Origin of the sequence: Tistlia sp. (genome assembly GCF_040905785.1) — a bacterium.
In the GTDB taxonomy this organism is placed as follows: Bacteria; Pseudomonadota; Alphaproteobacteria; order Kiloniellales; family DSM-21159; genus Tistlia.
Genome location: NZ_JBBDQW010000065.1, coordinates 50,713 through 95,098, shown reverse-complemented (window position 1 = coordinate 95,098; position 44,386 = coordinate 50,713). Strand labels below are relative to the sequence as shown.

Here is a 44,386-nt window from a genome sequence, read left to right as displayed (position 1 = left end):
CTGTCCGCCGATAACCCACGTGACGACCCCTTCCAGTATGAGAAATCCAGGCTAAGGCAGCCGCACGAGGAAGATCTCCTCGAACAGGTAGGTAACGGCGAGCGCGGTCAGAGCCGCCAGGACCGCGGCGACGGCCAGGCCGCGCAGGCGCTGCGCGCGGCCGCTCCCGGCCCGCCACTCGAATGCCAGGATGAAGAGGAAGACAAAGAGGGCCGTCGCCAGCCAGAAGGGCAGGCGCCCGACCAGCCCGCCGGCGTAGCCGACGGTCAGCAGCAGCGCCAGGCCGACCCGGCGGACCGACGAGCCGCGCTCGCCCGGCTCGGCCGGCGCGGCGGCGTCCTTGCCGGCCGAGAGCCGCCAGCCGCCGGCGGCGAGCGAGCGGGCCAGCAGCACGGCCGCAAGCAGCACGATGACCGCGCCGAGCAGGCCCGGCGTCAGGCCGGGGGCGGTCATGGGGTGGACGCCGAGGTGCCCGAACCGCGGCATGCGCCAGGACTCGACGACGGTCGCGAGGCCGAGGGCGAGCAGCAGCAGCGAGAAGAGGAAGTCGGCGCGCGGCATCAAGGCGATCCGGAACGGCTCCCCATGAAAGTGTCTCGGACGGCGGGGGAGCGGGCGGCCGATGCCCTCCGCTCTCCCGCCGGACTCGAGCCCGAGGCGTCCCGAAGCGGCTAGGGCTTCGGGATGTTCATTTCGTCGGGCGACATCGTCGCCCGGCCGGCCTCGTGGAAGCTCCAGGCGTCGGCCTGAATCTCCGGCCAGACCTGCGCGTCGGCGGCTTCGCCGTAGGCCGGCGTGAAGAGCGCGCCGCGGTTCAGCGCGTAGGACTTCAGCTCCGGGGAGTTCGGGATCACCGTCTCCCAGATCTCGTTCATGGTCTCGATGACCTCGGGCGGCGTGCCCTCCTTGGGGATGAAGATGCCGAAGGAGGTCGCGAGCTGCGGCAGCTTCTCCGACAGGAAGTCGGTGATCGGCGGCACCGTGCCGTAGCCCTCGATCTCGAGTGGCGTGTCGGCGAGCACGGCGAGCGGCCGCAGGCGCTTGCCGCGCACCATCTCCGACTGCTCCGAGGCGAGCTGCGTGGTGACCTCGGCCTCGCCCGACACGGTGGCGATGATCGCCGGGTTGCCGCCGTCGTAGCTGACGTGGCGGTAGTTGAGGCCGGTCGCCGCCTTCAGCGCCTCGATCGCGGCGTGGCCGGAGGAGCCGGCGCCGGCCGTCGCGACCGGCACTTCCTTGTCCTTCATGGCCGCCAGCAGGTCGTCCATGGTCTCGTAGGGCGTGTCGGGATTGACGCTGACCATCGGCACGTTGGTGACCGTGGTGTAGAGATGCCAGTCCTCGACCCAGGTGTCCCACATGCCGAGCAGCTTGTAGGTGCCGAGCTGCTTGGGCGCGCCGGCCGCCCAGGTGTAGCCGTCGCGCTCGGCCTCCCAGACGTTCTTCTTGCCGATCGAGCCTGACGCGCCGGGCGTGTTGACGACCACGACCTTCTGGCCGAGCGCCTCCTCCAGCACCCCGGCGGTAACCCGGCTGACCTGGTCGGTGGCGCCGCCCGCGCCCCAGGGCACGACGATGGTGATCGGGCGGTCGGGCTTCCAGGCGTAGTCCTGGGCCGCCGCGGTGCCGGCCAGCGCCACCAGGGTGCCGGAGACGGCGAGCGTAGCGAGAGTCCGCAACATGCTTTCTGTCCTCCCTCCTGTCGGCCGCGGCATTCGGGTCCGCGGCGCTTTGTCCCGGCCGCGCGAGGCTCGCGCCGCCGGATCTCCCGACGGCGGCTCAGGCGAGGCCCTGGACCGCCATGACCTCGCGCATCCGCCGGGCGGCCAGCTCGGGGTCGCGCAGCACGCGCGCCTTGTCGGCAAGGCGCAGCAGCTCGGCGAGATGCAGCAGCGAGCGGGCGCTCTGCTGGCCGCCGACCATGACGAAGTGATCCTGGAAGCCGTTGAGGTAGGCCAGGAAGACGACGCCGGTCTTGTAGAAGCGGGTCGGCGCCCGGAAGACGTGGCGGCTGAGCGCCACCGTCGGCTCCAGGATCTCGAAGAAGGCCTTGTCCTCGCCGCGCGCGAGCGCGCCGAGCGCGGCCGAGGCGGCCGGCGCGATCGGGTCGAAGATGCCGAGCAGGGCGTCCGAATGGCCCTGCTCGTCGCCGTGGATCAGCTCGGCGTAGTTGAAGTCGTCGCCGGTGTACATGCGCACGCCCGCCGGCAGGCGGCGGCGCATGGCGATCTCCTTGTCCTTGGACAGCAGCGAGATCTTCACGCCGTCGATCTTGTCGGCGTTGTCCTGCAGCACCGACAGGCAGGTGTCCATCGCGGCCAGGTGGTCGCCCGAGCCCCAGTAGCCCTCCAGCGCCGGGTCGAACATCTCGCCGAGCCAGTGGATGATCACCGGCCGGCTGACCTGCGACAGGATGTGGCCGTAGACCTTCTGGTAGTCCTCCGGCCCCCGGGCTGCTTTGGCGAGCGCGCGGCTGGCCATCAGGATGACGCGACCGCCGAGTCCCTCGACCGTCGAGACCTGCTCCTCGTAGGCGGCGACGACCTGGTCCAGGGTGACCCCGGGGCCGGCCTCGAGGTGGTCGGTGCCGGCGCCGCTGGCGATCACCGGGTCGTCGCCGCGCGCCCTGGCCCGCTCGAGCGCGCGGGCGATCAGCTCCTTGGCCTGGGGCCAGCCCAGGCCCATGCCGCGCTGCGCCGTGTCCATCGCCTCGGCGACGCCCAGGCCGAGGTCCCAGAGCGCCTCGCGGTAGGCCAGGGTGCGGTCCCAGTCGATCGCCGGCTCGACCCAGGGGTCCTGCTCGGCGAGCGGGTCGGCGACGACGTGGGCGGCAGCGATGGCGACCCGGTTGAAGGGGCCGCGGGCCTCGCCCCCGGCCGTCCAGTAGGGCGAGGGCTCGCCGAGCCGGTAGCGCTCGAGGCGGCGGTCGGCGGTCGGCAGCGCGATCTCGACCAAGAGCTCAGACCTCCAGGTCGGGCACGTCGAGCCAGCGCCGCTCGGCCCAGCTCTTCAGGCCCAGCTCGGCGAGCTGCACGCCGCGCGCGCCGGCGGTCAGGTCGAACTTCCAGGGTGCGTCCTCGGCGAGGTGGCGGATGAAGTCCTCCCACTGCAGCTTGAAGCCGTTCTCGTAGAGCTGGTTGTCGGGCACGTCCTCCCAGGCGTCGTAGAGGTCGATGGTCTGGGGCACGTCCGGGTTCCACACCGGCTTGGGCGTGTTGACCCGGTGCTGGGTGACGCAGGAGGTCAGGCCGGCGACGGCCGAGCCGTGGGTGCCGTCGACCTGGAAGGTCACCAGGTCGTCGCGCCGCGGCCGCACGCACCAGGAGGAGTTGATGTGGGCGACGATGCCGCCCTCGATCTCGAAGGTCGCGTAGGCGGCGTCGTCGGCGTCGGCCCGGTAGGGCTCGCCCTGCTCGTCGACCCGCTCCGGGATGTGGACGGCGCCCAGGCAGGTCAGCGCGCGCACCGGCCCGAACAGGTTGTCGAGCACGTAGCGCCAGTGGCAGAGCATGTCGAGGATGATGCCGCCGCCGTCGGCCTTGCGGTAGTTCCAGCTCGGCCGCTGCGCCGGCATGCCCCAGTCGCCCTCGAACACCCAGTAGCCGAACTCGCCGCGCACCGACAGGATCCGGCCGAAGTAGCCGGAATCGATCAGGAGCTTCAGCTTGCGCAGGCCCGGCAGGTAGAGCTTGTCCTGGACGACGCCGTGCTTGAGGCCCGAGGCCTTGGCCTTGCGCGCGAGCTCGAGCGCGACCTCCAGGGTGTCGGCGACCGGCTTCTCGCAGTAGACGTGCTTGCCGGCGTCGAGCGCGCGGCCGACCAGCTCGGCGCGCAGCTGCGTCGTCGCGGCGTCGAAGAAGAGCTCGTCCTCGGGGTCGGCCAGGGCGGCGTCGAGGTCGCTCGTCCAGCGCTCGATGCCGTGCCGCTTGGCCAGGGCCTCGACCTTGGCGGCATTGCGGCCGACCAGGATCGGGTCGGGCAGGACCCGGTCGCCGTTGGCCAGCAGGACGCCGCCGGCTTCGCGGATCGCGACGATCGAGCGGACCAGGTGCTGGTTGTAGCCCATGCGTCCGGTGATGCCGTTCATGATGAGGCCGAGGCGGCGGGTTGCCATAGACGCTGTCACTCCATGCCGAGACGCTGGTAGAGGCGGCGCGCGTAGACGCCGAAGGCCTCCGTGGACTTGACGTCGAGCTTGCGCGGGTAGGGCAGCTCGACCTCGAAGTAGTCGGCCATGCGGGCCGGGCCGGCGGTCAGCACGGCGCAGTGGGTCGACAGGAAGATCGCTTCCTGGATCGAGTGGGTGACGAAGACGATGGTCTTGCCGCTCTGCGACCAGATGCGCAGCAGCTCCAGGTTCATCTTCTCCCGGGTCAGCGCGTCGAGCGCGCCGAAGGGCTCGTCCATCAGCACCAGCTTGGGGTCGTGGACCAGGGCGCGGGCGATCGCCGCGCGCTGCTGCATGCCGCCGGACAGCTCGTAGGGATACTTGTCGGCGGCATCGGTCAGGCCGACCATTTCCAGCAGGTCGCGGGCCCGCTCGCGCGCCGCCTTCATCGGCAGGCCGAGGATTTCGGCCGGCAGCAGCACGTTCTCCAGGATCCGGCGCCACTTCAGCAACAGCGCCTGCTGGAACACCATGCCGATGTCGCGGCCCGGCACCAGGCGGTCCTCGGCGCCGATCCGCACCTCGCCGCCGTCGTGCTCGTGCAGGCCGGCCAGGATCTTCAGGACGGTCGTCTTGCCGCAGCCCGACGGCCCGACCAGCGAGACCAGCTCGCCCTCCGAGACCGTCATGGTGACGTCGGAGACGGCGAGGAACTCCTCGCTGCCGCTGCGATAGACCTTGCGGACGTTGTCGAGCTGGATGAAGGGCGCACCGGAGGCCGGCGCGCCGCCGCGCGGCTTCCCCGCTCCCTCTGTCGCTAGCGAGCCGATGGTCGTCCTCCCTGGTTGCGAACGGCGTCTTGCTGCGCCCTGCGGCCGCGGCGCCGGCTTAGTAACCGACTGGTTACAAGTCGATCACAAGGCGCCGGGGGCGTCAAGCCGGCTCGGGCCGCGCCGCTCATGCCAGCCAGCGCTCGAGGTTGGCGGCGACGAAGGCGTCGTCGGCGAGGTCGCCGTGGCGGGCGTAGATGTCGTCGATGCGCTCGGCCTGTCCCGGCCCGAGCGCCTCGTCGGGGTCGAGGCACCAGGTGCCCGCCAGCAGGCCCTGGCGGCGCAGGATCTCGTGGACGCCGCAGATCACCCCGGCGAAGTCGTTGGCGACGTCGAAGACCGCCGCGTTGCACTCCGTGACCCGCGCGTCGAGCGCCAGCAGCTCCGGCTCGATCGAGCCGGCGGCGACCGCCGCGCGGCAGCGGCGGTGGATCTCCACCGCCGAGGAAGTCCAGACGCACCAGTGGCCGAGCAGGCCGCCGACGATGCGCAGCTCGCTCTCGCCGCCGCGGTTGTCGCGCACCGGGAAGGGCGTCAGCAGGTCGGCGACGATGTGGTCGTCGTTGCCGGTGTAGAGCGCGACGCGCCCGGCGGCCCCGGCCTCGGCGACGCCGCGGATCACGTCGAGGGTCTGGTAGCGGTTGAAGGGCGCCATCTTGATGCCGACGACGTTGTCGATGGCGGCGAAGCCGCGCCAGAACTCGACCGGCAGGCGCACGCCCCCGACCGCGGTCTGCAGGTAGAAGCCGAACAGCGGGATGCGCTCGGCGACGGCCTGGCAGTGCGCCAGCATCTCGGCCGTGCTCGCGCCCTCGAAGGCGGCCAGCGACAGCAGGCCGGCGTGGTAGCCCAGGCCGGCGGCGATCTCGGCCTCGCGACAGGCCTGCTCGGTGCGGCCGGCGAGGCCGGCGACCATTGCCACCGGGCGGTCGGTCCAGGCGGCGGCGGTCTCGGCGGCGAGCGCGAGCACCGGCTCGTAGAGGCCGACCTCGCGGATCGCGAACTGCGTCGTGTGGACGCCGACCGCCAGGCCGCCGGCGCCGGCGTCGAGGTAGTAGCGGGTCAGCGCGCGCTGCCGCCGCTCGTCGAGGCGCCGCTCGGCGTCGAGCGCGAGCGGATGAGCCGGTATCACCGTGCCCGCGGCGATCAGCCGGGCCACCTCCTCGGGAATCTCGTCGCGGCGGCGCGCCATGGTCAGGCCTCCTTGCGGTCGGTGTCGGGGCGCAGGGTGTCGGGGCGCAGGTAGCCCAGGATCACCTCGACGATGTGCTCGCCGCGCTCCTCGAGCGCCGCGGCGGCGCGCAGGTCGCGGCCGAAGATCGTCGAGAGCGTGTGGGCGTTCGAGAGATAGAAGAACCCGAGGCTGGCGATCGAGATGTAGAGGTGCACGGGATCGACACCGGCGCGGAACACGCCCGCCGCCACGCCGCGGCGCAGCAGCGCGTCCAGCGTGTCGACCAGCGGCGAGTGCAGCGCGCGGATGTTCTCGGAGCGGCGCAGGTGCTGCGCCTCGTAGAGGTTCTCGGTGTTGAGCAGGCTGATGAAGGCGGGGTTGTCGAGGTAGTAGCGCCAGGTGAAGAGCACCAGGCGGCGCATCGCCTCCAGCGGCTCCAGGTCGGTCAGGCTGAGGCGCCGCTCGGAGCTGCGGATGTCGGCGTAGGCCTCCTCCAGCACGACCAGGAACAGGTCCTGCTTGTTGCCGTAGTAGTGGTAGAGCATGCGCTTGTTGATGCCGGCGCGCTCGGCGACGGCGTTGACGCTGGCGCCGCCGTAGCCGTGGGCGGCGAACTCGGCGGTCGCGGCGGCCAGGATCGCCCGGCGTGTCCGCTCGGGATCGCGGGTCACGACGTTGCGCTCCGGCTCGCCCTTGGCGGCCCGCGCTTCGCGGCTGATGATGCCGGCCATCGCGGCTTCCGTCGCTCCCTCGTTGACAAGGCCGTGCCGAGGCACTGACAATCAAATAACCAGCTGGTTACTTCCGCGTCCAGCCTGTTTCGCCGGCAAGTTTCGCGCCTGTCGACAACGAAAACCCGGGATCCATCCGGCGGCGTGGCCCGCACCGGCTCGGACCCCGCCGAACTGGGAGGATGCCAATGAGAATCGAACGCTCTCTCGCGGTCGCGCTGCTCGGCGCCGCCGGCCTTCTGCTCGCCGCGCCCGCGCCGGCCAGGGCCGCCGACACGGTCGAGGCCTCGCTGATCCTGAACTGGATCGCCGGCGGCGACCACGCGCCCTACTACTACGCCAAGCAGGAGGGGTGGTACGAGGCCGCCGGCCTCGACCTCGACATCGAGCAGGGCAAGGGCTCGCAGCTCGCCGCCCAGCGCGTCGGCATCGGCTCCAACGAGCTCGGCCTCGCCGACATGGGCGTGGTGCTGATCGCCAAGGGCGAGGGCGCCGAGGTCGTCGCCATCATGAACGTCTACGCCAACACGCCGCAGGGCTTCTACTGGCTGAAGTCGTCGGGCATCGAGGGGCCGAAGGACTTCCCCGGCAAGAAGATCGGCAACCCGCCGGGCGACGCCGCCCGCGCGATGTTCCCGGCCTTCGCCCAAGCCGTCGGCATCGAGGCGGACTCGGTCCAGTGGATCAACGTCCAGGCCAACGCCAAGCTTTCGGCGCTCAAGGCGGGCTCGATCGACGTCACCACCTCCTTCTACAACATCCACCACATCTTCCAGGCCCAGCTCGGCGACGACATGGGCTTCGTCTCCTGGGCCGAGGTCGGCGTGAACCCCTACGGCAACTCGCTGATCGCCAACGCCGAGTTCCTGGAGGAGAACCCCGAGGCGGTGCGCGCCTTCGTCGAGGTCACCCAGAAGGCCTTCGCGCACTGCGTCGAGGAGCCGGAGGCCTGCGTCGCGGCCCTGGTCGCGGCCAACACCGGCCTGAAGCAGGACAACGAGCTGCAGAACTGGGAGCTGGTCACCGAGCTGATGAGCAACGAGCACTCCCGGACCGTCGGCCTCGGGCATTTCGAGGAGGCGCGCATGACCGACGACTACGCGCTGGTCGACCAGTACTTCGAGATCAAGAACCCCTTCGAGGTCGAGAGCGCCTACACCAACGAGTTCATCGACACCTCGATCAAGATGCCCGACTGACGGCTCGCGTCGGCGCAACGAGCCTTGCGGCGTCCGGCCCCGGCCGGGCGCCGCTTCGCGTTCCGGCTCACCCGAACTCCGGGCCGGCGGTCAGCCACAGCAGCGCCGGCTCGCCGGCCGGCGGCCTGCCCAGGTGCATGCGCAGGAAGGGCCGCTGCGGCGTGAAGCCCGCGGCCTGCAGGACGGCTTCGAGACCGGCGCCGTCGCGGGCGTCGAGGAAGGCGGCACCGCCGCCGAGCGCGGCCAGGCCCTCGGCCAGGAGGCCCTCCGCCGTCGCCCGATCCTCGGCGATCAGTGGCCCGACCTGCCCGGCGAGGCGCCCGGGCCGCAGCAGCAGGCTGCCGCCGGAGCGCAGGATCCGTCGCCCGTCGCCGGCGAGCGCCTCCAGCAGGGCGCCGCGCGGTGCGCCCATGGCCCGGGCGTCGCGCGCGCAGGCCGCCGCCCAGGCGTCGCGCCCGACGTCCTCCGCCCGGGCCGGCGGGGCCTCCGCGCCCGCCGCGGCGGGCCGGTGCCAGCGCGTGATCGCCTGGCCCTCCAGGAAGCCGAGGGCGCGGTAGACGGCGACGCCGTCGGGCGTCGCGTCGAGGAAAAGCGCGCGCGCCAGCGCCTGCCCCTCGGCGACCGCCCGGCCCATCAGCAGCGAGGCCAGGCCGCGCCGCCGCCAGCGCGCGGTGACCAGCACCATGGAGATCCAGGCGATGTCCCGGTCGTAGGGCAGCAGCACGGCGCTGGCGACCAGGGGGCCGCCGCGCTCGGCGAGGCCGAAGCCGAGGCCGAGCCCCAGGAGGCGGTGCCAGTCGGCCGGCGTCTGGTTCCAGCCGGCCTCGCACGAGAGCGCCAGGCGTTCGGCCTCGGGCGCAGCCGCCAGCGCGACCGCCTCGAGGCCCTCGGGCAGGCCCGGCACCGCCCGCTCGCACGCCATCGCCTCAGTACTTGCCGTCGCGGGTCTCGAAATGGGTCGGCTTGCCCAGGCTGCGGCCGCCCCCGGAGATCCAGTCGGCCTGCCAGTCGATCATCGTCGCCAGCGGCACGCGCGGGTAGCCGAACAGCGCCTGCGCCTGGGCCGCGTTGTTCAGCCAGGCCTGCGGCGCCTCCTGCCCGACGATCCGCACCGGCTTGCCGAAGCGCTCGGCGAAGCGCTCGGCGAGCCAGCGCACCGACAGGACCTCCGGCCCGGTGACGTTGAGCGGGCTGGTCGGGGTCGTCGCGTGGCGCAGGCTGCGCAGCACCTGGGCGTTGGCGTCGCCCTGCCAGATCACGTTGACATGGCCCATGGCGACGTCGACCGGCTCGCCGGCCCAGACCTTGCTGGCGACGTCGTGCAGGACGCCGTAGCGCAGGTCGATGGCGTAGTTCAGGCGGATGATCCGCCCCGGCGTGCCGTGGGCGTGGGAGTGGTACTCGAAGACCCGCTCGCGCCCCAGGCAGGAGTTGGCGTACTCGCCCGGCGGCGGGTTCGGCGCCACCGACTCGTCCGGGCCCTGGCGCGTGACGTCGGTGAAGGGATAGACGCAGCCGGTCGAGAAGGCGGCGATGCGGCTGTCGCGGTAGCGCTCGGCGACGTAGCCGGGGACCAGGGCGTTCATGGCCCAGGTCAGGTGCTCGGCGCCATGGGAGCCGAACTTGCGGCCGGCCATGAAGACCACGTTGGCCGCGTCCGGCAGCCTGGCCACGGCCGAGCGGTCGAGCAGGTCGGCGGCGACCGGCTCGACGCCGCCGCGCTCCAGCGCTTCGGCGAGGCCGGGCTCGCTGAAGCGGGCGACGCCGACGACGCGCTTGTCGGGTGCCGCCCGCTTGGCCAGGCGCGCCAGCGTCGGGCCCATCTTGCCGCCGACGCCGAGCACGACCAGGTCGCCTTCGAGGGCGGCCAGGTCTGCGACCAGCGCCGGGTCGGGCCGGGTCATGAACTCCTCGAGCGCGGCCTCGTCGGCGAAGCCCGCCGGCAGGCGGTCGGGCGCGGTCTGCGTCATCGACATTTCCCTCGTTGTTAACCGTCCGGTTCATACCAGCATGCGCACCCGGCGTGGAGCCGGCAACCCGCATCTGGAGGCAAGTGCCGCCCGGGTGCATCCCCGCTGTTTCGAAGCAGCGGGCCCTTGCTCTAGGATCGCGCGCCGCGGCGCCGCCGCGATCTTCCGCGCGCCGCCAGGGCCCGCGCGCCTCGAGGAGACAGGGAGCAGCATGAAGCCGGTCGTCTGGATGTTTTCGGGCCAGGGCTCGCAGTACTTCGGCATGGCCAGGGACCTCTACGAGAGCGAGCCGGTCTTCCGCCGCACCCTGGAAACCTGCGGCGAGATCCTGGCCCCGCGGCTCGGCCTGCGGCTCGACGAAGAGATCTACCGCCAGCGGCCCGACCGCTTCGCGCCCTTCGAGCGGACCCGCCACTCCAGCCCAGCGATCCTCGCCGTGCAACTCGGCGTGGCGCGCCTCCTGCAGGCGCGCGGCCAGCGGCCGGACCTGCTGCTCGGCTACAGCCTCGGCGAGCTCACCGCCGGCGTCGTCGCCGGCACCCTGGGCCTGGAGGACGTCCTGGACCTGACGGTGCGCATGGCCGAGGCGCTGGAGGAGCGCGCGCCGCCCGGCGCCATGCTGGCGGTGCTGGCGGAAGCCGCGCTGGTCGAGCGCCGGCCCGATTGGTTCGCCGGCACCTGGATCGCGGCGCGCAACTTCCCGGGCCACTTCGTCGTCAGCGGCGGGGTGCCCGAGATCGAGCGGCTGCAGGCCCGGCTGTCCGAAGCCCAGGTCACTTTCCAGCAGCTGCCCGTGGAGTTCGCCTACCACTCGCCGCTGATCGAGCCGGCCGGCGAAGCGACGCGCGCCGCCCTGGCCGCCATGGCAACCGTTCCGGGCGGCATCGAGGTCGTCTCCGCGTCCGACGGCAGGACCACGGGAGCGCCCAGCGCCGAGGTCCTGTGGCGGACCTTCAGCGGCCCGGTGGGCTTCGACCTGGCGCTGCCGGTGCTCGAGGCGCGCGGTCCCTTCCGCTACCTAGACCTGGGGCCGTCCGGCACCCTCGGCACCTTCGTCAAGTACGCCCTGGCGCCCGGCTCGCAGTCCGAGGTCGCCATGACCGTGACCCCCTTCGGCACCTCCCGCCAGAACCTGGAGCGGCTGCTCGGCGCGCGCTGAATTCCGGACGACGCCGGGGCCCGCCTTCCGAGCCTTGCGATTCTTGCACCCCTGGACAGGCAGAAGTGACGCTTGAGACATCATCCTAGATGATCTGTACTTGTGCGATGAGACATCGCACGAGGCATCCCCGATGATGACGGCTGCCCAGCTGCGCGCCGCCCGGGCGTTGCTAGGCCTCGACCAGAAGACGCTGGCGGCGCTCGCCGGCGTCTCGCTGCCGACGATCCAGCGCATGGAGGCCAGCCAGGGCAACGTGCGCGGCGTCGTCGAGTCGCTGACCCGGGTCGTCGAGGCGCTCGAGCGGTCTGGCGTCGAACTGATCGGCGAGGACGCCCCGAGCCTCGGCGGCGGGCGCGGCGTGCGCCTCAAGGCCCGCGAGCGCAGGCCGTGAGCGAGAGCGGCCCGGCGCAGCCGCGGCGAGCGACGCCCAGCTTCCGCGAACTGTTCACGCCCAAGCTGGTCACCATCCTGCGCGAGGGCTACGGCCCGGCCCAGTTCCGCGCCGACGCCGTCGCCGGGCTCACCGTCGCCATCGTCGCCCTGCCGCTGTCGATGGCGATCGCCATCGCCTCCGGGGCTTCGCCCGCCCAGGGGCTCTACACGGCGATCGTCGGCGGCTTCCTGGTCTCGGCGCTCGGCGGCAGCCGCTTCCAGATCGGCGGGCCGGCCGGCGCCTTCATCGTGCTGGTCGCCGCCACGGTCCAGGCCCACGGCATCGACGGCCTGATCCTGGCGACCGCCCTGTCGGGCCTGATCCTGGCAGCGCTCGGCCTGCTGCGGCTCGGCACCTACATCAAGTTCATCCCCTATCCGGTCACCGTCGGCTTCACCGCCGGTATCGCCGTCATCATCTTCGCCAGCCAGCTCCGCGAGCTGCTCGGCCTGACCTTGCCGGGGCCGGAGCCGGGGCCGCTGCTCGAGAAGCTGCCGGCGCTCTGGCAGGGCCTGCCGAGCCTCGATGCCGCGACCGTCGTGCTGTCGCTGGCGACCATCGCCACAATCCTCGGCCTGAAGCGGCTCTGGCCCCAGGTGCCGGGCATGCTGGTCGCCGTCGCCGGCACCGCGGCCGCCAGCGCCCTGCTCGGCCTGCCGGTCGAGACGATCGGCACGCGCTTCGGCGGCATCCCCGGCAGCCTGCCGCTGCCGGCCCTGCCCGAGCTCAGCGTCGCCAAGGCGGTCGCCGTCCTGCCGAGCGCGCTCGCCTTCGCGCTGCTCGGCTCGATCGAATCGCTGCTGTCGGCCGTGGTCGCCGACGGCATGACCGGGCGCCGCCACCGCTCGAACTGCGAGCTGCTGGCCCAGGGCGTCGCCAATGTCGGCTCGGCCCTGTTCGGCGGGATCTGCGTCACCGGCACGATCGCCCGCACCGCGACCAACGTGCGCGCCGGCGCGCACGGACCGGTCGCCGGCATCCTGCACGCTGCCTTCCTGCTGCTCTTCGTGCTGGTCGCGGCGCCGCTCGCCAGCTTCATCCCGCTGGCCAGCTTGGCCGGCGTGCTCGCCGTGGTCGCCTGGAACATGGTCGAGAAGCAGGCCTTCGCTACCCTGCTGCGGGCCTCGCGCGGCGACGCCGCGGTGCTGCTGACGACCTTCGGCCTGACCGTCTTCCGCGACCTCACCGAGGCCATCGTCGTCGGCTTCGCCCTCGGCTCGGTACTGTTCATCCACCGCATGTCCAAGACCACGGCGATCGAGAGCCACACGCCCTTCGTGCCGGAGGACCGGGCCGACAGCGCCAACGGCGGCCGGCGGCCCTACGACGAGGCGACGGCGACCGATCCCGACATCGTCGTCTACCGGATCTCCGGCGCCTTCTTCTTCGGCGCGGCCGCCTCCATCGGCAGCGTGCTCGACCGCATCGCCGACAGCCACAGGGTGCTGGTCGTCGACTTCGCCGCCGTGCCCTTCCTCGACTCGACCGCTGCCAACACCCTGGAGGGGCTGGCGCGCAAGGCGAGCCAGCGCGGCGTCCGGGTGCTGCTCGCCGGCACCTCCGCCGAGGTCCGCCGCGAGCTGGTCGCGCACGGCATCGAGCCGCCCCGGGTCACCTTCGCCCGCTCGATCGAGGAGGCCGTCGCCGAGGGCCGCCGCAGCCTGGCTGCGCCGGCGGGGGCCTGAGCGCGGCGCTCAGTCGCGCTCGGAGCCGGGGCCGCGGGTCGACCAGATCAGGCTCAGGAACAGCCCGCGGGCGCGCGGCAGGATAACCAGGGCGAGGGCCAGCGCGAGCAGCGGCCAGAGCGTCTTCGAGATCCAGTCCGGCCAGGTCCGCTCGGCTTCGACGAGCAGCGCCAGCGGGACGAGAATGTGGCCGACCATTAGGATGGTCAGCCAGGGCGCGGCGTCGTCGGGGCGCAGGTGACCGTAGGTCTCGCCGCAGGCCGAGCAGGCCTCGACCTGCTTCAGGTAGCCGGCGAGCAGGCGCGTGCGGCCGCAGTTCGGGCAGCGGCCGAGCAGGCCGCGGCGCATCGCCAGGCCGAGGCTCGGCCGAGGGGAGCCGCTGCCGGCGGCTGCCTTGGCGATCGTCATGGCTCGGAACCTCCAGGCTGCCGGCTCCCGTGGCGCGGCGAGGGGGCGGCCGGGGAGGGTGCCGGAACCTTAGCCGGCATTGCCATGGTTGGACAGCACGGCGCCCGGAGCGGCCGGGGCTGCTTCCATTGGACGCGGCGAGAGCGCTCGGCGGCACCGGGCGGGTGCGGCACCGCGGCACCGCAATCGAGGCTTGAAAGTCTTGCCGGCACCGACACCCACGGCCTAAATGGCGCTTATGGAACATCACCACGACACGCTCGCCGCCACGTCCGGTTTCGGCCGGCACCCTCGCCCGTTCGGTCAGGCCGGGAGCCGGGCGCAGCCGTGAGCAAGGCCGTGTTCTCCGGGGAGCCTTCCGAGGAGTCCGCCAAGCCACGCCCCGGGCGTGCCAAGCCGGCCGGCGGCGCCAGGCCGCGCGAGCGCAACTGCTCGGTCGGGCGCACCGTCGGCATTCTCTCGGACGCCTGGACCTTCCTGGTGATCCGCGAGGCCTTCTTCGGTGCGCGCCGCTTCGAGACCTTCCGTGCGCGCCTCGGCCTGCCGCGCGGCACCCTGACCGAGCGCCTGAAGAAGCTGACCCGCCAGGGCATCCTGCGCCAGGTCCGCTATTCCGAAACCTCGAGCCGCCACGAATACCGCCTGACGCGGATCGGGCTCGACCTCTATGCCAGCTTCATCGCCCTGCTCGGCTTCGGCGACCGCTGGCTGGCCGACGCCGGGGGGGCGCCGCTGACGCTGGTCCACAAGGACTGCGGCTGCGACTGCCACCCCCAGGTCGCCTGTTCGGCCTGCGGCGGCGCGGTCAGCGCGACCCGCGTCACCTACCGCGACGGTCCCGGCGCCGGCAGCCTGCCGCTGGAGCCGGGCAGGCGCTCGCGGCGCTCCTCGGATCCCTCGCAGTTCGAGCGCGGCCGGCCCTGCTCGGTCGCCCGCACCCTGCAGATCATCGGCGACCGCTGGAGCTTCATGGTGATCCGCCAATGCTTCTTCGGCGCGCAGCGCTTCGACGAGCTCCAGGCCAACCTCAACATCGCCTCCAACATCCTGGCCGACCGCCTGGCGCGGCTGGCCGCCGACGGCATCCTGGAGCGGCGCAAGTACCAGGACCTGCCCGAGCGCTTCGACTACCGGCTCAGCGCCCAGGGCCGCGACCTCTACGGCTCGATGATCATGATGATGGCCTGGGGCGATCGCTGGCTGTCGGGCGGCGAGCCGCCGCTGGTGCTGACCCATCGCGACTGCGGCCAGGACTTCACCCCGGTCATGCTCTGCGACCGCTGCGGCAAGCCGATCGAGCCCCGCGCCATGGGCTACCGGATGAACTATCCCGACGAGGCCGCCCTGGCGGTGAAGTGACGGCGCCCGCGCCGGTGACGGCCCGGCTGCGGACGGGGCGCGCCTTGACAGCTCCTTGGACGAATAGTCTATTAATGAAAGTCATGTTTGCCGAAGGGGAGCCGCGTGCGGTGCAGAGCCTGAGTTGCCAGTCGATCGGGACCTGCCTGCGCGGCGCCGGGGCCGCGGCTCCGTCATGAGCGGGGCGGTCTCGCAGCTCGCGGGCGGCGCGGCGCCCGCCGTTGCCCTGTTGGTCGCGGGGCGGATCGCGACCGTGACCCTGAACCGCCCGGACCGCCGCAACGCCGTGAGCCTGGAGATGTGGCGCGAGCTCGCCCGTCTGTTCGAGGCGCTCGGCCGCGACGAGGCGTTGCGCGGCATCCTGTTGACCGGCGCCGGCGGCAACTTCAGCGTCGGCGCCGACATCGCGGAGTTCGCCAGCGTCCGCGCGACGGCCGAGCAGAGCCTCGAGTACGAGGTCGCGGTCGACGCCGCCTCGACGGCGATCGCCGCCACGCCCAAGCCGGTCGTCGCCGCCATCGAGGGCTACTGCCTGGGCGGCGGTTGCCACCTTGCCCTGGCCTGCGACTTTCGCTTCGTCGCGCCCGACGCGGCGCTCGGCATCCCGGCGGCGCGCCTGTCGATCGTCTACGGCGTCGCCAGCACGCGCCGGCTGCTCGCCCTGGTCGGGCTGAGCGCCGCCAAGCGCATCCTCTTCTCCGCCGAGCGCTTCGGCGCCGAGGCGGCCGTGGCCATGGGCCTCGCCGAGCGCCGCGCGCGCGCGCCGGCGGCGGCGGCGCAGGATTTCCTGGAGGGGCTCGCCGAGAACGCGCCGCTCTCGATCGCCGGGGCCAAGTTCATCCTGAACGGCCTCGCGGTCGGGGAGGAGCCGCTCGACCCGGCCGCCGCCCAGGCGGTCATCGACCGCGCCTCGCGGAGCGACGACTACCGCGAGGGGCGCGAGGCCTTCGCCGGCAAGCGCCCTCCCGCCTTCACCGGCCGCTGAGCGCCGATGAAGCCCGCAGCCTTCGAGTATCTGGCGGTCGAGAGTGTCGAGCAGGCGCTGGAGGCGCTCGGCGCGGCCGGCGGCGAGGCCAAGATCGTCGCCGGCGGCCAGAGCCTGGTGCCGATGCTGAACTTCCGCCTGCTGCAGCCGTCGCTGCTGGTCGACGTCAACCGCATCCCCGGGCTCGACTTCATCGAGGTCGAGGCGGAGCGCGTGCGCGTCGGTGCCTTGACGCGCCACTGGCGGCAGGAGGCCTCGCCGGAGCTGCGCCGGCACCTGCCGGTGCTGAGCGCCGCCATGGCCGAGGTCGCGCATCTCGCGATCCGCAACCGCGGCACGCTGGGCGGCAGCCTGAGCCACGCGGACCCGGCCGCCGAGCTGCCCATGATCGCGCTGCTGCTCGAGGCCGAGATCGTCACCGCCGCACCGGCGGGCGGGCGCCGCGTCGCGGCGCGCGACTTCTTCCTGGGCGCGCTCACCACCGACCTGGCCGAGGACGAGCTGGTCGTCGAGGTCGCCTTCCGACGCCCGGCCGCGGGCAGCGGCTGGGCCTTCGAGGAGCTGGCACGGCGCTCGGGCGACTTCGCCCTGGCGGCGGTCGCCGTCACCCTGCGCCTCGAGGGCGGGCGCATCGCCGAGCCGCGCATCGCGCTGATGGGCGTCGACGAGACGGCGCTGCGCGCCGAGGCGGCCGAGGCCCTGCTCGAGGGCGAGGCGCCCGGCGAGGCGCTGCTCGCCGCGGCCGCCGAGGCGGTGCGTGCCCGGGTGCAGCCGAACACCGACCTGCACGCCTCCGCCGACTATCGCCGCCACCTCGCCGGCGTGCTGACGCGGCGAACCCTGCAGACCGCGCTGGCCCGCGCGGCGGGAGAGGCGGCGTGACCGGCAAGCGCCTGGTCCGGATGACGGTCAATGGCAGCCCGGTCGAGGAGGCGGTCGAGCCGCGCCTGCTGCTCAGCGACTTCCTGCGCCAGATGCTCGGCTTGACCGGTACCCACGTCGGCTGCGAGCAGGGCGTCTGCGGCGCCTGCACGGTCCGCCTCGACGGCCGCACGGCGCGCGCCTGCCTGACCTTCGCGGTCCAGGCCGAGGGCAGCGAGATCGTCACGGTCGAGGGCCTGGGCACGGCCGAGGCCCTGTCGCCGCTGCAGGAGGCCTTCCGCGAGCACCACGCCCTGCAGTGCGGCTTCTGCACGCCGGGCATGCTGATGACCGCCCTGGATCTGCTGGAGACCCGGCCCGGCGCCACCGACGCCGAGCTGCGCGAGGGGCTGTCGGGCAACCTCTGCCGCTGCACCGGCTACGAGCACATCGTCGCGGCGGTACGCGCCGCCGCCGAGCGCCTGGCGCGCGAAGGCAAGAGGGAGGGACCGCCATGAAGATGCACATCCTGTCCGGCGGCCGGCTGCGCATGAAGAAGTCGATCTACTTTCCCGAGGCCGACCGCGCCGAGACGGTCGAGCTGCCGGTGTCCTGCGTGCTGCTGCGCCATGCCCAGGGCAACGTGCTGTTCGACACCGGCTGCCATCCCTCGGTGTGCAGCGACGCCGAGGCGCGCTGGGGCAACCTAGCGCGGGCCATGGTGCCGCTGATGGGGCCCGAGGGCACGTTGCCCGCGGGCCTGGAGTCGCTCGGCTTGGCGCCCGACGACATCGACGTCGTCATCAACTCGCACTTCCATCCGGACCACTGCGGCTGCAACGGCTACTTCCGCAAGGCGACCTTCCTGGTCCACGAGAAGGAGCTGGCGCTGGCGCGCTCGCCCGAGGCGGCGGCCTCGGGCTATCTGCCCGCCGACTGGGACCACCCCATGCCGATGGACACGGTCACCGGCCAGCGCGACCTGTTCGGCGACGGTCGGATCGTGCTGCTGCCGCTGCCCGGGCACACGGTCGGGCTGATCGGCGTGCTGGCGGCGCTGGAGCGCAGCGGCAGCTTCCTGCTCGCCTCCGACGCCGTGCCCTTCCGCGAGAACCTCGACCGCGAGGTGATCCCGCGGAACACCTGGGACGCCGACGTGCTGACCGGCACCCTGGCCGAGATCCGGCGCCTCGAGGCCGGCGGCGCCACGGTCCTCTGCGGCCATGACGACGCGCAGTGGCAGGGCCTGCGCAAGGGGCCGGAGGCCTATGACTGAGGCGGGCCCGGTGAGCGATGCGGGCCCGGACAACCTGGCGGCCCGCCCCAAGAGCATCGGCGCCCGGATCCGGCGCACCGAGGATCCGCGCCTGCTGGCTGGCCAGGGCCGCTACGTCGACGACCTGCAGCCGCCGCGCACGCTCCACGTCGCCTTCCGGCGCAGCGACGTCTCCCATGCCCGGATCCGTGGCGTCGAGCTGGCGGCGGCGCGTGCCGCGCCGGGCGTCGTCGCGGTGGTCACGGCGGCCGACCTGGAGGGCCTGGCCCGGCCGCTGGTCGCCGCCTCGCGCATGGCCAGCTACCACGGCACGCCGATCCGGCCGCTGGCCGAGGGCAAGGTCCGCTTCGTCGGCGAGGCCGTGGTCGCCGTGCTCGCGGAGAGCCGCTACCTCGCCGAGGATGCGCTGGAGCTGATCGACATCGACTTCGAGCCGCTCGGCACGGTGATCGATCCCGAGGCCGCCGCCGCCGAGGGCGCGCCGCTGCTGCACGAGGAGATTGGCAGCAACGTTCTGGTCGAGCGGAGCTTCGCGCGGGGCGACGCCGACTCCGCCTTCGCCGCGGCGGCGCATCGCGTCGGCGGCCGCTTCCGCTTCCGGCGCAAGAGCCCCGGCGCGATCGAGAACCGGGTCTGCCTGGCCGAGTGGGACGCCGGCCGCGGCTCGCTGGCTTTGCACAGCGCGACCGGCATTCCCGGGATTCTGCGCGACGCGCTCTGCGAGGCGCTCGACTTGCCCGGCCACCGCCTGCGGGTGGTCGCGCCCGACGTCGGCGGCAGCTTCGGCGGCAAGGGCTCGCTCTATCCCGAAGAGATCCTGGTCTCGGTGCTGGCGCGCAAGCTCGGCCGGCCGGTCAAGTGGACCAGCGACCGGCTGGAGGACCTGACCAGCACCAGCCAGGGCTTCGACGAGATCATCGAGGCGGAGCTGGCGCTCGATGCCGACGGCCGCGTGCTGGCGCTGCGCGCCGAGGTGCTGGGCGATGTCGGCGCCTACTCGATCTACCCCTGGACCGCCGGGCTGGAGCCGGTCCAGGTCGTCGGCTTCCTGCCCGGGCCCTACCGGATCGAGCACTATCAGGCCCACGTCCGTGCCGTCGCGACCTCGAAGGCGCCGACCGGGCCCTACCGCGGCGTCGGCCGACCGGCCGCGGTCTTCGCCACCGAGCGGCTGATGGACAAGGCGGCCCGTCGCCTGGGCCTCGACCCCAAGGAGATCCGCCTGCGCAACTTCGTGCGGCCCGAGGATTTCCCCTACAAGATCGGCTCGGGCATCGTCTGGGACCGCTCCGGCTTCACCGAGTGCCTGGAGGCGGCCTGCGCCGGGCTCGACTACCCGGCGTTGCGCGAGCGGCAGCGGGCGGCGCGCGCCGAGGGCCGCTGGTTCGGCATCGGCATCGCCTCCTACGCCGAGCTGACCGGCATCGGCTCCAAGATCTCGGTGGCGCCTGGCATGCCGATCAACACCGGCACCGAGACCGCCTCGATCCGCATGGACTCGACCGGCGGAATCACCGCGGCGGTCGGCATCGCTTCCCACGGCCAGGGCCTGGAGACGACGCTGGCGCAGGTCGTGGCCGATACCCTCGGCGCGCGCCTGGAGGACATCCGCATCGTCCAGGGCGACAGCGACGCCGTCGCCAACGCCACCGGCACCTACGCCAGCCGCGGCGCGGTCCTGGCCGGCGGCGCCGCGATCCTCGCCTCGCGCGCGGTCAAGGAGAAGCTGCTGCGCGCCGCCGGCCACCTGCTGGAGGCGGCGGAGGGCGACCTGGAGGCCCGCGACGGCCGGGTCGCCGTCGTCGGCACCGACCGCTCGCTGAGCTTCCGCGAGATCGCGCGGGCGGTCTATTCGGAGATCGGCCGGATCCCGCACGAGGCGCGCGAGGAGCTCGAGGCGACCCGGCTCTACGACCCCTACTACGGCACCACGACCTCCGCGACCCATGTCGCGACCCTGGAGATCGATCCCGAGACCTACCGCGTCCGGCTTGGCCGCTTCCTGGTCGCCGAGGACTGCGGGCGGCTGATCAACCCCATGATCGTCGACGGCCAGGTCCACGGCGGCGTCGCCCAGGGCATCGGAGCCGCGCTCTACGAGGAGGTCGTCTACGACGCCGACGGCCAGAACCTGACCGCCAGCCTGGTCGACTACCTGATCCCGGCGGCGCCCGAGGTGCCGCCGATGACGGTGGTCCACCTGGAGAGCGAGTCGCCGACCACGCTCGGTGGCTTCCGGGGCATGGGCGAGGGCGGCACGATCGGCGCGCCGGCGGCGATCGCCAACGCCCTCTCCGATGCGCTGCTGCCGCTCAACATCGAGATCGACGAGCTGCCGGCGACGCCGGAGCGCCTGTTCCGCCTGATCCGGCGGGCCCAGGGCGAAACGCCAGGAAATAGCTGAGGAAAGAGGTCATGGAACTGGGACTCGAGGGCAGGGTCGCGCTGGTCACCGGCGGCGCGCGCGACGTCGGGCGCGAGATCGCGCTGACGCTGGCCGCGGAGGGTGCGGCGGTCGCGGTCAACTACCGCGGATCGGCCGACGAGGCCGCCGCGGTCGTCGCCGAGATCGAGGGCGCCGGCGGCCGCGCCCGGGCCTACCAGGCCGACGTCGCCGACCATGCCGCCGTGATCGCCCTCGTCGAGGCGGTGGTCGCCGATTTCGGGGGGCTCGACATCCTGGTCAACAACGCCGGCCTGGCGCTGCGCAAGCGCTTCCTGGAGACCACCCCGGAGGAGTGGCGCCGCCAGATCGACACCTGCCTCTACGGCGCGCTCCACTGCTGCCACGCCGCGGCGCCGCACCTGGAGGCCGGCGGCCACGGCCGGATCGTCAGCGTGATCGGCGATTCCTCGCGGGTCGGCGAGTCGGGGCTCGCGGTGGTCGCGGCGGCGCGCGCCGGGGTGGTCGCGCTGATGAAGTCGCTGGCGCGCGAGCTCGGCCGCTCCGGCGTGACCGCCAACACCGTGTCGCTGGGGCTGGTCGAGACCGCCCACGCCCGCGACTGGGTCGATGCCAACCGCGAGAAGCTGACCCGCCTCTACCCGCTGCGCCGCCTCGGCCAGCCGGAGGACGTGGCGCCCATGGTGGCGCTGCTCGCCTCGCCGCACGGCGGCTGGATCAGCGGTCAGACGATCTCGATCAGCGGCGGCTTTTCGATGGTCTGATTCGGCTAGGGGGTGGGCGCGCCGTAGCTGGTCAGGTAGCGCATCTCGCGGGCGCGAAGCGGCCCGTCCCAGCCGGGCACCAGGACCACGGCCCGGGTGACCGTGCCGCCGGCCCGGGCGACGAAGCGGGCCGTGATCTCCCCCTCGCCGCGGCACCAGCGGTCGCCCCAGCTCTTCATCAGGATCATCGGCCCGTAGATGTCGAGGCCCTTGCCGGTCAGGGCGTAGCCGCCGCCCTCGGGTGCGCGCTCGATCAGGCCGCCGGCGACCAGGTTGTTCAGCCGGTCCGCCAGGATGTTCGAGGCGATCCCGAGGTTCCGGGTGAAGTCCTCGAAGCGCTTGTTGCCGTGGAAGAACTCCTGGAGAATCAGGAAGGTCCATCGGTCGCCGACGATCGAGAGCGTGCGCTCGACGGAGCAGGGCCGGCGGCCGCGTGGCTCGGCGGAGCGGGACAGGCGCCGGCTGCGCGCGCCGGGCGGCTGGCGCGGCCGCCAGTAGCCCTCGCGGATTCGGAACAGGACGCTGCGCGGGTCGACCGGGCTGCGGTTGTGCCGCCAGGCGATGCGCGGCGAGAACCAGCTGCGCGAGGGCAGGTGGAACAGCGCGACCGGCGGCAGGCCGTCGCACAGCCACTTGTCGCCGTACCACATCAGGCCGAGGAAGATCTCGTAGAGGTCGAGGCCACGCTCCGACAGGACGTAGCGCTTCCAGGAGCTGCCGGGGGCCAGCGCCCGCTCCTCGAAGATTCCGCTATCGACCAGGCGAGCCAGGTTCTTGGCCAGGGTCGCGCGCGGGATGCCGAGCTGTGCGGCGAACTCACCGAACCGCCGGGCGCCGAAGAAGGCTTCGCGGATCACGAGGAAGCGCCAGGGGTCGGCCAGGATCTGCAGGGTGTCGGAGATCGTCGAGTCGCGCTCGCAGCCCGCCGGGGCCGTCCTGTCGGGGCGCGGCGCACCGGCGTCGCACGGCACCGCCATCGCGGCGGCCTCGGTCGCGGTCCAGTCGAGCGGCATCGCGCGGGGGCTCCCTGGTCTCGTCGCGGCGGTCTCCTGGCGCTCAGGTGTCGGCCGACTCGGACTCGTGCAGCGCCAGCTCCTGCTCACGCATCCGGTACTTCTGTACCTTGCCGCTGGCGGTCGCCGGGAACTCGGCGACGAAGCGGAAGGTGCGGGGAATCTTGAAGCTCGCGATCCGCCCGTGGCATAGCGCGCGCAGGGCCTCGCCGTCGACGGCGGCGTCCGGCTTGAGGCGCACCCAGGCGCAGACCTCCTCGCCGTAGCGCTCGTCCGGCAGGCCGAAGACGTAGGCCTCCGCGACCGGCGGCAGGGTCAGCAGGAACTCCTCGATCTCGCGCGGATAGATGTTCTCGCCGCCGCGGATGATCGTGTCCTTGAGCCGCCCGACGATCTGCAGGTAGCCGCTGTCCTTCATCACCGCCAGGTCGCCCGAGTGCATCCAGCCGCCGGCGTCGATCGCCTCGGCCGTCGCCTCGGGGCGTTGCCAGTAGCCGCGCATCACCGAGTAGCCGCGCACGCAGAGCTCGCCGCGCTCGCCGCGCGCGACGATGCGCCCGCTCACCGGGTCTACGACCTTGGCCTCGAGGTGCGGCTGGATCGCGCCGACGGTCGAGATCCGCGTCTCCAGGTCGTCGTCCGCCAGCGACTGGAAGGAGATCGGCGAGGTCTCGGTCATGCCGTAGACGACGGTGATCTGGCGCATGTTCATGCGCTCGACCGCGTCGCGCATGGTCTTGAGCGGGCAGGGCGCGGCGCCCATGCAGCCGGTGCGCAGCGACGAGAGGTCGTAGCGGCCGAACTCCGGATGACCCTGCATCGCGATGAACATCATCGGCACGCCGTAGAGCGAGGTGCAGCGCTCGGCGGCGATGGTGCGCAGGGTCTCGACGGGGTCGAAGCTCTCGCCCGGCAGCACCAGGGCGCTGCCGTGGGCGAGCGCCGCCATGCCGCCCAGGACGACGCCGAAGCAGTGGAAGAAGGGCACCGGCAGGCAGATCCGGTCGCTCGGCCCCAGGTGCTGGCGCAGGCCGACGAAGTAGCCGTTGTTCAGGATGTTGTGGTGGGTCAGCAGGGCGCCCTTGGGGCGGCCCGTGGTGCCGGAGGTGTACTGCAGGCTGCAGGGGTCGTCGAAGGCGACGCCGCTCTCGGCCGCGCGCACCGCATCGCGGTCGCCGCCGGCGGCGAGGAAGTCGGTCCAGCGCTCGTCGATGCCGCTCCGCTCCTCGTCGTCGCCCCCAGGCCTCTCGAAGACCACGACGTGCCGCAGCGCCGGCAGGCGCGGCCGGACCTCGGCGATGGCGCGGGTGAAGGAGTAGCTGCGGAAGCCGGGCGCGGCGATCAGCAGGGAGGTGCCCGAGTCTTCCAGGATGTAGGCCAGCTCCTCGCCGCGGAAGGCCGGGTTGACCGTGACCACGACGGCGCCGACGCGGACCGCGCCGTGGTGGGCGAGCAGCCACTCCAGGCGGTTGGCGCTCCAGATCGCGACGCGGTCGCCGGCCGTCACGCCGCGGGCCAGCAGCGCCGCCGCGACCTGGTCGGCGGCGGCGTCGAGACCGGTGTAGCTGAGCGCGCGGCCCTGGAAGGCGCTGACGATCGCCTGCCCGGTGGGGTGCCGCTCCGCGGCTCGGTGCAGCGCAGCGCCGATGGTCATGCCGAGCAACGGCCTGTCGGCGACGCCCGAGACGTAGGCGGGCAAGGGGGCGGCGACCGAGCGGGCGCGGGTGCCGCCTGAGCTGTCGGGAGTCATCGGCTGCGGTTCCCTCATCCGGCGGCCAGCACCGGCGCGCCGCGAGCGGGCTCGGCCGGCGCCGGCTCCGCGAGGCAGCGGCCGAGCGCCTCGCCCTCGGGGTCGGCCAGGGCGGCCTCGCGTGCCCGTCGCAGGGCCTGGGTGCGGGGCCGGCCGACGGCGAGCGCCGGCTCGACCAGCTCCGCCAGCAGCCGGCCGAAGTTCTCCTGTCCGCGCCGGTAGGTATCGCTGTAGCCCTTGAGCAGGTCGGCCGAGAGGGCGGTCTCGACGCCGAAGCCGTAGTCCAGGCGCGCCGCCGCCTCGACGGCGGCGAGCCAGCGCGCGGTCAGCGCGGTCTCCTGGCTCCAGCGCCAGGAGCCACGGCGCAGGAGTCGCAGGCGCGCCATGGTGCGCAGCAGCAGGAAACCGGCGACCGTGTCGCTGCGCAGATGCAGCCCGGCATGGAAGCGGCGCTCCAGCCCGCGCCGCCGCAGCGCCGCCAGGAAGCCTTCTCCGAGACGCCTCGGCAGCAGCGCGCAGATCTCCTCGGGGCCGGGCTTGAAGAAGTCGGTGATGCGCAGCGGCTGCCCCTCGGCACGGCTGTCGCGGCGCAGTCTCGCGTAGCGCTGCGGGCGCGACTTCAGGTCGGCGACGCGGATCACGTCCTCGTAGGTCATGCGCAGCGCCAGGAACCGGCAGGCCTCCTTGGTCAGGAGCCAGCCGCGGTCCGCGCCGCCGAGCGCGCGGTCGAGCGCGACGATCTCGCGGCAGCGCGCCAGGTAGTCCTCGGCGTGGCGCCGGTCCTGGTAGTCGCGGGCCCGGTCGCGGCCGCTGCCGACGACGAAGCGCGTCTCGACCGGGAAGTCCTCGAGATCCTTGCCCGCCGGCTCGCCCGGCGCCGCGGCGGCCGGCGCCGCGGTCGGCCCGCCCTGTGCCGCCTCGAAGCCGAGCCGGAAGCCCTCGAGGCTGGCCTCGAGGCCGCGGCCGCCGGCGCGGATCGCCGCCTCGAAGGCCTCGCGCCCGGCCGGCAGCACGCGCGAGCCGGCGAGCGCGCCGAACAGCACCGCGCTGACCACCGTGCCGGCCTGCTCGGTCGCCTGCTCCATGTCGAAGACGATGGCGCGGCGCGCCAGCTCGTGGATCGCCTTGAGGGCGCGCGCGGAGTCGAAGCGGCCGTCGCCGAGCGCGATCTTCTCGGAGGTCGCGTAGGTCCGGTGGCTCGAGGCGATCAGCGTGGTCCGGTCGGCGGTGACGTAGCCGTTCTGCACGGCGCGCGCCGCCTCGATCAGCTCGGAGGCCAGCATCACCTCGACCTCGCCTGGGACCGGGGTCAGCGCGAAGACCGGCCGGCGCCGCCCGAGCTCGGCGAGCGGCACCGAGCAGTACTCGATGTAGTAGGTCGTGGCCCCGGTGCGCTGGGCGACGCCGGGGATCGAGGTGGTCTGGCAGGGATAGCCGGCCTGGCGCAGCACCGCCGCGACCCAGTCGGCCAGCACGCCGCCGCCCTCGCCGCCGAGCGCGGCGATCAGGATCGAGACGGTGCGCGGCGCGTCCCCGATGATCCCGCCACCCTGGTCATCCCGTCCGGTCATGCCGCCGCCCGGCCGCGGGCGTCGCGGCCCTGCAGCAGCGCGATCGTGCGCCGCCGCAGGCCGGCGAGCAGCCGCTCCAGGCGCCCGGCGTTCTGTACGACCTCGAGCCTGTGGAAGGAGGGGCAAAGGACCGCCGCCTCGGCGACCTCGCCGCAATTGCCGCAGCCGACGCAGCCCTCGGTGACGTGGGCGACGGGCGCGCGGCGCAGCGGGTCCGCGGTCGACTTCACGGTCAGCGTCGGGCAGCCCGACAGCCGGATGCAGGAATGGTCGCCCGTGCAGGTCTCGGCGTCGACGCCGAAGCGGGTGCGCAGGACGCGACCCCCGGCCTTCAGCCGGCGCGCGACCGCCGGCTTCTCGCGGCGCTGGCGCGCCAGCATGCACTCGCCGTCGGCGATGATTACGCGCAGGCCCTTGCCGCGCGCCAGGATCGCCTCCTTCAGGGTCCCGACGAGGCGGCCGACGCGGTAGCTGTCGACGGTGCGGATCCAGCGCACGCCGACGCCCTTCAGAGCCGACTCGATGTCCATGCCGCTGGCCTGGTCGCGCGAGTTGCTGCCGGTCGAGGGGATGTGCTGGTGGCCGGTCGCCGAAGAATAGCCGTTCTTGAGGATGACCAGCACGCCCTCGTCGCGGTTGAAGACGTGGTTGGCGACGCCGGTCGTCAGGCCCTGATGCCAGAAGCCGCCGTCGCCCATGATCGAGACCACGGGATTCCTCATCATTGAGGACAGGCCGGTCGAGGAGGCGAGGCCGAGTCCGTAGCCGAGGATGGTGTTGCCGATCTTGAAGGGCTCCAGCGTCGCGAAGGAGTGGCAGCCGATGTCGGCGCTGACATGCAGCGGGCCGACCCGGTCCTGGACCAGCCTGAGCGCGGAGAACACCGGACGCTCGGGGCAGCCGGTGCAGAAGCCGGGCGGCCGCGTCGGCACCGGCTCGCCGAGGATCTCGAGGGCCTGGCGCCGGCTCGCCGCGACCCGCTCGACGCGCTGCCGGGCGGCGGCAGAGGGCAGGGCCGTCGAGCGCGCCTTCGCCAGGAACCGGCCGAAGCCCTCGAGCAGCACCGCGCCGACGTACTCGCCGGCCATCGGCAGGCAGTCCTTGCCGTGGACCCGGGTCCCGAGCCCGGCGTCGGAGAGCAGCGCCTTGACCGCGGTCTCGATGAAGTCCGGCTGGCCCTCCTCGACGACCAGCACCGCCTTGCGGTCGCGGCAGAAGCCGGCGATCTCCTCGGGCACCAGGGGGTAGACGCAGTTCAGCACCAGCAGCGGGATCCGGCTCTCGCCGAAGGCATCGGCGAGGCCGAGCGCGCGCAGGGCGGCGACCACGTTGTTGTACATCCCGCCCTGCAGGACGATCCCGAGGTCCGGGGCCGCTCCCTCGCCGGCGGCCTCGAAGACCTCGTTGATTTCGCGCTCGGCGATGAACCTCTGGGCCGCCGGCCAGCGCACCTCGACCTTGCGCTTCTCCTGGAGGTAGGTGGCGGGCGGCAGCGAGATGCGGTCCTTGTCGAACAGCGGCGCCGGGAGGAGGTCGCGCGTCGAGTAGCGCGGCGGCCGGTTGTCCCGCGCCGCGAAGCGCCCGGTCATGTGGCAGGCGCGGATCCTCAGCTCCATCATGACCGGCGTGCTGCTGGCCTCGGACAGCTCGAAGGCCTGTTCGACCAGGTCGACGATCTTCTGCAGGTCGGGCCGCGGATCGAGCAGCCAGAACTGCGATTTCATGGCGATGGCGTGGCTGCGCTCCTGGATGATCGAGGAGCCCTCGCCGTAGTCCTCGCCGACGACGATCAAGGCGCCGCCCGTGACCCCGGCCGAGCTGAGGTTGGACAGGGCGTCGGCGGCGACGTTGGTGCCGACGATCGACTTGAAGGTCACGGCGCCGCGGAGGGGGTAGGTGACCGAGGCGCTGAGCATGGCGGCGGCGCCGGCCTCGTTCGCGCAGGTCTCCAGGTGAACGCCGAGACGGCCCAGCAGGTCCTGGGCGTCGCTCAGCACGTCGACCAGGGCCGAGACCGGCGCGCCCTGGTAGCCGCCGACGTAGGACACGCCCGACTGCAGCAGCGCCTTGGTAACGGCGAGGATGCCTTCGCCCTCGAAGGTCTCGCCGTCGCCGATCTCGAGCTGCTTGACCTCCTCGGCGAAGGACCGTTCGGGCATGACCTTCCTCCCGTCCCCCGCCCGCTACAGCCGCGCGATTCGCTGCTTCAGGCGCTCGACCGAGACGACGGCGCGCTGGTGGACCACCTCGGCCAGCAGCGTGTCGCCGCCGCGCACCGTGGCGGCGAAGGAGACCCGCCGGTCCGAGGCCTCCGTGACGGTGACCTCGACGTTGACCTCGGCGCCCAGCCGGGCCGCGGCCAGGTGGTCGATCTCGACGCGCGTGCCGACGCTGTCGTAGCCCGGCTCGAGCGCGCCCAGCAGCAGGTCGCGGCAGGCCATCTCGACGTCGGCGACGATCGCGGGGGTCGCGTAGACCCTGAGCTCCGGTCCCATGAATCCGATGGTCCGCTGCTCGTCGACGCGCACCGTCCTGCGCTCCGTCGCTCCGGCCTCGATCATCTGCCTGTCGCTCCCAGCCCGCCTTGTCCGGCCGAACTATGAAGCAGATAAGTTCATCTCTGCAAGCTTCCTCGGCGGCTCCGCCGAGGGCGAGCGGCACTGCTCCCTGCGGCGGGTCGGCTGCTGCGGCCGAGGGTTCCGGCCCGATCGCTTGCGCTTGCCGGATTGAACTTGCGTTAGTGAACTAATAGGCTATCCGTCGCCGAGAGGCGGAAGCGACAGCAGAGGGGTGGATCATGGGTGCGTTCATCAGGGCCGCGGCTGAATCGAGACCGCCGGAGACCGCCGGGTGGCTGGCCGGCAGCCCGACGCTCGGCGGCGACTACGAGCGGGACCGCGCGGCCTTCTCGGACTTCTGGCTTGCCGGCCTGGCCCGGCTCGATGCCCTGCCCGCCAGGGCGCGGCGCTCGCCGGCCGAGCAGGAGCTGGCGGAGAACCTGCTCGCCGTCAGCCGCGCCGACCGCGCCCGCTTCCTCGCCGCCCACGCGGCGAGCCTCTACCGCGCGTTGACGGAGGACCTCGCCCGCTTCCGGCGGGTCGAGGACTTGGCCTATGCGGCGGCCGAGGCGGTGCCGGGCCTGGTGCCGACGCGCGAGCGGGTCGAGGCCGAGGCGACCGTCGCTCAGAAGGACAAGGACGGCCACGAGATCGACCAGGGCCTGCTGTTCAACGGCTTTCTGGCCGAGCGGGCGTGCGGCCTGCACCTCTGCCACGCCATGCTTCTGCCGCGCGCCGAAGCCCTGGAGCTGGCGCCGCGCCTGGAGCGCGAGGAGCGGATCGACCTCGGCACCGCGATCTACGAGCGCCGGGGTGCGGTCGGCACGGTCTTCATGAAGAACCCGCGCTTCCTCAATGCCGAGGACGAGAGCACGGTGCATCAGGTCGAGACGGCGGTCGATCTGGCGCTGCTCGATCCGCGCGCCTCGATCTGCGTGCTGCGCGGCGCGCCCATCGAGGGCGGCAAGTACGACGGTCGCGGCGTGTTCTGCACCGGCATCAACCTGACCCGCCTCTATCACGGCCAGATTCCCTACCTCTGGTACCTCGTGCGCGAGATGGGCTTCATCAACAAGATCTATCGCGGCCTCGCCTACGAGGACGTGACCCCGGACGAGGAGCGAGGCGAGACGCTGGAGAAGGTCTGGGTCGCGCTGGTCGAGAAGTTCGCGATCGGCGGCGGCTGCCAGTACCTGCTGGTCACCGACTACATCCTCAGCGCCGACGACGCCTACATGACCCTGCCGGCGCGCAAGGAGGGCATCATTCCGGGAGCCGCAAACATGCGCCTGCCGCGCTTCGTCGGCGATCGCCTGGCGCGCCGCCTGATCATGTACGACCAGCGCCTCGACTGCGACAGCCCGGAAGGCCGGCTGGTCTGCGACGAGGTCGTGCCGGCGGAGCGCCTGGAGGCGGCCCTGGAGGAGGCGACGACCCGCCTGACAACCTCCGGCGTGGTCAGCGCCGCCGCCAACCGTCGCGGCTTCCGGATCGCCGACGAGCCGCTCGACGGCTTCCGCGCCTTCATGGCGGTCTACGCCCGCGAGCAGGTCTACTGTCACTTCTCGCCGGCCCTGATCCGCAATCTCGAGCGCTTCTGGAACGCACAGAGCCGCGCCGCCTAAGGGTTCCCGCGCGCAGCCGAAGCGGTAGCGGGCGGATGCGACTATCGACTAGGTTGAAACGCGCGATCAGGGGTAACGGGTTCGCCGCCGCCGCCATCTCCTTGCCGACCCGCGCGCGGTTGGCTAAGGCAGTTTCGGGGCATCGGGGGATCGACTCTTGCGGAAGACATTGACCGGGTTGCTGGCGGCCACCGCCTTGAGCGTGCCGGCACCGACACAGGCCGTGGTGATCCGCGACGACGTCGCCGCGGCGGCCGGCGGCCTCTCCAACTACTTCGATAGCGCCAACGCCTTTCCCTTCGTCGGCTATCTCGACATGGGCTGCACCGGCACGCTGATCGACGCGCGCACCATCGTGACGGCGGCGCACTGCTTCGGCTCGCAGCGGGATGCGGACCTCGCCGGCGCCGGCGCCGTCTCCTTCAAGAGCATCGTTGCGGCGCCCGCCGACGCGCGCTTCTCCTCGGTGCTGGTGCATCCCGACTACCGGGAGGACGTCTTCGCGCGGCGCGACATCGCAATCATCGCCCTCGACCGTCCGATCACCTCGATCAGGCCGATACCTCTGGCCCGCAGCGTGACCGCCGACGGCCAGGAGGTCGTCATCGTCGGCTACGGTCTCTCGACGCTCGCCTCGGACCCAGACGGCGTGCTCGACGACAGCAGGCGGCGCGTCGCGACCAATTCGCTCGACTTCCTCGGGCGCGCCAGCGACCTGCCGCCGAGCGGCGACGACGAGCTGCCGGACGACCAGACCGTCCTCGCCGTCGACGTCGATCACGTGCCCGAGGACCCCGACTACAGCTCGCTCGGCGCCTCCCTGGCGCGTGCCCTGGAGGGCGGTGGCGCGCCCGGCGACAGCGGCGGGCCCCTGTTCCTGGTGCTGCCCGACGGCAGCCTGGTCCTGATCGGCGTCCTGACCGGCGGCCATGCGCCCACCGAGGCGGCGGAGGTCGAGGGCGCCATCTTCAACGGCAAGCTGATGCTCGGCTACGGCGGCATCACGCTGTGGCAGTCGGTGCCCTTCTTCTACGACTGGCTGCAGGAGAATTCCTTCCTGCGCTGGACCTCGGCCGAGGCCGGCGACGGCGACTGGTCCTCGCCCGGCCACTGGAGCGGCGGCGTCGTGCCGAACAACGCCCAGGGCTACGTCGAGGGCGGCCGGGCGCGCTACTACAACGTCACGCTCGACCAGGCCGGCCGCACCCGCCTCGACATCGACGCGACGGTCGACAGCCTCACCGTCAGGAACGCGCTGGCGCGGCTCGACATCCTCAAGTCCCGGACGCTGGAGACCGAGGCCGGCACGACCCTCTCCTCGGGCCTGCTCCACGTCGACGGCTCGTTGAAGGCCGCCTGGCTCGACCTGCTCGGCGGTACCCTGGCCGGCCGCGGCCGGGTCTCGACCTCGGCCGGGCTGCTGCAGACCGGCGGCACCGTCTCGCCGGGCGGCACCGGCGCTATCGGAAGGCTTTCGATCGAGGGGACTTTCGACCAGCGCGGCGGCCGGCTGCTCGCGGAGCTGAAGGGCGCCGAGGCGGACCGGCTCGAGGTCACCGGCGGCACCGCGCGCCTCGGCGGCACGCTGGAGGTCGGCCTGCTCAGCGCGCCGCCCGACATCGGGGCGCGCTTCACGGTCGTCACCGGCGACGATCTCGAGCTCTCGAAGCTGGACGATCCCGAGCCGCTCGGCGCCGTGACCTTCCAGCTCGTCGGCTCGCCCCAGGCTCTCAGCCTGGAGGTCGGCCGCCAGCCGCTGACCAACCTTGCCACCGACGCCAACCAGGCCGCGATCGCGGCGGTGCTCGACGCGGGCCGCACGAGCGGCCTGTTCCCGCGCTCCTTCTACGACAGCCTCGATCCGCTCCTGGCCCCCGAGCTGGCCCGCGCCTTCGACCAGATCGGCGGCGCCTCGACGACGGCCGGCACCACCGCCCGGATCACCTCGGCCCAGTTCCTCGGCGCGGCCTCGCAGCGCGTCGCGGCGGTGCGCGCCGGCGGCGCGCTCGGCGGCGACAACGCGACGGCGCTGCGGCTGCTGATGTCACCCGATCCCGAAGCCTCGGTGCTGATCGACGCCGGCCTCGACCCCAGCGACGAGCAGCTGCTCAGCCGGCCGCGATTCGCCGGGCCGAGCGACGGGCTGGGCACCGCCGCGGCCGCAGGACCGGTCTTGGCGCTCGGCCGCGGCAGCGACCAGACCTCCGGCTCCGACGCCCTGCCGTTCGGCGTCTGGGTGCAGCCCTACGGGCTTTGGGCTTCGCGCGACGGCGAGAGCCGGGGCGACCGGTACGACACCACCCTGGGCGGCCTTGCCGCCGGCGCCGACTACAGGCTGTCCGGCGAGGGCGCCGAGTCGGGCCTCCTGCTCGGCCTGTCCTTCGGCTACGCGCGCGCCGACACCGGCTACGACGATCTCGACGGCAGCACCCGGCAGCGCAGCTACCAGGCGGGCCTCTATTCCGGCTGGTGGGACGGGCCCTGGAGCCTCGATGCCGGCCTCGGCATCGCGCTCAACCGCTACGAGACCGAGCGGACCGTCGCCTTCGGCGCCGTCAAGGAGACCGCGGAAGGCCGCTACGACGGCTACGAGGTCTCGGGCTACCTGGAGGGGGGCCGCCGCTTCGAGCTCGAGCTCGGCACCGGAGCCGCGCTCGAGGTGACGCCGCTGGCCGGCCTGCAGTTCCTGCACCTCTCGACCGAGAGCTACGACGAGAGCGGCGCCGGCAGCCTGGATCTCAGCGTCGGCTCGGACCGCACGACCAGCCTGCGCTCGAGCCTGGGCGCCGCCTTCGGCTACCCGCTGCAGCTCGATGCCGAAACCCTGCTGCGGCCCGAGGTGCACCTTCGCTGGAGCCACGAGTTCGCCGACACCCACAGTTCCCTCGACGCGCGCCTTGCGGCCGGCGGCACCGGCTTCGCGATCCGCTCCGGCGACCTCGGCCGCGACGCGGCGCTGATCGGAGCGGGCGTCTCCGCCGAGATCGGCAGCAACCTCGATCTCTCGCTCGGCTACGACGCCCAGGTCCAGAGCGGTTACATCGCCCACGCCGTCACCGGCCTTCTGCGCTGGTCGTTCTGACCGGCGCCGGCCCGGCCAAGGTGCCGCGGAACCCCCTGCCCGCGACTCCGTTGCTCCGGAGGAACGGCAAGGACGAACACGATGGAGCAGCGCGGCAGCGGGACCGGCCGCCGGGCGCAGCGACCGCGGTCGGCAGCGGATGGGGGCGGCGCGCTGGCACGCGACGCCCTGATCGGCGCCATCGCCGGCACGGCGGCGACGGTCGCCATGACCCTGGCGGCCGACGCGCTGTTCCGGCGATTGCCGGCGCGCGAGCGCTACCCTCTGCCGCCGCGGGAGCTGACCGAGCGCGCGCTGGCCGCCGCAGGGGCCAGGGAGGTCTTCGACGAGCCCGGCCTGCAGGCCGCGACGCTGGCCAGCCACTTCGGCTTCGGCGCCGCCTCGGGCGCGCTCTACGGTCTTCTCGCGCGGCCCTCGAGCCGCGGCACAGGCCGGCTCGGCGGCGCGCCGGCGGCCCTGGAGGGCGTCGGCTTCGCGATCGGCGTCTGGACCGCCAGCTACTTCGGCTGGGTGCCGGCCTTCGGCCTGCTGCGGTCCGCCTCCTCGCACCCCGCACGGCGCAACGCGCTGATGCTGTCGGTCCATCTGGTGTGGGGCTCGTCGCTGGGCCTCGTCGCCCAGGGCCTTTCCCGGGCGCTCAAGCCGATCGCCGGGGGCGAACTGCGCGACCGCTGACGGCCCGGGTGGCGGTTCGGCTCGGCTTCAGGACTTCGACTTGTGCTCCGGCTTGCCCTTGCGCTTGGTGGAGGCCATCTCGTCGAGCTCCTTCTCGCTCATCGATTCGTACATCGACTTCGAGGCGCCCTGGAGGTCGCCGACCTTGGTCTCGCCGCGCTTCGCCGAGAGGGCGGCACCGGCGGCCTTCTGCTGGGACTGTGACTTCGCTGGCATGCTCCTGCTCCTTTGCAGCCGCGGTCCCCGCGGCGCCGAGATCCTGCACCCGCCACGAAGCAGGAAACGAACAGGCGGACGCCAGGTTCGGCGCTAGACCTGGAGCACGCAGAAAAAATCCGCACAAAAAAGGAGAGCGGCCCGAAGGCCGCTCTCCAAACCCGCTGCCGAGGGCAGGGCGCCTACTCTTTCTCGGCGGCCTCGAGCTCCTGCTCGAGCGCCTCGAGAACCTCCCTGCCGTCCTCCCCGACCATCTCGATGTACTGGTCGCGGACCTGCTGGGCGCGCTCCTCGAAGACCGCGCGCTCCTCGGCGCTGAGGCGGATCATCTTGATGTCCGGCTTGGCCTCCTTGATCATCTCGAGGCGCTTCTCGTTGAACTCCTCCTGGACCTCGAAGATGTAGTCGGCGAGCTCGGCGACGGTTTCGTCGATCATCTGCCGCTGCTCGTCCGTGATGTCGGCGGCGTACCAGTCGGAATTGGTCACGACGGTCGTCGTGAACTGCTGCTGGCCGGCCCAGATCATGTAGTCGCTGACCTCGTAGAACTTCATCTCCTGGATCGCGAAGATCGGATTGACCTGGCCGTCGATCTGCTTGAGCTGCAGGCCGCCGTAGACCTCGCCGTAGGGCATCGGTGTCGGGCTGGCGCCGAAGGCCTCGTAGGCGGTGACGAGCATCGGCGAGACCATGGTGCGCATCTTGAAGTTGTCGAAGTCCTCGGGCGAGCGGACCTCCTTGTTGGTGGTCCAGACCATCTCGCCTTCCGGATACATGGTCAGCAGCTTCAGGCCCTTCTCCTCGAAGTCGCCGCCGAGCCGCTCGTAGATCGTCGGACTGTCGGTCAGGACCTTCTTGTTGGCGGCGTTGTTCTCCGACAGCAGGTAGGGGATCGAGAAGACCTGGATCTCGGGTACCATGGTGCCGAGGTGGCCCGGGGAGGCATTGGCGAACTGGATCGCGCCCTGGGTGACCAGCTCGGTCAGGTCCGCCGAGGTGCCGAGCGTGCCGTAGGCGTAGACCGTGACGGTCACGTCGCCGCCGGACTTCTCCTCGATGCGCTTCTTGAACTCCTGGGCGTACTGGTCCTGGACGCTGCCGTCGATCTCCTCGATGGCGAACTTCCACTCGGCGGCCTCGACCGAGGCGGCGCCGACGGTCAGGCCGAGCGCCGCGGCGCCGGCCAGCAGGAAGGAAAGTCTTCTGGTCGGAAGCATCTGTGCAACCTCCTTGTTCTGTTTCTCTGGTTCGTCGTAGCCGGCTACCGCCCGCATCCGGACAAGCCGCACGGCTCATCCCGTCGCAACGCGGAACGCCGGCTGTTCGACCTGATCGTTGAACCATCGAAGGTAGGAGATATAATGAACAGGTCAATGTATATATTGAACCATGACAAGTTGGATACCTGACCTCAGCGGCGCAAGCGCGCCCCTCTACCTCGCGATCGCCAACGCCCTCGGCGAGGCGATCGAGACGCGGGAGCTGCCCCAGGGCGTCAAGCTGCCGACCCACCGCCAGCTGGCGCTCAGCCTCGGTGTCAGCGTGCAGACGGTGAGCGCGGCCTACCGGGAGGCGGAGCGGCGCGGCCTGGTGGTGGGGGAAACCGGCCGCGGCACCTTCGTGCGCGGCAACGGCCAGATCTTGGAATCGCAGTTCATCATGCCGCGCCGGCACGAGCACCTGATCGACCTCTCGATCAACCGCCCGGCCAGCGGCTTCGTCCACGCCGAGGCGGTCCACGCCGTCTTCGGCGCGCTCGCCGAATCGATGGACCTGGCCTCGATGACCGCCTGCCGGCCGGTGCAGGGCCTCGACCAGCACCGCGTCGCCGCGGTCGAGTGGCTGACCCGGCGCAGCGTGCAGGCCGCGGTCGACCAGGTGGTGATCTGCAACGGTGCCGCCCACGGCCTGCTGCTGGCCCTGGCCACGGTCGCCGACCCGGGCGACACGGTGGTCACCGACGAGCTGACCGATCACGGCGCCATCCTGCTGGCCAGCACCCTGCATCTGCGGCTCAAGCCCTTGCCCTGCGACGAGCAGGGCATCCTGCCCGACGGCTTCGCCGCCGCCTGCGCCGCTGGCGACGTCCGCGCCCTCTTCACGATTCCGACCCTGAACAACCCGACCTGCACGGTGATGCCGCTCGAGCGGCGCCGGGCGCTGGCCGCGATCGCCCGGCGCCACGGGGTCGCCATCGTCGAGGACGATCCCTACTCGATGCTGCTGGAGAACCCGCCACCGGCGCTGTCGAGCTTCGCGCCGGAGCTCAGCTACTATGTCACGACCTTCACCAAGTCCCTGATGCCCGGGGTGCGCACCGGCTACCTGGTGGGGCCGCCGGCGCAGGTGCCGCGCATCGTCTCCCGCCTGCGCGCCACCTCCTGGATGGCGACCCCCCTGGTCGCCGAGATCGCGAGCCAGTGGCTCAGCGACGGCACCGCCGACCGGCTGATCCAGTGGCAACGCGACGAGATGACGGCGCGCCAGAAGATCCTGCAGCGGGCCCTGCGCGGGTTCCGGTACCGCTGCCAGCGCCACGCCCTGCACGCCTGGCTGACGATTTCCGAGCAGTGGCGGGTCGAGGCTTTCGTGGCCAGTCTGCGCCAGCGCAACGTCGCGGTGACGCCGGCGGAGGTCTTCATGGTCGGACGCGGCAACGAACCCCACGCGGTGCGGCTGTCGCTGGGGGCGACCCGCTCGCGCGCCCAGTTCGAGCAGGGGCTGACGGTGATCGCCGAGCTGCTGCGCCGCGATCCCGAGCCGCTGCTCGCCGAGGCGTGAGCGCCGGCAATGGAGGCCCGATTGTCATGATACAATTGTCAACTTGACATGATCGGTGTCCCTCTCAAGCATTGATCGGTCTGCGATTGACGCCCGTCGACCGGCGGCGGACGGAACAGGGGACTGCCGCGGCCGAAGGCGTCGGCGCGGTCCGATGGGGGAGACATGGCCGAGAGACGATCGGGCCAGACGGAGCCGGGCGGCGCCATGAAGGCGCTCGCGGCGATCGATCGCGTGATTGCCAGGTTCGAGAGCATCGTGCTGGCCTATGGCGTGATCCTGATGGCGATCAACTCGGTCGCCAACGTCATCGGCCGCTTCCTGCTCGGGCAGTCGATCTACTTCTCGCAGGAACTGAACGAGTTCCTGATCGTGCTGGTCACCTTCGTCGGCCTCGGCTACGCGACCCGTCAGGGGCGCCACATCCGCATGTCGGCCTTCTATGACCAGTTGCCCGATCGCGGCCGCAAGGCGCTGATGATCCTGATCGCCGCGCTGACCGGCACGATCATGCTGGTGCTGGCCTACTACTCCTACCTCTACGTCGACCGCCTGGCCCGCCTCGGCAAGGTCACGCCCTCGCTGCAGGTACCGCTCTACCTGACCTACCTGTGGGTCCCCGTGGGCTTCGTGATCACCGGCATCCAGTACTACCTGACGGTGGTCCGCAACTTCCAGAAGCATGACGTCTACATCTCCTTCGACAACATCGACAGCTACGACGAGGTCGACGACCTCCTGCCGCCGGCGCCGCGCGAGGACATGCCCGGTGAACGGCCGGGGCCGGACCTCACGCCGCCGGATGGCCCCGGCAAGGAGCGCTCGCCATGACCGCCGCCATGGTCGGGACGATGATCGTCCTGCTGCTGCTGGGCTTCCCGATGATGGTGCCGCTGCTCGGCGCCACGATGCTCGGCTTCTTCGTCTTCTTCGCCGGCATGAAGCCGGAAATCATGATCCAGCAGATGATCGGGGGCGTGAAGCCCTCGGCGCTGATCGCCGTGCCGATGTTCATCCTGGCGGCCGACATCATGACCAAGGGACACTCGGCCAACCGCCTGCTCGACCTGGTGATGAGCTTCGTCGGCCACGTGCGTGGCGGCCTGGCGATCACCACCGCCACGACCTGCACGCTGTTCGGCGCCGTCTCCGGCTCGACCCAGGCGACGGTCGTCGCGGTCGGCGGGCCGCTGCGGCCGAAGATGCTGGAGGCCGGCTACAAGGACTCCTTCGTAATGGCGCTGTGCATCAATGCCAGCGACATCGCCTTCCTGATTCCGCCCTCGATCGGGATGATCATCTACGGCGTGATCTCCGGGACCTCGATCGCCGAGCTGTTCATCGCCGGTATTGGCCCGGGCCTGCTGATCCTCTTCATGTTCTCGCTCTACTCCTATTTCTACGCCTGGATCACCGGCATCCCGACCCAGCCGAAGGCGACCTGGGGCGAGCGCCTGACGGCGATCAAGGGCTCGATCTGGCCCTTCGGCTTTCCGCTGATCATCATCGGCGGGATCTACGGCGGCATCTTCAGCCCGACCGAGGCGGCCTCGGTCTGCGTCGTCTACGCCGTCGTGCTCGAGTGCCTGGTCTTCCGCTCGATCAAGCTCAGCGAGCTGCCGGAGATCGCCCTTTCGACCGGGTTGATCACGGCGGTGGTGTTCATCCTCGTCGCCGCCGGCGCCGCCTTCTCCTGGACCATCTCCTTCGCCCAGATCCCGCAGGCGATCCTGGGCTCGATCGGCCTCGACCAGGCCGGCCCCTACATGGTGCTGGTGGCGATCTCGATCGCCTTCTTCGTCGGCTGCATGTTCGTCGACCCGATCGTGGTTATCCTGGTCCTGGTGCCGATCTTCGCGCCGATCGTCGACGCCTCGGGCCTCGACCCCGTACTGGTCGGCATCATCATCACGCTGCAGGTCGCGATCGGCTCGGCGACTCCGCCCTTCGGCTGCGACATCTTCACGGCGATCGCGATCTTCCGGCGCCCCTACTTCGACGTCATCAAGGGCACGCCGCCCTTCATCTTCATGCTGCTGGCGGCCGCTGCGGGCCTGATCCTGTTCCCGGAGATCGCGCTGTTCCTGCGCGATGCGGCATTCGACAAGTAGCGCGGGCGAGAAAGGCGAGGCCATGTTCAAGACCATCGTCGTCGCGGTCGACGGATCGGACCACGCCGCCAAGGCGGCGGAGCTGGCAATCGACCTGGCGAAGCGCTACGGCGCGCGGCTGTTCGCGCTCAGCGTCTACCGCCACTACAGCAAGCTCGAGAGCAGCCACTCGATGGTGCGTACCCGCGAGGTCCCGGAGTCGCCGGACGCGACCCTCAGCCTGCTCGCGCGCGAGGCCGCCCAGTGGGTCGTCGACAAGGCCGACGAGGCCGACTTCCCGGGCGTCGAGCCGGTCGTGCGGCGGGGCCCGGCGGCGCGCACCATCATCGAGTTCGCCAAGGAATCGGGCGCCGACGCCGTCGTCATCGGCAGCCGCGGGCTGGGCGACATCACCGGCATGCTGCTCGGCAGCGTGTCGCACAAGGTCAACAGCCTGGCCGGCTGTACCTGCATCACGGTGAAGTAGCGGGACCGGCCCGACAGACGGCCGGCCCCGGGGAGGAAGGAATGCCCCTCGGAGGGAGCGAGAAGAGCGCAGCGCCACGATCGACGCGGCGCGCCGGCTTCGCGCTTGCGGCGGGGCTGGCGGTCGGGCTGGCCGGCGCGACGGCGCCTGCGACCGCGCAGGATACCCTCGAGCGCGTGCGTTCCGGCGAGCCCCTGCGCATCGGCGTCGCCAACGAGCGTCCCTACGCCTGGGTGGAGGAGAACGGCCGGGCGACCGGCGAGGCGCCGGAGATCGCCCGGCAGGTGCTGTCCGAGATCGCGCCGGAGAGCCGGATCAAGGCGAGCGCGATGGACTTCGGCGCCCTGATCCCGCGTCTGCAGGGCGGCGAGATCGACGTCATCGCGGCCGGCATGTTCATCACGCCGGCGCGCTGCGCCCAGGTCGCCTTCAGCGAACCGACCTACGTCGTGGGGGAGGCCTTCGCCGTGCGCCGCGGCAACCCTGCCGGGGTCACCGACTACCGTGCGATCTCGGAGCAGGAGTCGGTGCGGGTCGGCCTGATCGCCGGCACGGTCGAGTACAACTACGCCCTGGTGACCGGCATTCCGGCCGACCGCGCGCCGCTCTATCGCAGCTTCGACAAGGCGATCGAGGCCCTCAAGGCCGGCGAGGTCGAGGCGGTCGGCCTGACCAGCCTGACGGCCCAGGGCATCGCCGCCGCGGATCCCGAGATCGATGCCACGGAGCAGTTCTTCCCGGTTCTCGACGGGCAGGAGGTCAAGGGCTACGGCGGCTTCGCCTTCCGCAAGGAGGACCAGGCCCTGCGCCAGGCTTTCGACGCGGCGCTCAAGGATTTCCTCGGCAGCGAGGCGCACTGGCAGCTGGTCGAGCCTTTCGGCTTCACCCCCGAGATGGCGGCCGACCGGACGGTCGAGGAGCTCTGCGCCCGCTGAGCGCGCTCGCGCGATCCGCCCTATCCCGGAAAGGCCTCGTCCCAGCGGCAGGGCAGGGACCGGCCGCCGGCGGTAAGCCCCCCGGCGCGCGCCCGTTCGGCTTCGTCGAGGTCGCCCCAGAGCGTCTGCGCCTCGGCCCCGGCCTCGGCATCGCCCTGGCCGGCGGCGACCGAGAGCCAGGCATAGGAGAGCGCCCGGTCCTGCGGGCGGCCCGAGACGCGCTCGGCGACGCGGCGCATGACCCGAACCCCGTCGACGACCTCGCCGGAATAGATCCGGCCGAGCTTGCGGGAGGCAGGGGCGTGCCCCTGGGCGGCGGCCCGGCACAGCCAGTCGGTGGCGGCCCGGGTGTCGTAGAAGCCTTTGCGGTCGCCGAGCGAGCAGCAGAGCGCCTCGCCGACCCTGTACTGGGCCTCGACCTGGCCGGCGCGCGCGGCCTCGATGTTGTTCTCGTAGACGACCTCGTCCTTGGCCATGTTGGCGCCCTCCATGGCCGCGCCGGCACAGCCGCCGAGCGCGAGCAGGAGGCAACCGTTCAGGAGTCCCGTGACCGTGAGCCGCATCGTGCTTTCCCCCAAAAAGCGCAACCAGAGCGTCAGAGGTTCACCGGGCGGCGCCAGGACTCAATGCGAGTCGTCGCGATGGCGGCCGCGCAGGGAGAGATAGAAGTCGTAGATCGCCAACAGCACGCCGATCGTCACCACGACGATGAGGTCGAGGCGCCACACGAAGCCGACCAGGACCGCCAGGAAGCCGATGAAGCCTGCCAGTGCGAAGAGCGCCAGCACCTTGTCGAGCCATGTCATGCCAGTCTCGCCTCCTGCGGGTTGCCGACCGCGGCGTGGTCCGCGGCCAGCGTGCGCTGCAGCCAGGCCGCTGTCCGCAGCAGCCGCTCGTCCTCGCCCTTGCGGCCGATCAGCTGGACGCCCATCGGCAGCCCCGTCTCTCCGGACAGCAGCGGCAGGGTCACCGCCGGCACGCCGAGCAGGGTCCAGAGGGCATTGAACGACGGCTTTCCGGTGATCGCCAGATCGCGCGGTGCCTCGCCGGGCGCCGACGGCGTGACGATCGCGTCGTAGCGCTGCAGGACCCGGTCGAGGCCGGCGCGCAGGACGGTGGCCCAATCGGCTGCGGCCAGGAACTCCAGGGCCGAGACCTTTCGGCCGTCGTCGATCGCCTGCTTGAGCACCGGGCTCAGCAGCGCGCCGTGGCGCTCCAGGTAATGGCCATAGTTGCGGGCGATGCCGACGTGCTGGAGACGCAGCTGCGCCGGGAGGCCCTCGGCGAACTCGCGCGGCAGCGCGACCTCGTCGCAGATCCCCTCGTCGATCTCGCCGAGTGCCTCGAGCAGCTCGGCGAAGGCCGCGACCGTGTCCGGCGCCGCCTCCTCCCAGCTCGGCCCCTTCACGAAGGCGAGCAGCGGGCGAACCGGTGGCTTCGCCTGGGTGGCGGCGCAGAGAGGCAGGTCGGCCACGAGGCGGGTGTCGGCGTCGCCGGCATCGTGGCCCTGCAGGACCTCGGCGAGCAGCGCCGCCCCCTGCAGGTCGCGCGCGAAGGTGCCGAGCGTGTCGAGCTCGCGCGACTGCAGCAGCACGCCGCCGCGCGGAATCAGGCCGAAGCTCGGCTTGAAGCCGACGATGCCGCAGAAGGCCGCCGGGCGGATCACCGATCCGGCCGTCTGGGTGCCGATCGCCAGCGGCACCATGCCGGCGGCGACGGCCGCGGCCGAGCCCTGGGAGGAGCCGCCGGGCGTGTGCTCGGGGTTGTGCGGGTTGCGGGTCGGTCCAGGTGCGAAGTAGGCGAGCTCCGTCGTCACGGTCTTGCCGAAAACCAGCGCGCCGGCCTGGCGCAGGCGCGTCACCAGGACGGCGTCGTGTTCCGGGCGCCGGCCGGCGTCGGCCGGGGTGCCGTTCTCGGTCGGCATGTCGGCCGTGTCGATCGTATCCTTGAGTGCCACCGGAACGCCGTGCAGCGGGCCGAGCGGGCGGCCGTGCTTGCGATGGGCGTCGAGCCGCTCCGCCTGTGCGCGGACATGGGCGGGGTCGAGAAAGGCGAAGGCCCGCACTTCCGCCTCGACCGCTTCGCAGCGAGCGAGAAAAGCCTCCGCCACCTCGGCGGCGGAGAGCGCGCCGCTGGCGAGGCGGTCGCGCAGCTCGAGCACGGGCAGGCGGTTCGCGCCGCCCTTCGTCTCAGCGGGCGCCATAGACCAGGCCGGGCAGCCAGAAGACGATCTGCGGGAAGATGTAGAGCAGCGCCATGGCGATCAGGACCATGGCCAGGTAGGGCATGCAGCCGCGGAAGATCTGCACGAGCTGGATCTGTGGTGGCGCGATTCCCTTCAGGTAGTAGGCCGACATGGCCATCGGCGGGGTCAGGAAGGAGGTCTGCAGGTTCAGCGCGATCAGGATGCCGAAGAACAGCGGGTCCACGCCGAACTGCGCCAGCAACGGCAGGAAGATCGGCACGAAGATGATGATGATCTCCGACCATTCCAGCGGCCAGCCGAGCAGGAAGATGATGAGCTGCGCCAGGATCAGGAACATCAGCGGCGTGAGGTCCAGGCTGGTCACGAAGGTCGCGATGACGTGCTCGCCGCCCAGATAGGAAAAGACCGAAGAGAAGGTCCAGGAGCCGACAAACAGCCAGCAGACCATGGCCGAGGTGCGCACGGTCAAATAGACCGATTCGCGCAGCCGGTCCCAGGTCAGCGCGCGATAGATCGCCGCCAGGAACAGCCCGCCGAGGGCGCCCACGGCGGCCGCCTCGGACGGAGTCGCGAGACCGAACAGGATGGCGCCGAGCACCGAGCTGATCAGAAGGGCGAGCGGCAGGAAGGAGGTCGCAAGCAGCAGCATCAGCTTGCCGGTGCCGATCGGCTCGAACTCGTCGTCGCGCAGCTTGGGCGCGACCTTCGGATCGAGCGTGGCTCGACCGATGACGTAGACGACGTAGAGACCGGCCAGCAGCATGCCGGGGAGCAGCGCGCCTGCGTAGAGCTGGACGATCGAGACGCCGGAGGTGGCCGCGTACACGATCAGCATGATCGAGGGCGGGATCAGGATGCCCAGCGTGCCGCCGGCGCAGATCACGCCGGAGGCGAAACTGACGTCGTAGCGCGCCTTCAGCATGGCGGGGAAGGCGAGCAGCCCCATCAGCGTGACGACGGCGCCGACGATGCCGGTCGCGGTGGCGAACAGCGCACAGGTGATCAGCGCCGCGACGGCCATCGAGCCCGGAACCCGTCGCGCCGCGATCTGCAAAGTCGAGAACAGCCTGCTGACGATGTTGGCTCGCTCGACGATGTAGCCCATGAAGAGGAACAGGGGCACCGCCGTCAGAACGTCGTTCGCCATCACCGAATAGGTCTGGTTGACGAGCAGGTCGAATATCCGGTTGTCGAATATCGTCTGCATGCGCGCCGGGTCGTAGTAGGCGTAGTAGCCGAAGGCGACGCCGAGTGCCATCAGCGTGAAGGCGATCGGAAAGCCAAGCATGATGACGAAGATGAAGATGCCGAGCATCATCACGGCGATCTGCGGGTCCGTCATGGCTCAGCTCCTGCGCGGGCGGTCTGGATCGGCGTCGCCGACAGCGTCCGGGACCACGACGTCGACAGCCTCGCTGCCGTGCGCCAGGATGGCGCCGATCTTGCCCTCGAGCAGTTGCTTCTCGATTTCCTCGACGTCCTCCTCGCGGGCCGGCCAGCTGCCGCGCTTGAGGCAGAGCAGGCAGCGACAGACCTGGGCGGTGCCCTGAATGAACAGCAGCAGCCCGGCCGCCACGATGATGAACTTGAACTGGAAGATCGGAATATTGGCCGGACTCATCACGCTAACCTCCAGATATCTGTAGGAGCGTGAGAAGTACTTCCAGCCGGCGATCACCAGGGCGATCACTCCTGGAAAGAAGAACAGGATGTAGAGGACGAGCTCGACACCAGCCTGCACGCGCTTCGGCCACAGGCGGTAGAGCACGTCGCCGCGGACGTGGCCGTCGCGCGACAGCGTGTAGGCACCGGCCATCATGAAAAGGGTGCCGTACATCAGGTAGGACAGGTCAAACGCCCAGGGCGTCGGCGCGCGCAGAAGGTAGCGGACGAAGACCTCGTAGCCGACGCCGAAGGTCATGACCAGAATCGACCAGGCGAAGGCCTTGCCGAACCAGGCGCTGATCGTGTCACAGACGTGGATGTAGCGTTCCATGCAGGCCGCTCACCTCGGGAGGCACACGGGCGGGGGGGGGGGGGGGGGGGGG

General features: G+C 71.7%; 41 protein-coding genes. 19 read left to right on the top strand and 22 right to left on the bottom strand.

Annotated features, from left to right (window positions below; all coding sequences use genetic code 11):
• Positions 1–51 precede the first annotated feature (51 nt).
• The 7 genes from WD341_RS14830 to WD341_RS14800 all read right to left on the bottom strand — a co-directional run bounded on the left by WD341_RS14830 (position 52) and on the right by WD341_RS14800 (position 6,843).
• Complete coding sequence (locus tag WD341_RS14830; RefSeq protein ID WP_368426249.1) at positions 52–561, bottom strand: tripartite tricarboxylate transporter TctB family protein; 510 nt, start codon at positions 559–561, stop codon at positions 52–54.
• A gap of 110 nt (positions 562–671) precedes the next feature.
• Positions 672–1,682, bottom strand: coding sequence for a Bug family tripartite tricarboxylate transporter substrate binding protein (locus tag WD341_RS14825; RefSeq protein WP_368426248.1), 1,011 nt, complete (start codon positions 1,680–1,682; stop codon positions 672–674).
• Between the two features lie 97 nt (positions 1,683–1,779).
• On the bottom strand, positions 1,780–2,955 hold the full coding sequence (locus WD341_RS14820; protein ID WP_368426247.1) for a dihydrodipicolinate synthase family protein: 1,176 nt from the start codon (positions 2,953–2,955) through the stop codon (positions 1,780–1,782).
• Positions 2,956–2,959: 4 nt separating this feature from the next.
• Entirely contained in the window at positions 2,960–4,114 is a 1,155-nt protein-coding gene (locus WD341_RS14815; protein WP_368426246.1) for a Gfo/Idh/MocA family protein, read from the bottom strand.
• Between the two features lie 8 nt (positions 4,115–4,122).
• Complete coding sequence (locus tag WD341_RS14810; RefSeq protein WP_368426245.1) at positions 4,123–4,797, bottom strand: ABC transporter ATP-binding protein; 675 nt, start codon at positions 4,795–4,797, stop codon at positions 4,123–4,125.
• A gap of 268 nt (positions 4,798–5,065) precedes the next feature.
• Positions 5,066–6,130: a dihydrodipicolinate synthase family protein gene (locus WD341_RS14805; RefSeq protein WP_368426244.1), complete on the bottom strand. Its 1,065-nt coding sequence runs from the start codon at positions 6,128–6,130 to the stop codon at positions 5,066–5,068.
• Positions 6,131–6,132: 2 nt separating this feature from the next.
• A complete protein-coding gene (locus WD341_RS14800; RefSeq protein ID WP_368426243.1) occupies positions 6,133–6,843 on the bottom strand; it encodes a TetR/AcrR family transcriptional regulator in 711 nt (236 codons plus the stop codon).
• Positions 6,844–7,031: 188 nt separating this feature from the next.
• Between WD341_RS14800 and WD341_RS14795 the strand changes: the two genes are divergently transcribed.
• Positions 7,032–8,042 (top strand): ABC transporter substrate-binding protein, encoded by a 1,011-nt coding sequence (locus WD341_RS14795; RefSeq protein WP_368426242.1) that lies wholly within the window; start codon positions 7,032–7,034, stop codon positions 8,040–8,042.
• Between the two features lie 67 nt (positions 8,043–8,109).
• Here WD341_RS14795 and WD341_RS14790 read toward each other — a convergent pair whose 3' ends face one another.
• Together WD341_RS14790 and WD341_RS14785 are read right to left on the bottom strand one after the other, a co-directional pair.
• Positions 8,110–8,964 carry a GNAT family N-acetyltransferase gene (locus WD341_RS14790; RefSeq protein WP_368426241.1) on the bottom strand — a complete coding sequence of 285 codons (855 nt, stop codon included), beginning with the start codon at positions 8,962–8,964 and terminating at the stop codon, positions 8,110–8,112.
• Positions 8,965–8,968: 4 nt separating this feature from the next.
• Complete coding sequence (locus WD341_RS14785; RefSeq protein ID WP_368426240.1) at positions 8,969–10,012, bottom strand: NAD-dependent epimerase/dehydratase family protein; 1,044 nt, start codon at positions 10,010–10,012, stop codon at positions 8,969–8,971.
• 211 nt (positions 10,013–10,223) lie between these two features.
• Here WD341_RS14785 and WD341_RS14780 point away from each other — a divergent pair, with 211 nt between their 5' ends.
• The 3 genes from WD341_RS14780 to WD341_RS14770 all read left to right on the top strand — a co-directional run bounded on the left by WD341_RS14780 (position 10,224) and on the right by WD341_RS14770 (position 13,292).
• Entirely contained in the window at positions 10,224–11,171 is a 948-nt protein-coding gene (locus WD341_RS14780; protein ID WP_368426239.1) for an acyltransferase domain-containing protein, read from the top strand.
• 133 nt (positions 11,172–11,304) lie between these two features.
• A complete protein-coding gene (locus WD341_RS14775) occupies positions 11,305–11,565 on the top strand; it encodes a helix-turn-helix domain-containing protein (protein WP_368426238.1) in 261 nt (86 codons plus the stop codon).
• Positions 11,562–13,292 carry a SulP family inorganic anion transporter gene (locus WD341_RS14770; RefSeq protein WP_368426237.1) on the top strand — a complete coding sequence of 577 codons (1,731 nt, stop codon included), beginning with the start codon at positions 11,562–11,564 and terminating at the stop codon, positions 13,290–13,292. Before WD341_RS14775 ends, WD341_RS14770 begins: the two co-directional genes overlap by 4 nt.
• Positions 13,293–13,301: 9 nt before the next feature.
• On the opposite strand, the gene WD341_RS14765 is transcribed toward WD341_RS14770, so the two are convergent.
• Positions 13,302–13,700 (bottom strand): DUF983 domain-containing protein, encoded by a 399-nt coding sequence (locus WD341_RS14765; RefSeq protein WP_368426236.1) that lies wholly within the window; start codon positions 13,698–13,700, stop codon positions 13,302–13,304.
• Positions 13,701–14,027: 327 nt separating this feature from the next.
• On the opposite strand from WD341_RS14765, the gene WD341_RS14760 reads away from it, so the two are divergent.
• The 7 genes from WD341_RS14760 (at position 14,028) to WD341_RS14730 (ending at position 21,349) form a co-directional block, all read left to right on the top strand.
• Entirely contained in the window at positions 14,028–15,059 is a 1,032-nt protein-coding gene (locus tag WD341_RS14760) for a winged helix-turn-helix transcriptional regulator (RefSeq protein ID WP_368426235.1), read from the top strand.
• A 175-nt stretch (positions 15,060–15,234) separates the two neighbouring features.
• Entirely contained in the window at positions 15,235–16,044 is an 810-nt protein-coding gene (locus WD341_RS14755) for an enoyl-CoA hydratase-related protein (RefSeq protein ID WP_368426234.1), read from the top strand.
• A gap of 6 nt (positions 16,045–16,050) precedes the next feature.
• A complete protein-coding gene (locus WD341_RS14750; protein ID WP_368426233.1) occupies positions 16,051–16,926 on the top strand; it encodes a xanthine dehydrogenase family protein subunit M in 876 nt (291 codons plus the stop codon).
• Positions 16,927–16,946: 20 nt separating this feature from the next.
• Positions 16,947–17,423, top strand: a complete 477-nt coding sequence (locus tag WD341_RS14745) for a (2Fe-2S)-binding protein (protein ID WP_368426253.1) — start codon at positions 16,947–16,949, stop codon at positions 17,421–17,423.
• Entirely contained in the window at positions 17,420–18,181 is a 762-nt protein-coding gene (locus tag WD341_RS14740) for an N-acyl homoserine lactonase family protein (protein WP_368426232.1), read from the top strand. Before WD341_RS14745 ends, WD341_RS14740 begins: the two co-directional genes overlap by 4 nt.
• Positions 18,182–18,191: 10 nt before the next feature.
• The gene (locus tag WD341_RS14735; RefSeq protein ID WP_368426231.1) at positions 18,192–20,585 is read left to right on the top strand and encodes a xanthine dehydrogenase family protein molybdopterin-binding subunit; all 2,394 of its coding nucleotides are present in this window, start codon (positions 18,192–18,194) and stop codon (positions 20,583–20,585) included.
• Positions 20,586–20,596: 11 nt separating this feature from the next.
• Positions 20,597–21,349, top strand: a complete 753-nt coding sequence (locus tag WD341_RS14730) for an SDR family NAD(P)-dependent oxidoreductase (RefSeq protein ID WP_368426230.1) — start codon at positions 20,597–20,599, stop codon at positions 21,347–21,349.
• 5 nt (positions 21,350–21,354) lie between these two features.
• Here the strand turns inward: WD341_RS14730 and WD341_RS14725 are convergent, their stop codons facing one another.
• Genes WD341_RS14725 through WD341_RS14705 form a run of 5 tightly spaced genes read right to left on the bottom strand, consistent with a single transcriptional unit; the run spans position 21,355 to position 28,244 of the window.
• Positions 21,355–22,362, bottom strand: coding sequence for a winged helix-turn-helix transcriptional regulator (locus WD341_RS14725; RefSeq protein WP_368426229.1), 1,008 nt, complete (start codon positions 22,360–22,362; stop codon positions 21,355–21,357).
• Between the two features lie 43 nt (positions 22,363–22,405).
• Complete coding sequence (locus WD341_RS14720) at positions 22,406–24,112, bottom strand: AMP-binding protein (RefSeq protein WP_368426228.1); 1,707 nt, start codon at positions 24,110–24,112, stop codon at positions 22,406–22,408.
• 14 nt (positions 24,113–24,126) lie between these two features.
• Positions 24,127–25,683 carry an indolepyruvate oxidoreductase subunit beta family protein gene (locus WD341_RS14715; RefSeq protein ID WP_368426227.1) on the bottom strand — a complete coding sequence of 519 codons (1,557 nt, stop codon included), beginning with the start codon at positions 25,681–25,683 and terminating at the stop codon, positions 24,127–24,129.
• Positions 25,680–27,842, bottom strand: coding sequence for a thiamine pyrophosphate-dependent enzyme (locus tag WD341_RS14710; protein ID WP_368426226.1), 2,163 nt, complete (start codon positions 27,840–27,842; stop codon positions 25,680–25,682). Before WD341_RS14710 ends, WD341_RS14715 begins: the two co-directional genes overlap by 4 nt.
• Positions 27,843–27,866: 24 nt before the next feature.
• Entirely contained in the window at positions 27,867–28,244 is a 378-nt protein-coding gene (locus WD341_RS14705) for a thioesterase family protein (protein WP_368426225.1), read from the bottom strand.
• A 236-nt stretch (positions 28,245–28,480) separates the two neighbouring features.
• Here WD341_RS14705 and WD341_RS14700 point away from each other — a divergent pair, with 236 nt between their 5' ends.
• From WD341_RS14700 to WD341_RS14690, 3 genes are all read left to right on the top strand, one after another.
• Positions 28,481–29,866, top strand: coding sequence for an enoyl-CoA hydratase/isomerase family protein (locus tag WD341_RS14700; RefSeq protein WP_368426224.1), 1,386 nt, complete (start codon positions 28,481–28,483; stop codon positions 29,864–29,866).
• 157 nt (positions 29,867–30,023) lie between these two features.
• Positions 30,024–32,948 carry an autotransporter domain-containing protein gene (locus tag WD341_RS14695; RefSeq protein WP_368426223.1) on the top strand — a complete coding sequence of 975 codons (2,925 nt, stop codon included), beginning with the start codon at positions 30,024–30,026 and terminating at the stop codon, positions 32,946–32,948.
• A gap of 81 nt (positions 32,949–33,029) precedes the next feature.
• Positions 33,030–33,623, top strand: a complete 594-nt coding sequence (locus WD341_RS14690) for a hypothetical protein (RefSeq protein ID WP_368426222.1) — start codon at positions 33,030–33,032, stop codon at positions 33,621–33,623.
• Positions 33,624–33,650: 27 nt separating this feature from the next.
• Here the strand turns inward: WD341_RS14690 and WD341_RS14685 are convergent, their stop codons facing one another.
• Both WD341_RS14685 and dctP read right to left on the bottom strand, forming a co-directional pair.
• Positions 33,651–33,839 (bottom strand): DUF3008 family protein, encoded by a 189-nt coding sequence (locus tag WD341_RS14685; protein ID WP_368426221.1) that lies wholly within the window; start codon positions 33,837–33,839, stop codon positions 33,651–33,653.
• Between the two features lie 182 nt (positions 33,840–34,021).
• Positions 34,022–35,056 carry a TRAP transporter substrate-binding protein DctP gene (dctP, locus tag WD341_RS14680; protein ID WP_368426220.1) on the bottom strand — a complete coding sequence of 345 codons (1,035 nt, stop codon included), beginning with the start codon at positions 35,054–35,056 and terminating at the stop codon, positions 34,022–34,024.
• A gap of 172 nt (positions 35,057–35,228) precedes the next feature.
• Between dctP and WD341_RS14675 the strand changes: the two genes are divergently transcribed.
• The 5 genes from WD341_RS14675 to ehuB all read left to right on the top strand — a co-directional run bounded on the left by WD341_RS14675 (position 35,229) and on the right by ehuB (position 40,132).
• Positions 35,229–36,620 (top strand): PLP-dependent aminotransferase family protein, encoded by a 1,392-nt coding sequence (locus WD341_RS14675; protein WP_368426219.1) that lies wholly within the window; start codon positions 35,229–35,231, stop codon positions 36,618–36,620.
• A 165-nt stretch (positions 36,621–36,785) separates the two neighbouring features.
• The gene (locus WD341_RS14670) at positions 36,786–37,451 is read left to right on the top strand and encodes a TRAP transporter small permease (RefSeq protein ID WP_368426218.1); all 666 of its coding nucleotides are present in this window, start codon (positions 36,786–36,788) and stop codon (positions 37,449–37,451) included.
• Positions 37,448–38,731: a TRAP transporter large permease gene (locus WD341_RS14665; protein ID WP_368426217.1), complete on the top strand. Its 1,284-nt coding sequence runs from the start codon at positions 37,448–37,450 to the stop codon at positions 38,729–38,731. Before WD341_RS14670 ends, WD341_RS14665 begins: the two co-directional genes overlap by 4 nt.
• A 22-nt stretch (positions 38,732–38,753) precedes the next feature.
• Entirely contained in the window at positions 38,754–39,197 is a 444-nt protein-coding gene (locus WD341_RS14660) for a universal stress protein (RefSeq protein ID WP_368426216.1), read from the top strand.
• Between the two features lie 41 nt (positions 39,198–39,238).
• The gene (gene ehuB, locus WD341_RS14655) at positions 39,239–40,132 is read left to right on the top strand and encodes an ectoine/hydroxyectoine ABC transporter substrate-binding protein EhuB (protein ID WP_368426215.1); all 894 of its coding nucleotides are present in this window, start codon (positions 39,239–39,241) and stop codon (positions 40,130–40,132) included.
• A gap of 20 nt (positions 40,133–40,152) precedes the next feature.
• Here the strand turns inward: ehuB and WD341_RS14650 are convergent, their stop codons facing one another.
• Genes WD341_RS14650 through WD341_RS14630 form a run of 5 tightly spaced genes read right to left on the bottom strand, consistent with a single transcriptional unit; the run spans position 40,153 to position 44,334 of the window.
• Complete coding sequence (locus WD341_RS14650) at positions 40,153–40,695, bottom strand: hypothetical protein (protein WP_368426214.1); 543 nt, start codon at positions 40,693–40,695, stop codon at positions 40,153–40,155.
• 60 nt (positions 40,696–40,755) lie between these two features.
• Positions 40,756–40,938 carry a hypothetical protein gene (locus WD341_RS14645; RefSeq protein ID WP_368426213.1) on the bottom strand — a complete coding sequence of 61 codons (183 nt, stop codon included), beginning with the start codon at positions 40,936–40,938 and terminating at the stop codon, positions 40,756–40,758.
• Positions 40,935–42,293, bottom strand: a complete 1,359-nt coding sequence (locus tag WD341_RS14640) for an amidase (protein WP_368426212.1) — start codon at positions 42,291–42,293, stop codon at positions 40,935–40,937. Before WD341_RS14640 ends, WD341_RS14645 begins: the two co-directional genes overlap by 4 nt.
• Before the next feature lie 28 nt (positions 42,294–42,321).
• Entirely contained in the window at positions 42,322–43,680 is a 1,359-nt protein-coding gene (locus tag WD341_RS14635) for a TRAP transporter large permease subunit (RefSeq protein WP_368426211.1), read from the bottom strand.
• Positions 43,681–43,683: 3 nt separating this feature from the next.
• A complete protein-coding gene (locus tag WD341_RS14630; protein WP_368426210.1) occupies positions 43,684–44,334 on the bottom strand; it encodes a TRAP transporter small permease subunit in 651 nt (216 codons plus the stop codon).
• Positions 44,335–44,386: the final 52 nt, after the last annotated feature.

Excerpts from the sequence above, each read along its gene's own strand:
- WD341_RS14715 (WP_368426227.1), bottom strand. The coding sequence starts at position 25,683 with ATGACCGGACGGGATGACCAGGGTGGCGGGATCATCGGGGACGCGCCG.
- WD341_RS14690 (WP_368426222.1), top strand. The coding sequence starts at position 33,030 with ATGGAGCAGCGCGGCAGCGGGACCGGCCGCCGGGCGCAGCGACCGCGG.
- WD341_RS14725 (WP_368426229.1), bottom strand. The coding sequence starts at position 22,362 with ATGCCGCTCGACTGGACCGCGACCGAGGCCGCCGCGATGGCGGTGCCG.
- WD341_RS14630 (WP_368426210.1), bottom strand. The coding sequence starts at position 44,334 with ATGGAACGCTACATCCACGTCTGTGACACGATCAGCGCCTGGTTCGGC.
- WD341_RS14800 (WP_368426243.1), bottom strand. The coding sequence starts at position 6,843 with ATGGCCGGCATCATCAGCCGCGAAGCGCGGGCCGCCAAGGGCGAGCCG.
- ehuB (WP_368426215.1), top strand. The coding sequence starts at position 39,239 with ATGCCCCTCGGAGGGAGCGAGAAGAGCGCAGCGCCACGATCGACGCGG.
- WD341_RS14790 (WP_368426241.1), bottom strand. The coding sequence starts at position 8,964 with ATGGCGTGCGAGCGGGCGGTGCCGGGCCTGCCCGAGGGCCTCGAGGCG.
- WD341_RS14775 (WP_368426238.1), top strand. The coding sequence starts at position 11,305 with ATGATGACGGCTGCCCAGCTGCGCGCCGCCCGGGCGTTGCTAGGCCTC.
- WD341_RS14805 (WP_368426244.1), bottom strand. The coding sequence starts at position 6,130 with ATGGCGCGCCGCCGCGACGAGATTCCCGAGGAGGTGGCCCGGCTGATC.
- WD341_RS14660 (WP_368426216.1), top strand. The coding sequence starts at position 38,754 with ATGTTCAAGACCATCGTCGTCGCGGTCGACGGATCGGACCACGCCGCC.
- WD341_RS14795 (WP_368426242.1), top strand. The coding sequence starts at position 7,032 with ATGAGAATCGAACGCTCTCTCGCGGTCGCGCTGCTCGGCGCCGCCGGC.
- WD341_RS14635 (WP_368426211.1), bottom strand. The coding sequence starts at position 43,680 with ATGACGGACCCGCAGATCGCCGTGATGATGCTCGGCATCTTCATCTTC.
- WD341_RS14645 (WP_368426213.1), bottom strand. The coding sequence starts at position 40,938 with ATGACATGGCTCGACAAGGTGCTGGCGCTCTTCGCACTGGCAGGCTTC.
- WD341_RS14710 (WP_368426226.1), bottom strand. The coding sequence starts at position 27,842 with ATGCCCGAACGGTCCTTCGCCGAGGAGGTCAAGCAGCTCGAGATCGGC.
- WD341_RS14675 (WP_368426219.1), top strand. The coding sequence starts at position 35,229 with ATGACAAGTTGGATACCTGACCTCAGCGGCGCAAGCGCGCCCCTCTAC.
- WD341_RS14665 (WP_368426217.1), top strand. The coding sequence starts at position 37,448 with ATGACCGCCGCCATGGTCGGGACGATGATCGTCCTGCTGCTGCTGGGC.
- WD341_RS14765 (WP_368426236.1), bottom strand. The coding sequence starts at position 13,700 with ATGACGATCGCCAAGGCAGCCGCCGGCAGCGGCTCCCCTCGGCCGAGC.
- WD341_RS14670 (WP_368426218.1), top strand. The coding sequence starts at position 36,786 with ATGGCCGAGAGACGATCGGGCCAGACGGAGCCGGGCGGCGCCATGAAG.
- WD341_RS14700 (WP_368426224.1), top strand. The coding sequence starts at position 28,481 with ATGGGTGCGTTCATCAGGGCCGCGGCTGAATCGAGACCGCCGGAGACC.
- WD341_RS14755 (WP_368426234.1), top strand. The coding sequence starts at position 15,235 with ATGAGCGGGGCGGTCTCGCAGCTCGCGGGCGGCGCGGCGCCCGCCGTT.
- WD341_RS14730 (WP_368426230.1), top strand. The coding sequence starts at position 20,597 with ATGGAACTGGGACTCGAGGGCAGGGTCGCGCTGGTCACCGGCGGCGCG.
- WD341_RS14780 (WP_368426239.1), top strand. The coding sequence starts at position 10,224 with ATGAAGCCGGTCGTCTGGATGTTTTCGGGCCAGGGCTCGCAGTACTTC.
- WD341_RS14750 (WP_368426233.1), top strand. The coding sequence starts at position 16,051 with ATGAAGCCCGCAGCCTTCGAGTATCTGGCGGTCGAGAGTGTCGAGCAG.
- WD341_RS14785 (WP_368426240.1), bottom strand. The coding sequence starts at position 10,012 with ATGACGCAGACCGCGCCCGACCGCCTGCCGGCGGGCTTCGCCGACGAG.
- WD341_RS14685 (WP_368426221.1), bottom strand. The coding sequence starts at position 33,839 with ATGCCAGCGAAGTCACAGTCCCAGCAGAAGGCCGCCGGTGCCGCCCTC.
- WD341_RS14825 (WP_368426248.1), bottom strand. The coding sequence starts at position 1,682 with ATGTTGCGGACTCTCGCTACGCTCGCCGTCTCCGGCACCCTGGTGGCG.
- WD341_RS14705 (WP_368426225.1), bottom strand. The coding sequence starts at position 28,244 with ATGATCGAGGCCGGAGCGACGGAGCGCAGGACGGTGCGCGTCGACGAG.
- WD341_RS14810 (WP_368426245.1), bottom strand. The coding sequence starts at position 4,797 with ATGACGGTCTCGGAGGGCGAGCTGGTCTCGCTGGTCGGGCCGTCGGGC.
- WD341_RS14720 (WP_368426228.1), bottom strand. The coding sequence starts at position 24,112 with ATGACTCCCGACAGCTCAGGCGGCACCCGCGCCCGCTCGGTCGCCGCC.
- WD341_RS14740 (WP_368426232.1), top strand. The coding sequence starts at position 17,420 with ATGAAGATGCACATCCTGTCCGGCGGCCGGCTGCGCATGAAGAAGTCG.
- WD341_RS14745 (WP_368426253.1), top strand. The coding sequence starts at position 16,947 with ATGACGGTCAATGGCAGCCCGGTCGAGGAGGCGGTCGAGCCGCGCCTG.
- WD341_RS14650 (WP_368426214.1), bottom strand. The coding sequence starts at position 40,695 with ATGCGGCTCACGGTCACGGGACTCCTGAACGGTTGCCTCCTGCTCGCG.
- WD341_RS14815 (WP_368426246.1), bottom strand. The coding sequence starts at position 4,114 with ATGGCAACCCGCCGCCTCGGCCTCATCATGAACGGCATCACCGGACGC.
- WD341_RS14830 (WP_368426249.1), bottom strand. The coding sequence starts at position 561 with ATGCCGCGCGCCGACTTCCTCTTCTCGCTGCTGCTGCTCGCCCTCGGC.
- dctP (WP_368426220.1), bottom strand. The coding sequence starts at position 35,056 with ATGCTTCCGACCAGAAGACTTTCCTTCCTGCTGGCCGGCGCCGCGGCG.